A 55261-nucleotide genomic window follows, 5' to 3' on the forward strand; every position below is an offset into this window, starting at 1 on the left:
CGTGGACCCCGACCGGCCAAGGCGGCGGCCGATCGCCCGCAGGGATTCCCCCCGTTCCAGACCGCAGGCGATTTCCTCCCGCTCGGCCAGGTCCAGATATCGGCCGGTCGGCTCGCTCAGTTCGACAGGTGACACCCCGCCACACTCACGGAACCACCGAAATCCACGCGCCTGCGACACGCCTGATCGCTTCGCCGCGGCAACGGTCGGCAGCCCGTCCCGGATCCCGGTCCAGAACGCCCGCCGCTGATGCTGGAGCTCCGCCGTCCTCGCCATACCCGACCCCCACTCAGTCAGGGTGTTGCGACGACCCCCTGAGCCCGGGGACGCTGATCGTGGCGCGGGTCAGACCGGGGAGCGCATCCTCCGGGGTCCGGGATCGACGCGCGCCGTCGGCGGGCCGACGTGCGCGGTCCCCCCGGCGACGACCAGCGACCGGCCGCCGTGCCAGGGGTTGGGCGGGCCGACGATGACCGGCTCCAGCCGCAGGCGCAGCACCTCGGGCAGGTCGTCGGCCAGCCGCGCGACCCGCAGCAGCAGGTCCTCCAGGGCCCCCAGGTCGACCGGCTCGGAGCCGCGGTAGCCGTCGAGCAGCGGGAACGCCCGCGGTTCCCGGACCAGCTCGGCGGCGTCCAGGTCGGTCAGCGGCAGCGTCCGGAAGGCGCGGTCGCCGAGCAGGTCGGTGGCCACCCCCCCGAGGCCGAAGCTGACCAGCGCACCGAACGACGGGTCGTCGACGATCTCCACCACCGTGGCGACCCCCGGCGCCGCCATCTCCTGCACGATCACCGGGTCACCGGAGGGGATCGCGGCGAACGCGGTCCGCACGGCGTCGGCGTCGACGAGGTCCAGCCGGACGCCGCCCAGGTCGGAGCGGTGCCGCAGCCACGGGGCCGTCGACTTGAGCACCACCGGGTAGCCGACCGCATCCGCCGCGGCCACCGCCTCCTCGGCGTCGGTCACCGTGCGGGTGCCCAGCAGCGGGACGCCGTAGGCGGCCAGCAGCGCCATCAGCTCGCCGTCGGTGAGGTCGCGCCCGGCCGGGGCGTCGGCCAGCACCCTCCGCACCAGGGTCCGGGCGGCGTCCTCGTCGACGTCGGGCAGCTCGGCCAGCTCCCCCACCGGGCGCCGCCGCCAGCGGGCGTACTCGGCGACCTTGGCCAGGGCGATCACCGCGCGCTCCGGGGTGGAGAAGGAGGGCACCGACCCGCGCGCGGGCACCCCCTCCGCGTCGAGCACCGCCAGCTCGGGCGGGATGCCCTCGGTCGAGAGGAAGCTGGCCACGATCGGCTTCGCCGAGGCCTGCGCGACGTCGCGCAGCGCCGGGCCGTACTCCTGGGAGCCGGCCATCAGCGGCGGCAGGAAGACGGCGACGACGGCGTCGACCTCCTCGTCGTCCACGGCCGCCTGCAGCGCGGCCCGGAACTCCTCCGGGCTGCCGGTCACCCCGATGTCCACGGGTGCATCGGAGGCGAGCTCCATCCCCTCCTCGAGGACGGCGTCGGCCACGAGCACGCCGATCGCCGTGGAGTTCCCGACGACGGCGACCCGGGGCCCCTCCGGCAGCGGCTGGTGGGCCAGCAGCGTGCCCACGTCGAACATCTGCGCCACGGTCTCGACCCGGATGACTCCGGCGGAGGCGAACAGCGCCGCCACCGACTGCTCGGGCACGGCGACCGAGGTCCCGGCGAGGCCCGGTGTCACGTTGACGTGCCGGCCGCTCTTCACCGCGACGACCGGTTTGGTCCGCCCGACGCTGCGGGCCAGCCGCGCGAACTTGCGCGGGTTGCCGAAGCTCTCCAGGTGCAGCAGGACGACCTCGGTGGCCGGATCGGTGGCCCAGTACTGGAGCAGGTCGTTGCCGCTGACGTCGGCCCGGTTGCCGGCGGAGACGAAGGTGGACAGCCCGAGGTTGCGGCTGCGGGCCCGCTCGAGGAGCGCGACGCCGAGGGCGCCGGACTGGGCGAAGAACCCGACCCGGCCGCGGCCGGGCACCATCGGCGCGAGGCTGGCGTTCAGGCACACCGCGGGGTCGGTGTTCACCATGCCCAGGCAGTTGGGGCCGACGACCCGCATCCCCGACGCCCGGGCGGCGGCGACCAGCCGGCGCTCGGCGTCGCGGCCCTCCGGCCCGGTCTCGCCGAAACCGCCGGAGACGACCACGAGGCCACGCACCTGCTTGCGACGGCAGGCCTCGACCACCCCGGCCACCTCGTCCGCCGGCACCGCCAGGACGGCGAGGTCGACGTCGTCGGGGATGGACTCGATGTCGGCGTAGGCGGGCACGCCGCGGACGTGCCGGGCGCCGGGGTTGACCGGGTAGATGGGGCCGGCGAACCCGTAGTCGAGCAGGTGCCGCAGGAGCGCGTTGCCGATCTTGCCGTCGTCGTTGCTGGCGCCGACGACCGCGACCGACGAGGGGTGCAGCAGCCGGGCGATGGACCGGGACTCGCTGCGCTGCTCCCGCTCGTAGGCGACGGCGAGGGCGTCCTCGGTCTGCTCGATGGGGAACGTCAGGTGCACGACGCCGTCCTCGAAGGACCGCTGGGACTTGTAGCCGGCGTCCTGGAAGACCCGCACCATCTTGCTGTTCTGGGCCAGCACCTCGGCCACGAAGTTCTTGATCCCGCGCTCCCGGGCGGCCGCGGCCAGGTGCTCCAGCAGAACGGAGCCGAGCCCGCGGCCCTGGTGGGCGTCCTCGACCAGGAAGGCGATCTCGGCGTCGTCGGTGTCCGGGTACCGGTCGAACCGGCCGACCGCCACGATCTGGTCGCCGAGCAGCACGACGAAGGCCACCCGGTCCACGTGGTCGACGTGGGTGAAGCGGTGCAGGTCCTTCTCCGACAGCCGCTTCATGGGGCCGAAGAACCGGTAGTAGCGGGTCTGGTCGCTGCTGCGCTCCATCAGCCCGTTGATGCCGTCGGCGTCCTCGGGGCAGATCGGCCGCAGGTGCACGGTGCCGCCGTCGGCGGCCACGATGTCGGCCTCCCAGTGCGGGGGCGGGAGCGGCCGCTCCTCGGTCGGCCCCTCTCCAGGGGCCCGCTGCGAGCTTGCGAGCGGTGGGGGGTCGAGAGGTCCTTCGTCAATCACGGGGGTCATCCGGGTCCAGGCCGAAGTAGGGGAAGGCCGCGCGGCGGGTGCGCATGATCGCCCGGTCCACCCGGGACTCGGTGAAGGTGTCCCAGCGGGAGAAGCCGGTGTACCCGCCCTCGGTCATGTGGGTGGGCGGGCGGGCGCGCAGGCCGCGCCGGACGACGTCCTCGCGCCAGGACTCGGGGATCTCGGTCGCCGGGTCCAGCGGGCTGCCGGCCACCTCCGCCAGCAGGTGGGTCCAGGCCCGCGGCACGCAGCGGACGAGCCCGTAGCCCCCGCCCCCGAGCACGACCCACTTGCCGTCGCAGAGCTCGTGGGCCAGCTCGTGCATCGCCTTGTAGCTGGCGCGCTGGCCGTCGATGGTGAGCGCGAGGTCGGCCAGCGGGTCCTCGTGGTGGGCGTCGCAGCCGCACTGGGTGACGATGATCTGCGGCGCGAAGGCCCGCAGCACCCCCGGGACGACGGCGGTGAACGCCCGCAGCCAGGCGGAGTCGTCGGTGCCGTTGGGCAGGGCCAGGTTCACCGCACTGCCGAGCGCCTTCTCGGCGTCGCCGGTCTCCTCGGGGTATCCGGTGCCCGGGAACAGGGTGAGCGGGGTCTGGTGGGTGCTCACCGTGAGCACCCGCGGGTCCTCGTAGAAGGCGGCCTGCACGCCGTCGCCGTGGTGGACGTCGAGGTCGACGTAGGCGATCCGCTCGTACCCCTGTCCCAGCAGCCACGCGATGGCGATCGCGGCGTCGTTGAACACGCAGAAGCCGGACGCGGCGTCGCGCATCGCGTGGTGCAGTCCGCCGGAGATGTTGACCGCGTGCTGCGCCGTGCCCTCGTGGACCCGTCGGGCGGCGAGGACGCTGCCGCCGGTGATGAGGGCCGCCGCGTCGTACATGCCCTCGAAGATCGGGTTGTCGGCCGTGCCGAGGCCGTGGCCGACGCCCGGATCGGCCGGGGCGCGGCGGACGGCCTCCAGGTAGGCCGGGTCGTGCACGAGCGTGAGCAGGCCCTCGTCGGCCGGCGTGGGCTGCAGCACCTCCAGCCGGTCGGTCGACAGCACACCGAGACCCTCGGCCAGGCGCATGGTGAGGTCCAGCCGCACCGGGTGCAGGGGATGGTCCCCGCCCATCGTGTACTGGAGGAGCGAGTCGTCCCAGACGACCGTGACCGAGTCGCTCACGTCGACCCCCTCAGCTCGTGCACCGGACGTGAGCCTGGACACCCACCCTCTCCTCGGACGCTACCCGGTGCGACCCCGGCCGGACGCCGCCTCCCGGGCCACTCGTCCGGCTGACCGGCGCAGGGGCCTTCGCCCCGTAGACTTGCCGCGACACGGAGGAGTAGCTGTGAACGACCTCATCGACACGACCGAGATGTACCTCCGGACGATCTTCGAGCTGGAGGAAGAGGGGATCGTCCCGCTGCGCGCGCGCATCGCGGAGCGACTCCACCAGAGCGGCCCCACGGTGAGCCAGACGGTGGCCCGGATGGAGCGCGACGGCCTGCTGACCGTGGAGGGCGACCGGCACCTGCAGCTGTCCGACGAGGGACGCCAGCTCGCGACGGCGGTCATGCGCAAGCACCGGCTGGCCGAGTGCCTGCTGGTGGACGTCATCGGCCTCGACTACGCCGACGTCCACGAGGAGGCGTGCCGCTGGGAGCACGTCATGAGCGAGGCGGTGGAGCGCAAGCTGCTCACGCTGCTCGGCAACCCGTCGGTCTCCCCCTTCGGCAACCCCATCCCGGGTCTGGAGGCGCTGCGCGGAGAGGAGTCCCTCGGCGGCGAGACCGCCGCGGTGCTCGACTCGCTCACCCTGCTGAGCACCACGGCGACGGCCGAGGGCCGGCCGGTCGTCATCCGCCGGATCAGCGAGCAGCTGCAGGAGAGCACCGACCTGCTGCGCCAGCTGGCCGAGCTGGGCGTCCGTCCGGGCGTGACCATGACCGCGCGTCTGGTCGAGGGATCGGTGGCGCTCGACGACCAGGTCCTGCCGGTCGGCGTCGCCCAGCACCTGTTCGTCAGCGCGGTGGACGACAAGCTCAGCCCGCTCGAAGCCGCTCCGCTGCTCTGAGCCGGGGCGGACCGGTGCACGGGGAACCGCCGGCGGACGGTGCGGGCGGGCAGCTGCGCGCCGCGGACGTGTTCGTGGCCGACCTCGGGCCGCGGCCGGCCGGCCGGCTGCTGCGCGGGCTCCGCCTGCCCTGACCGGGTCGGGCCGTTCCCGGACCGTCCGGCCCCACCCCGCGCGTCCGCACCCTGAGAGAAGGTCCCGGTGAGCCCGACCGACCCCACGCCCGGCGACGGCGACGATGCGGCCGGTCCGTTCGCGGACCTCGAGCGGTTCCTGGCCCTCCCCCGGGTCGGCGCCCTGGCGCTGTCGGCCGACGGCAGCCGGCTGGCGGTCGCGGTGCAGACGCTCGACCCGCAGCAGAAGAAATGGCAGTCCGCGCTGTGGGAGGTCGATCCGCGGGGGGAGCGCCCCGCCCGCCGGCTGACCCGGAGCGCGCCCGGCGAGTCCACGCCCACGTGGGCGCCGGACGGCGCGCTGCTGTTCACCTCCGCGCGGCCGGACCCGGACGCGGCCGAGGACGGCGAGCCGACACCGGCGCTGTGGAGCCTGCCCGGCGACGGTGGGGAGGCACGCCTCCTGCTCGGCCGTCCCGGTGGCATCACCGCGGTCGGCGTCGCGGCCGACACCGGTGACGTCGTCGTCTCGGCGGCGACCATGCCCGGTGGTTCGACGCCCGAGGCGGACGAGGAGCGGCGGAAGCGGCGCCGCGACGCCGGGGTCTCGGCCGTCCTGCACGAGGCCTACCCGGTCCGGTACTGGGACCACGACCTCGGGCCGGCGGCGACGCACCTGTTCTGGGTCGGCGCGCTGCCGGCCGACGAGCCGGATGCCCGCCCGGCGGAGCCGCGCGACCTGACTCCCGACGCCGGCCCGCCCAGCGGGGCCGGGGACCAGTTCGTCCTCTCCCCCGACGGCCGGCTGCTGGCCCGCGCCGAGGACGTGCCCGACGGCCCGGCGGGACGCCGCACCCGGGTCGTGCTCACCACGACGGCCGACGGGGAGAGCCGGCCGCTCGTCGACGATCCGCTGGCCGACGTCTACGCCCCGCACTTCTCCCCCGACGGCAGCGCGCTCGTCTGCGTCCGGGAGCGGCTCTCCACCTACACCGAACCGCCGGACTACACGCTGCTGCTCGTGGACGTGGCCGACGGCACCACCCGCGAGCTCACCCCCGGATTCGACCGGTGGCCCAGCGCACCGCGGTTCAGCGCCGACGGCTCGGCGGTGTTCTTCCTCGCCGACGACGACGGCCGGCACGCCGTCTTCCGCGTGCCGGTGGCCGGTGGACCGCCGGTCCGGCTCACCGCGGACGGGGCCTACAGCGACCTGCAGGTGGCCCGGGACGGCAGCGCGCTGTACGCGCTGCGCTCGGCCTACGACTCCCCTCCGGTCCCGGTGCGGCTCGACCCCGGGGAGCCGCTGCAGGACCCGGTCGTCCTGCCCGGTCCGGCACACCTGGACGGCCTGCCCGGCACCCTGCACGAGGTGGCGGCCACCGCCGCCGACGGGGCCCGGGTCCAGTCCTGGCTCGTCCTCCCGGACGGCGCCTCCGCGGAGCACCCCGCACCGCTGGTGCTCTGGATCCACGGCGGGCCGCTGATGAGCTGGAACTCCTTGGTCGTGGCGGTGGTGCCCCTGGGTGCTGGCCGCCCGGGGCTACGCGGTCCTGCTGCCCAACCCGGCGCTGTCGCAGGGCTTCGGCCAGGACTTCGTCCGGCGCGGCTGGGGCGAGTGGGGCGGCACGCCCTACACCGACCTGATGGCCGCGGTGGACGCCGCGGGGCAGCGCCCGGACATCGACGAGACCCGCACCGCGGCCATGGGCGGGTCCTTCGGCGGCTACATGGCGAACTGGATCGCGACGCAGACCGACCGGTTCCGCGCGATCGTCACCCACGCCAGCCTCTGGGACCTGGACTCCTTCACCGGGACGACGGACGCCGCGTACTACTGGGAGAAGGAGTGGGGCGACCCGCTGCACGACCCGCGGCGCTACGAGCGGAACTCGCCGCACCGCTTCGCCGACCGCATCCGCACCCCGATGCTGGTGGTGCACGGCGATAAGGACTACCGCGTGCCCGTCGGCGAGGCGCTGCGCCTCTGGTACGACCTGCGCAAGCGCGGTGTCCCGTCGAAGTTCCTCTACTTCCCCGACGAGAACCACTGGGTGCTCACCCCGGGCAACGCGCGGGTCTGGTACGAGACGGTCCTGGCCTTCCTCGCCGAGCACGTGCTGGGCGAGGAGTGGCGGCGGCCCGAACTGCTCTGATCCTTGGCACCGCTCAGCCGCTCCGGTCGCCGGCGGCCTGCTCGATGAGTGCGCGCAGCTCCGCCGGGCGCATGCAGACCGACAGGCCCTGGGCCAGCAGGCGGGCCAGCGCGTAGTCCGGCGCGCCGTCCAGGGCCCGGGCCAGGGCGATGCCGGCCATCGCGCCGTCGCCGCGCAGCCAGGTGCTGACCGCGAGCAGCGTGGCGGGGGCGGCGTCCAGCGGGGCCGGCGCCCGCCGCGTGCACTCGGTCCAGAGCTGCTCGGCGGCTGCGGCATCCTCGCCCAGGGCCAGCTCCAGCGCCCGGTCGCGGACGGCGACGTCGCGCAGCCCCCAGAGCAGCCTCGCCAGCTCCACGTCGGTCAGCCGGTCGGCCGGAGTGCCCGGCCGCACGCGGTCCACGGCGGCCAGCACTGCGCTCCACGACTGCGCGGCCACCGCCGCCCAGCCGTGCCGCAGGATGTCGTCGGCGAGCGCTCCGGCGGTGCGGGCGCAGGTCTCGGCGATCGCCGTCCGCGCCTCGGGGCCCGGTGCGGCGATCCGGGCGGCGAGCGCCTCCCGGTCGCACTCCACCACCGCGCCGGAGGCCACCGCGGCGACCTCCAGCGCCGACACGCCCTCGGGCAGCGGAGTCCCGCGGCCGGGCGCGCAGCAGGGTCCGGCGCAGTCGTAGGACCACCACCTCCCGCCCCGGACCAGCACGGCGTCCTGCACCGGGACCGCGTGCGCGGCCAGGGCGACGCCCACCTCCGCCACCGCCTCCTGGTGGGCGAGCGTGCCGTCCGGCGGATCGGGCGCCTCGGAGACGACCGCGACCACCACGGCGTGCGGCTCGTCGGTCAGCACCGTGCGCACGACCTCCCGCACCATCGCCGTCGCGGCCACGGGGGGCGGGATGTCGATGCGGGCGGTCAGCCCGACGCGCCCCCCGCTCGGGCCGCCGAGGCTGATCAGCACCACCGACTCACGGGGGCGGAAGCCGAGCAGGTGCGGGATCGACGCGGCCAGCTCGCCGATGTCGGAGACCCGCACCTCGATGCGTCCGGGGTCGGGGTCCGCGGGCCGGTCGGTGCGTGCGTCCATGCCCGAACCCTGGCCGCGAACCGGGCCGCAGCGGCCCGGCACGGGCGATCTGTGGATGCCCTCGTCGCCTGTGGACGGGGGCGCACCGGTCGACCCCGGTGCTCAGGCCTCGTACTGGACGGCGCTGCGGCCGGCGAGGTGCGGGCGGACGTGCTCGGCCAGGACCGCCTGGTGCCGCGGGTCGCGCGCATAGCGGGAGAACGCCGCGGCGTCGGGGAAGTCCGCGATCAGCACGGTGTCCGCGTTGCCGTCGGAGAGCCCGGCGTCCTCGGCGACGACGAGGGAGGTCATCCCCCCGACCTCCTCGCGCAGCCCGCGCAGGGCCGCGACGGCCGACGAGCGCTGTTCGGCGTCGGCGGCCGGGGACCAGGTGAACACCACGACGTGACGGATCATGCACCGCACCCTGCCAGTAGCCCGGTCGGGTGGCCCGCCGGTCCTGGGTTACCGGCTGGTAGCCGGAAACCGGAGGGCGCTCGTTAGAGTCCCCGGCATGGGACGGTCGCTGCGCATCGCACTGCTGTCCTACCGGAGCAAGCCGCACAGCGGCGGCCAGGGCATCTACGTGCGGGCGCTGTCCCGCGAGCTCGCCGAGCTGGGCCACCGGGTCGAGGTGTTCAGCGGCCAGCCCTACCCCGACCTGGACGCCGGCGTGCCGCTGACACCGCTGCCCAGCCTCGACCTCTACCGCGAGCCCGACCCGTTCCGCACCCCCCGTCCGTCGGAGTTCCGGGACTGGATCGACGTCGCCGAGTGGGCGGCGATGTGCACCGCCGGGTTTCCGGAGCCGCTGACGTTCAGCCTGCGCGCGGCGCGGCACCTGCTGCCGCGCGCCGGGGAGTTCGACCTCGTCCACGACAACCAGTCGCTCGGCTGGGGGCTGCTGCGGCTCACCCGGGCCGGCGTCCCGACGGTGGCGACCGTCCACCACCCGGTCGCGATCGACCGGGAGCTGGAGCTGGCCGCCGCGCCGTCCCTGCGGCGGCGGCTGACGCTGCACCGCTGGTACGGCTTCACCGGCATGCAGGCACGGGTGGCCGCCCGGCTGGACGCCGTCACGACCGTCTCGGAGAACTCCCGGCGGGACATCGCCACGCACATGGGGCTGCCGGCGTCCGCCGTCGACGTCATCCCGGTCGGCATCGATCCCGGCGAGTTCCGGCCGCCGCCCCCGGGGCAGCAGCGGGACCCGGACTCGATCCTGGTCATCACCAGCGCCGACGTCGCCCTCAAGGGGCTGGTGCACCTGCTCGAGGCGCTGGCCAAGCTGCGCACGGAGCGCCCGGCGCGGCTCACCGTCGTCGGCACGGCCCGGCCCGGCGGCCCGGCCGAGGCCGCGCTGGACCGCCTCGGGCTCCGGGACGCCGTCCGGTTCACCGGCCCCGTCCCGGAGGCCGAGCTCGTCGGCCTGCTGCAGCGGGCGGCGCTCGTCGCCATCCCCTCGCTCTACGAGGGCTTCTCCCTGCCGGCGGTGGAGGCCATGGCGTGCGCCACGCCGCTGGTCACCACCGACGCCGGCGCGCTGCCCGAGGTCGTCGGCAGCCGGGCCGGTCTGCGGGTGCGGGCCGGTGACGTCGGCGAGCTGACCGCGGCCCTGAAGCTGGTGCTCGACTCGCCGTCGCTGGCCGAGCAGCTGGGCCGGGCCGGCCGGCGGCGGGTCCTGGACATGTTCACCTGGCGGGCCACGGCGCAGCGCACCGCCGACTGGTACGCCGCGACCCTGGAGCGCAAGGGGTTCACGTGCTGACCGTCGACTACGACCGCCTCGACCTGCGGCCGGGGATGACCGTCCTGGACCTGGGCTGCGGGGAGGGCCGGCACGCGTTCGAGGCCTACCGGCGGGGCGCGAAGGTCGTGGCCGTCGACTGGGGCGTGCCCGAGGTGGAGACGACGAAGCGCTGGCTGGGCGCGATCGCCGAGGCCGGAGAGGCCGGGCGGGCGGACGACGGCACGGCCGGCCGGTACGAGGTGGTGCGCGGTGACCTGCTGCACCTGCCGTTCCCCGACGCCAGCGTCGACCGCGTCATGGCCTCGGAGGTGCTCGAGCACATCCCCGACGACACGACCGCGATGGCCGAGATCTTCCGGGTGCTCAAGCCCGGCGGCCGGGTGGCGGTCACCGTGCCGCGCTACGGACCCGAGCGGATCTGCTGGGCGCTGTCCGACGAGTACCACGCCAACGAGGGCGGGCACATCCGCATCTACACCCGGTCGGTGGTCCGCAACCGGCTGGCGTCGGTGGGCCTGGTGCCCGGGGCCACCCACCACGCGCACGCGCTGCACGCCCCCTACTGGTGGCTCAAGTGCGCCGTCGGCGTGGACCGGGACCCGGCGCTGGTGCGCGCCTACCACCGGCTGCTGGTCTGGGACCTGACGAAGCGGCCGTGGCTCACCCGGACCGCCGAGCGGCTCCTGGACCCGCTGGTCGGCAAGAGCCTGGTCGTCTACGCGGACAAGCCCGCTACCGCAGCCGTCCAGCCGGCGATCGGCGCCGCCCACGCGGAGCGGGAGCGGACCGCTGCCGCGCGTTGACCGGCTGGGGGCCCTGCCGGAGCTGCCGGGTGTCCTGACCGGGGACCAGGTGCGCGCCACCGTCGGGTGGATCGCCGGCCAGCAGCACGCCGACGGCGCGCTGCCGTGGTCCCGCGGCGAGCAGCTCGACCCCTGGGACTCCGTCGAGGCCGCCATGGCCCTGGACACCGGCGGCGCCCACGACCGCGCCGTCGCCGCCTACCGGTGGCTGCAGGGACGCCAGCGGCCGGACGGCTCGTGGGCGTCGGAGTACCGCGACGGCCACGAGACGGCTCCGGCCGCCGAGAGCAACCACGCCGGCTACCTCGCTGTCGGCGCGTGGCACAGCTGGCTGACGTCGGGCGACGAGCAGCTGGTCACCGAGCTGTGGCCGGCCGTCCGCGCCGGCCTGGATCTCGTCACCCGCATGCAGCTGCCCGGCGGTGCGATCGGCTGGGCGCTGCGGCCGGACGGCACGGCCGACGACACCGCGCTGCTGACCGGCAGCGCCAGCCTCTTCCAGGCGCTGCGCTGCGGGGTCGCGCTCGCCGGCCTGCTCGGGGAGCCGCAGCCGGACTGGGAGCTGGCGGCGGCAGACCTCGGCACGGCCCTGCGGACCCGCCCGGACGCGTTCGCCGACCGCGGGCGCTTCTCGATGGACTGGTACTACCCCGTCCTGGGCGGCGCGGTCACCGGTGTGGCGGCCCGGGACCGGCTGGCCGACGGCTGGGACCGCTTCGTCGTCCCCGGGCTGGGGGCCCGGTGCGTCGCGGACCGGCCCTGGGTCACCGGCGCCGAGACCTGCGAGCTGGCCCTGGCCCTCGCCGCCGCCGGCCAGCCGGAGGCGGCGACCGAGCAGGTCGCGGCCATGCAGCACCTCCGGCACGACGACGGCTCCTACTGGACCGGGTACGTCTTCGCCGACGACGCCCGCTGGCCGGTGGAGCGGACCACCTGGACGGCCGCCGCCGTGGTCCTGGCCGCGGACGCCCTCAGCGGCGCCACGGGCGCATCGGGCCTGTTCACCGACCCGGCCGCACTGCCGGCGGCCGGGACCGCGGACGGCCGCATCGCCCAGGAGAGATCCACATCCGCCGATTCGCTGACCGGAGGAGCGGGCACGGTCCTCCCGTGACTCCTGCCTCCGACCTCACCGTGGTCGTCGCCAGCCAGAACCGGCGCGCCGACCTGCTCGCCACGCTCCCCCGGCACGAGGCCCCCGTCGTGCTGGTGGACAACGCCTCCACCGACGGCACCGTCGACGCCGTGCGGGCAGCGCACCCCGACGTCGACGTCCTGGCTCTCCCCCGCAACGAGGGCGCCCACGGCAGGACGCTGGGGGTGGCACGTGCGGGCACCCCGTTCGTGGCGTTCGCCGACGACGACTCGTGGTGGGCCCCGGGCGACCTGGCGCGCGCGGTGGAGATCATGCGCACCCACCCCCGGCTCGCGGTGCTGAACGCCCGCATCCTGGTCGGCCCGGAGGAGCGTCTCGACCCGGTGTGCGTCGAGATGGCCGCCAGCCCGCTCGACACCGCCGACGACCTCCCCGGTCCGTCACTGCTGGGGTTCGTCGCCTGCGCGGCGCTGGTCCGCACCGCGGCGTTCGAGGCCGTCGGTGGCTTCGACGACGTCATCCGGTTCCCCGGCGAGGAGGAGCGGCTGGCCCTCGACCTCGCGGCCGCCGGCTGGGGGCTGGCCTACGTCGACGCGGTGACCGTGCACCACCACCCCTCGACCCGACGGGACGGCGCGGGCCGGCGACAGGCGGGCATCGCCCGCAGCCGCGTGCTCACCGCCGTCATGCGGCACCCGCTGCCCGAGGTGGCGCGCGCTGTCGCGGACGCCGTCCGGTCCGGCCGGCCGGGCCTCGAGGGCCTGGCGCGGGCCCTGCCCGACCTGCCGGCCGCCGTCCGCCGACGCCGCCCCGTCCCGGAGCGGGTGCGGGCGGACCTGCGGACGCTGGCGGGGGACGCCGCGTGACGGAGGACCCGCGGGTGGCCGTCGTGGTCATCACCCACCAGCGGCGCGACGAGGTCCTCCGGGCGCTCGACCGGCTGCTCGCCCTCCCCGAGCAGCCCCGGGTCGTCGTGGTGGACAACGGCTCGACCGACGGCACCGCCGACGCCGTCCGGGCCCGGTTCCCGCAGGTCGAGCTGGTCGCCAGCCCGGAGAACCTGGGCGCCGTCGGCCGCAACGTGGGGGTCGGCCTGCTGGACGCGCCCTACGTCGCCTTCTGCGACGACGACACCTGGTGGGAACCGGGGTCGCTGACGGCGGCCGCCGACGTGCTCGACGCCCATCCGCGGCTCGCCGTCGTCACCGCGCGCATCCTCGTCGAGCCGGGCGGCACCGAGGACCCCATCGTGGCCGAGCTGCGGGACTCCCCCGTGCACGGTGCCGACTGGCTGCCCGGGCCGGCGCTCGGGTCCTTCCTCGCCGGCGCCTCGGTGGTGCGGCGGGAGGCGTTCCTCGCGGTCGGGGGGTTCTCCGAGCGCCTGTGGCTCGGCGGGGAGGAGGAGCTGATGGCCGGCGACCTGGCCGCGGCCGGCTGGGAGCTGTGCTACCTCCCGCAGCTGACCGTGCACCACCAGGCCAGCCGGGCCCGGGACCCCCACCGGCGCCGGCGCGACGGGATCCGGAACACCCTGTGGACGACGTGGCTGCGCCGACCGCTGCGGCCGGCGCTGCGCCGCACCGTGCACCTGCTGCGCACGGTGCCCCGGGACCGGGTGACCGCCCGCGGCCTGCTCGACGCCGCCCGCGGCCTGCCCTGGGTGCTGCGGGAGCGGCGGGTGCTGCCCCCGCACGCCGAGGCGCGCTTCGCCGCGCTCGAGGATGCCCAGCGCAGCTCTCCCGCCCGGCGCTACGTCAGCTGAGGAAGGACCCCGTCCTCCTCACGCGCCTCGGGACGGGGCCTGACGGGCGCAGGAGATGCAGGTGCGTGCCGCCGGGCGGGCGGCCAGCCGCTCGGGGGCGATGGGCCGGCCGCAGCTCTCGCAGATCCCGTATTCGCCGGCTTCCCGGTGGACCAGCGCCGCCTCGACGTCCGCCAGCCGTCGCCGCGCCTGGTCCAACAGGGCCACGACCTGCTGCCGCTCGAACGCGATGGTCGCGCCCTCGGGGTCGTGCTCGTCGTCGGCGTTCGACGCCCGCGACGCCGCCACCACGCCGTCGAACTCGCGGGTCAGCGCCTCGATCTGGGCCAGCGCCGCCGCCCGCTCGGCGTCGAGCGGATCCGTCATCGCAGCCGGCGCAGCAGCCGCAGCGAGCCGGTGCCCGGCAGCTCCTGGAAGTCGCCGGACCCGACCACGCGCCGGTAGACGCCGTAGGGCGCCTGCCCGCCGTCGGCCGGGTCGGGGAAGACGTCGTGGATGGCCAGGGTGCCGCCGACCGCCAGCGTGGCCACCCACGCGTCCTGATCGCGGCGGGCGGACTCCTCGGTGTGGCTGCCGTCCAGGAAGAGCAGCGCCAGCGGCGTGCTCCACAGCGGCGCCAGGGTCTCCGAGCGGGTGACGACGGCGATCACCACGTCCTCGGCGCCGGCATCGGCGATGGTGCGGCGGAAGTGCGGCAGGGTGTCGACCCGGCCGACGGCGGGGTCGACCAGCGAGGGGTCGTGGTACTCCCAGCCCGGCTGGTGCTCCTCGGACCCGCGGTGGTGGTCGACGGTCACCACCTGCCGGCCGGTCTCGCGCGCCGCGGCCGCCAGGTACAGCGCGGACTTCCCCATCCAGCTGCCCACCTCGAGCAGCGGCCCGGGGACGGCGACGCTGCGCGCGGCCTCGTACAGGGCCCGCCCCTCGTCGTCGGGCATGAAGCCGGGGGCGGCCCGGGCGGCGGCGAGGAGTTCGGACACCCCGACAGCCTGGCTCATCGGGCGAACCGGGCCCGCAGGGCGGTCACCCGCCGCTCGGTCGCCGCCCCCGCCTCGGTCTCGGAGGCCTTGGCGAAGAACGCGCCCACCGCGGTCGTGACCGGCACCGCGAGCACCAGCGCGATCGCCCCCACGAACGTGCGGACGACCTCCTCCGCCAGGGCGGAGCTGGTGACGAGGGTCCACATCGGTGTCGGGGAGAGCTCGAAGATGAGCAGCAGCGGCAACGCCGCGCCGGCATAGGCGAAGACGATCGTGTAGACGGTGGAGGCGATGTGGTCGCGGCCGACCGCCATCCCACGCGCGTAGAGCTCCCGCCAGCTCATCTCCGGCGACACCTCGTGCAGCTGCCAGATGGCCGAGGCCTGGGTGATCGTGACGTCGTTCAGCACACCGAGCCCGGCGACCACGATGCCGGCGAGCACCAGGCCGGAGAAGGCCAGCGTCGGGTCGTAGCCCTGCAGCCGGACCGTCTCCTCGCTGGTCAGGCCGGTCAGCCGCGCCGCGGAGACGGCGAGCGACCCCAGCACCGCGACCAGGGTCAGGCCGAACAGGGTGCCCACCAGGGCCGTGGTCGTCCGGGCCGAGAACCCGTGCGCCAGGTACAGGACGACGAACATGATCGCCGCCGAGCCGACGAGGCTGACCAGGGTGGGTGAGTTCTCGCTGAGCAGCCCGGGCAGCACGAACTGCAGCAGCACGAAGAACGCGAACGCCAGCCCCACCAGGGACGCCAGCCCGCGCAGCCGTGCGACGAGCCCGACGACGACGGCGAAGGTGACGGCGAGGGCGATGATCGGGGTGTCCCGCTCGTAGTCGAAGAATCCGTACGCGGGTCCGCCCTCGGCGCCAGCGTCGCGGGTCAGCACGAGCGTGTCCCCCTCGGCGATCCCGGCGGCCACCACCTCGGGGGGAAGCTCCACCGCCTGGAAGTCGCCCGCTCCCTCGCCCTCGAGGATCTCCAGGACCGCGGTCGCGCACGTCTGCGCCGCGGCCGACGGGTCGATGCCGCAGTCGAACCGCTCGACCGAGACGACCCGGCCGTCGGGGTAGGTGGTGCCCGGGGGGAACGCCACCGCGGCCGCCTGCTCCGCACGGGTCGGCTCCCCGCTGGGCCAGAGGACGAACAGCCCGACGACCGTCGCCAGTCCGACCGGGACGAGCAGCAGGAGCATCAGCCAGACCGCGCGCCGGCGCCTGGTCAGTGCCTCCGCGGTCGGCGGTGGGGCGTCGGGATCGGGCGCGTGGCTGTGGTCGTGACTGGAGGGTGGCACCCGGTCAGGCTAGGAGCCGGCGCGGCCGCCGCGTGCCCGACACCGCGACCGGGCTACGACCCGGTGGCCGCGCCCTCGATCGGGAACCGGTGCCACAGGCCGCTGAGCTGCAGCGGACGCACCACCGCGGGGGTGGGGTGGACCAGCACGACGTCGATCCCGCGCGGTGCGGTGAGTCGCTGGAGCTGGACCAGCACGGCCGTGCCGGCCGAGTTCATGAACGTCGTCGCGGAGACGTCCAGCTCGACGCGGGTCGGTGCGGGCTGGTGGAGCAGCAGCTCGGTGACCACCCGCACCAGGGGCCGGCGGGCGGTCTCGGTGAGCTCGCCGGCCAGGGAGAGACGGGCGACGCCGCCCTCCACGCGCTGGGTCACCTCGGGCTCTCCGGCGGCGGGGCCGGTCGTCTCCTCCACGTGCCCCTTCCTGCCCCGGCGGGCCGCACTTCACGCGCTCCACGGCGACTCCCGGCGGCGGGAATTCTCTGCCAGGACAGATGTTTACCAGGCTGTCCGAGCGAGGTAGTCTGCAGTTGCCACTTGAGGTTCACTCCTCGGGCAGCGAACAGAACAGAACGACCTTCAGGTTGGAGGGCCATCATGCTGACCGCCTACGACCCCTTCGCCGCCACGTCCGCCGCCTTCCGTGCGCTGGACCAGCTGACCGGCCGCGCGGGCTCGACCACCGCACGCCCCCTGTCGGGCATGCCGATGGACGCCTACCGCGTGGGGGACAACTTCGTCGCCCACTTCGACCTGCCCGGCGTCGACCCCGGCTCCATCGACCTGTCGGTCGAGGGCAACACGCTGACGGTGAGCGCCGAGCGCTCGGTCCCGCAGCTCGAGAACGCCGAGTGGACGATCGCCGAGCGCCCGTTCGGCAGCTACACCCGCCAGCTCGTGCTCGGTCGCAGCCTCGACACCGACCAGCTCGAGGCCAGCTACCACGACGGCGTCCTGACGCTGAGCATCCCCGTCGCCGAGAAGGCCAAGGCGCGCAAGATCACGGTGACCCGGGCGGACGTACCGCAGGCCGTGGAGGGCCGCACGATCGACGGTGAGTCCTCCCAGCAGGAGAAGAAGGCGGTCGAGAGCTGATCGACCGCTCCCCGGGGGCCGGGTCCCGCACGCGGGCCCGGCCCCCGGGCGTCTCCGCGAACGGACAGGAGGGACGGCGATGACCGCCGACGCACGGCAGCCCGACCCGCCGGGCCCCGACCCGGTGAGCCGGCTCGACGACCCCGACTACCCGGCCCTCACCATGAGCCAGGCCGCCGAGCTGCTCGGCGTGCAGGCCGCCTTCCTCCGCAGCCTGGACACCGCCGGCATCCTGGAGCCCTACCGCTCCCCCGGCGGCCACCGCCGCTACTCCCGCACCCAGCTGACGTTCGCCGCGCGCATGCGCGGCCTGCTCGACGACGGCCACTCCCTCACCTCGGCCGGCACCATCGCCGGCCTGCAGGACGAGCTCGCCTCCGCCCGCGCCGACGCCGAGCGCCTCCGCACGGCCGCCGACCGCCTCCGCTCGGACGTGGCCCGGCTGCGCGCGGCACCCCCGGCCGGCCGGGGACCACTGGCGCCGTAAACCCTAGGGGGGTATGGTTCGTCCTGCGTCGCGAGCCGCGCGACCGGCAGGAGGGACCGTCATGGAGATCGTCGAGCAGGGCACGGCACCCGCCGCCCAGGACCCCGCCGGCCCCGACCACCAGCACGGCTACATCCACCGCAAGGACGACTACCTCAAGCGGCTGCGCCGCATCGAGGGCCAGGCCCGCGGCCTGCAGCGCATGGTCGAGGACGAGAAGTACTGCATCGACATCCTCACCCAGGTCTCCGCGATGACGAAGGCGCTGCAGTCGGTCGCGCTCGGTCTGCTCGAGGAGCACATGGCCCACTGCGTCGTCGACGCCGCCCGCGCCGGCGGCCGCGAGGCCGACGAGAAGGTGCGCGAGGCCGCCGAGGCCATCGCCCGCCTCGTCCGTTCCTGACCCGCACTCCCGACCGACCCGAAACTCCCGGAGGGACATCCCATGAGCACCGCCACCTACACCGTCGTCGGCATGACCTGCGGCCACTGCGTCAGCGCGGTGACCGAGGAGGTCGCCCAGGTGCCCGGCGTCAGCGCCGTCGACGTCGACCTGGCCAGCGGCGGGGTGACCGTCACCAGCGACGCCCCGGTCGACGAGACCGCCGTCCGTGCCGCCGTCGAGGAGGCCGGCTACGAGGTGGCCGGCGCCTGACCGCGCCCACCGCCGCGCACTCCAGCTGCTGAAGGGCACGTCATGAACACCCCGCTCAAGCTCGCCGGGTTCGGCGCCGGACTGCTCGCCGCGTTCGGTGCCGCCCTCGGCGTCGGCAGCCTGGTGGGCCCGGTCGGGCCCGCCACGGAGGCGGCCGCCGAGCAGCACGACATGGGCACCGAGGCGGCTCCCGCCCACGACGACGCAGCCGGCCACGAATCGGCGCCTACCGACCTGCCCGCCGGGCTGGCGGTCTCGGCGAGCGGCTACACCCTGGACCTCGCGGAGCGCTCGCTCCCGGCCGGCGCCTCGACACCGGTCGAGTTCCGGATCCTCGGGCCGGACGGCGAGGCGGTCACCGGTTACGACGTCGACCACGACGTCGACCTGCACCTGATCGCGGTCCGCCGCGACCTCACCGGCTACCAGCACGTCCACCCCGAGCGGGGACCGGACGGGACGTGGCGGGCCCCGCTGGACCTCGACCCGGGCAGCTGGCGGCTGTTCGCCGACTTCACCCCCAGCGCGCTCGGGGAGAACCTGACGCTCGGTGCCGACCTCGCCGTCCCCGGCGACTCCGCACCGGCGCCGCTGCCCGCCGAGACCCTGACCGCGGAGGTCGACGGCTACACGGTCGTCCTGACCGGATCCCTGGAGCCGGGCCGCGAGTCGGAGCTGACCCTCAGCGTCAGCCGGGACGGCCGGCCGGTCGCCGACCTGCAGCCCTACCTCGGCGCCTTCGGCCACCTGGTGGTTCTCCGCGACGGCGACCTGGCCTACCTGCACGCCCACCCGGTCGGCGAGCCCGGCGGCGCCCCGGCTGCGCCCGGACCCCACATCCGGTTCGCCACCACCGCCCCGTCGGCCGGCGACTACCGGCTGTTCCTGGACTTCCGGCACGAGGACGTCGTCCGGACGGCGGAGTTCACGGTGCGGGCGGACGCACACGAGGAGGAGCACGGATGAGCACCCCCACGGACAGTTCCACCACCGATCTGGAGCTGCTCATCGGCGGCATGACCTGCGCGTCGTGTGCGAACCGCATCGAGAAGAAGCTCAACCGGCTCGACGGCGTGACCGCGACGGTGAACTACGCGACCGAGAAGGCCAAGGTCTCCTTCGGCGACGGCGTCACCCCGGAGGACCTGATCGCCACCGTCGAGAAGACCGGCTACAAGGCATCCCTTCCTCGGCCCCGTCCAGAGGCTCGCCCCGAGCCTGCGAGGGGTGAGGAGGACGGGGTCCTTTCTCCCGTGCGGGAGGAGCCCGCCGAGGAGGCGGCCGATCCGGTGCGGCCCCTGCGGCAACGGCTGCTGGTGTCGACGGCGCTGAGCGTGCCGGTGATCGCGATGGCGATGGTCCCCGCGCTGCAGTTCGAGTACTGGCAGTGGCTCTCGCTCACCCTGGCCGCACCGGTGGTGGTGTGGGGCGGCGCCCCGTTCCACCGGGCGGCCTGGACCAATGCCCGGCACGGCGCGGCGACCATGGACACGCTGGTGTCGCTGGGCACGCTCGCCGCCTTCGGCTGGTCGCTCTACGCCCTCTTCCTCGGCACCGCCGGCATCCCGGGCATGACGCACCCGTTCGAGCTCACCATCGCCCGGACCGACGGCAGCGCCAACATCTACCTCGAGGCCGCTGCCGGGGTGACCACGTTCATCCTCGCCGGGCGGTACGCCGAGGCCCGGTCGAAGCGGCAGGCCGGCGCCGCGCTCCGGGCCCTGCTGGAGCTCGGGGCCAAGGAGGTGTCGGTCCTGCGGGGCGGCGCCGAGCGGCGGATCCCGGTGGACGACCTCGCCGTCGGCGACCGGTTCGTCGTCCGGCCGGGCGAGAAGATCGCCGCGGACGGCGAGGTCGTCGAGGGCTCCTCGGCCGTCGACGCCTCGATGCTCACCGGGGAGTCGGTGCCGGTCGAGGTCGGACCGGGGGTCACCGTCGCCGGGGCGACCGTCAACGCCGGCGGCCGCCTGGTCGTGCGGGCCACCCGCGTGGGCTCGGAGACCCAGCTCGCCCAGATGGCCCGGCTGGTCGAGGACGCCCAGAACGGCAAGGCCGAGGTGCAGCGGCTGGCCGACCGCGTCTCGGGGATCTTCGTCCCGATCGTGCTCGCCCTGACCGCCGCGACCCTGGGCTTCTGGATCGGCACCGGCGCGGGGCTGCCGGCCGCCTTCACCGCCGCCGTCGCCGTCCTGATCATCGCCTGCCCCTGCGCGCTGGGCCTGGCCACGCCGACGGCGCTGATGGTCGGTACGGGCCGCGGCGCGCAGCTCGGCATCCTGATCAAGGGGCCGGAGGTTCTGGAGAGCACCCGCCGGGTCGACACCGTCGTCCTCGACAAGACCGGCACCGTGACCACCGGGCGGATGACGCTCGTCGACGCCGTCCCGGCCGCGGGCGAGGACGCCGACCGGCTGCTCCGGCTGGCCGGCGCCCTGGAGTCGGCGTCGGAGCACCCGATCGCGCAGGCGGTGGCCCGCGCCGCGGCCGAGCGCACCGGCTCGCTCCCTCCGGTCGAGGGGTTCGCCAACGCCGAGGGGCTCGGGGTGACCGGCGTCGTCGAGGGCGCGGCGGTCGTCGTCGGCCGCCGGCGGCTCCTCGCCGACTGGTCGATCCCCCTGCCGGACGACCTGGAGCGGGCGGCCGCCGACGCCGAGACCGCCGGCCGGACCGCGATCGCCGTCGGCTGGGACGGCGCCGCGCGCGGCGTCCTCGTCGTCGCGGACGCGGTGAAGCCGGGCTCGGCCGCCGCCGTCCGGCAGCTGCGCGACCTCGGGCTCACGCCGATCCTGCTGACCGGCGACAACGCGACCGTCGCGCGGACGGTCGCGGCCGAGGTGGGCATCGACGAGGTCATCGCGGAGGTGCTCCCCCAGGACAAGGTCGACGTCGTCCGGAGGCTGCAGGACGAGGGCCGGACGGTGGCCATGGTCGGCGACGGCGTCAACGACGCCCCCGCCCTGGCCCAGGCCGACCTCGGGCTGGCGATGGGCACCGGCACGGACGTCGCGATCCAGGCCAGCGACCTGACCCTGGTGCGCGGCGACCTCCGGGTGGCCGCCGACGCCATCCGGCTGGCGCGGCGCACGCTGGCCATCATCAAGGGCAACCTGTTCTGGGCGTTCGCCTACAACGTCGCCGCCCTCCCGCTGGCGGCAGCGGGGCTGCTCAACCCGATGATCGCCGGCGCAGCCATGGCGTTCAGCTCGGTGTTCGTGGTGACCAACAGCCTGCGGCTGCGCGGCTTCGCGCCGCTCGCGGAGAACCGCGACGCCACGACGGCGGTGCCCGGGGGAACGGCCGCGCCCGGCGGCGTCGCTCACGTCCCGTCCGCCTGAGCACCGGCGGACAGTCGGCCCCTGCCCACCGTGGTGGGCAGGGGCCGACTGTCCACGACTAACTTCTCCGGTGTGACCCCGAGGCCTGCGAGCGACCGCGTCCGACGCCTGCTCACGCGCGCCATGGCGTTGGCGGGCGCGTCGACCGGGATCGCGCTGCTCACCCGGCCTCAGCAGGTGGTCGACGCGCTGGCCCCGGCCCTCCCGCACGACCGCGTGTGGCTGGTGCGCGCTCTCGGCGCCCGGCTCCTGGTCCAGCACGGGACGGTCGTCGTGGCACCCCGCCCGGCGCTGGTCCGGCTCGGCTCCGCCGTGGACCTGCTGCACGCCGCCAGCATGGTGCCGTTCGTCGCTTCGCCCCGGTACGGCCGGGCCGCCCGGATCAGCGGGGGCCTGGCCGCCACCTATGCCGCCGTGGCACTGGCGGTCGCACCGCGCTCAGAGAGCCGGTAGCAGCAGCAGGGCGGTCGGCAGGAGCAGTAGCAGACCTGCCGCGGTGAGCGCGGCCCACCGGGCGGCCGCGGGCAGCGGTGCCGGCGGCTCGACGAGCCGCACCACCCGCGCCGCGGTGGGGCCTCCGGTGACGGCGAGCGCCCCGCGGGGCACGCCCGCTCCCCCGGCTCCGCCGGCCGCCGCCACGATGGCCCGCGCGAGCGTGCGGCGCGGCGCCGGCCCGGTCAGCGACCGCAGGGCGACGTCGTCGGCGCGCATCTCGACGAGCGCACGCACCGCCGAGTGCGCCCGGCCGGCCGCCGGCAGCACCGGCAACGCGGCCTCCCAGGCGAGGAACGGCAACAGCAGCAGGTGGTGGTGCTCGGCCAGGTGCGCCCGTTCGTGCGCGACCACCGCGGCCAGCTGGTCCCCGTCCAGCTCGGCGACCATCCCCGACGAGAGCACCAGCAGCGGGCGGGCGCCGGGGATGCAGAAGGCCACCGGCGCGGGGTGCTCGAGCAGCCGGGTGTCGGGCAGCTCCTCCGACGGCCGGACCACCAGCTCCAGCAGTTCCCGATGCCGTCGGCGGGCCCGCGCCGTCCGCACCCACGACAGCGCCAGCACGCCGAGCAGCTCGAGCGCGAGCACGGCGGCCAGGGTCAGGGCCACCCAGTGGTCGCCACGGACCGCCTCGGCCGCCGGGTGACCGGTGAGCACCGACCACGTCGCCTCGGGCAGCGAGTGCCCCCACGGCGCCAGGCCGTGGACCAGCAGCGCGCCGATGATCGACAGGCCACCGGCCAGCCCGAGCGCCTGCCAGCAGACGAGGGCGACCAAGGGGTCTCGTCGCGGCCACCGGGCCCGGGAGAGCAGGGCGGGCACCGGCCACGCCAGCAGCGCGGCGAGGACGGCGAGGGACGCCGCGGAGGCGGGCAGCACGTCGGGTGCGGTCAGCCGGCGGGCTCGTCGGACGACGAGGCGAGCAGCTCCCGGAGCATCCGTGCCTCGTCGGCGTCGACGCTCCCGACGAAGCGGGCCAGCACCGCCTGGCGGTCGGTAGCCGTGCCGAGGACCTCGCGCATCAGCTCCGCCGCGTGGTCCTCCCGGCTCGCGCGCGGGCGGAACCGCCGCGGACGGGCGTCGTCGTGCTCGACGAAGCCCTTCTGCTCCAGGCGCGTGAGCACCGTGTGCACCGTGGTCAGGGCCAGCCCGCGGTCGGCCAGCTCGTCCCGCAGCGTCGCCGCGGCGACAGGACCTCCGGCCGCCCACAGGCGGTCCATCACAGTGCGCTCCAGCTCCCCTAATGAGGCCAAAGGTCCCTCCCTGTTCCACGACTCACACGCCGATTGTCTACGAGACGTAGAACTTTGTCTTCTACAGGGCGTAGAAAAGAACGCGTCGGCCTAGAACGAGGGAGAGACCGCGGTGGACGTGCTCGACATCGCCCGGTGGCAGTTCGGCATCACGACCGTCTACCACTTCCTGATGGTCCCGCTGACCATCGGACTGGGGATCCTGCTCGTGGTCCTGCACACCATGTGGGTGCGCACGGACAACCCCGAGTGGCTCCGGCTGACCCGGTTCTGGGGGAAGATCTACCTGATCAACTTCGTGCTCGGGGTGGCCACCGGGCTCGTGCAGGAGTTCCAGTTCGGGCTCGCCTGGAGCGAGTACTCCCGCTTCGTCGGCGACGTCTTCGGCTCGCTGCTGGCGCTCGAGGCGCTGCTCGCCTTCTTCCTCGAGTCGACCTTCCTCGGCCTGTGGATCTTCGGCTGGGGCCGGATCCCGAAGAAGGTGCACCTGGCCGCGCTGTGGGCAGCGGTCATCGGTTCGGTCGTCAGCGCCTACTTCATCATCGCGGCCAACGCCTGGATGCAGCACCCGGTCGGGGTGGTCGCCGACGACACGACCGGCCGGCCCGTGCAGATGGACTTCCTCGCCGTCCTGACCAACAACACCGCGCTGGCCGCCTTCAGCCACACGATCGTCGCCTCGCTGATGGTCGCGGGTGCGCTGCTGGTCGGCGTCGGGCTCTACCACCTGCGGAAGCGGAAGCTGGCCGGGCGGTCGGCCGAGGACGTCGACCACCGGGTGTGGCACCGGTCGGTCCGGATCGGCGGCTGGGTGTCGCTGGCCGCGTTCGTGCTGGTCGCCCTCACCGGTGACTGGCAGGGCAAGCTGATGTACCAGCAGCAGCCGCTGAAGATGAGCTCGGCGGAGGCGTTGTGCGAGACCGAGGCGCCCGCGTCGTTCTCCATCTTCGCGTGGAACAAGCTCGGCTCCAACGAGTGCGACGACGTCCACTCCATCACCGTCCCGGGGCTGCTCTCCTTCCTCGCGCACAACGACTTCTCCAGCGAGGTGCCGGGGGTCAACCAGCTGCAGGAGGAGTACTCCGAGGTCTACGGCGCGACCTACCCCGACGACCCGTCGCGGTTCGGCAACCTGGCCGGGGAGCCGATCGACTACCAGCCGGTCCTCGCGGTGACCTACTGGAGCTTCCGGCTGATGATCGGCATGGGCGCCGTCTCGGCGGGGGTGGCCGGCTACGCGCTGTGGTCGACGCGGCGCGGCCGGATCCCGACCTCACGGATCGGCGTCTACGGCTCGTTGCTCGCCGTGGGCGCCCCGTTCGTGGCCAACGCCGCCGGCTGGATCTTCACCGAGATGGGCCGCCAGCCGTTCGTCGTCGTCCCGAACCCGGACGTGGCGGTCGACGAGCAGATCTGGTTCTTCACCGCCCAGGCCGTCTCCCCCGGGGTCACCGCCGGTGAGGTGTGGACGTCGCTGATCGCGCTGACCCTCGTCTACGGCCTGCTCGCGGTCATCGAGGTCGGCCTGCTCACCCGGTTCATCCGCGCCGGCATCACCGCCGGCGACACCAGCCCCACCCCGGTCGGCACCGGACCGGACGACGACCGCCGGGAGGGGCCGGACGGCGACGCCGGCGGCGCCGGGGAGGACGGCCGCGAACGCCGCCGCCCGGACGACGACGTCCTCCAGTTCGCCTACTGACCCCCCGACGACAGATCACCGAGGACGAGAGTCATGGACCTGCAGACCCTGTGGTTCGCCGCCGTCGCCGTGCTGTGGACCGGCTTCCTGCTGCTCGAGGGATTCGACTTCGGCGTGGCGGCCCTGCTGCCCGTGCTGGGCCGCACGCCCGCCGACCGGCACCTCATGCTGCGCAGCATCGGTCCCCTCTGGGACGGCAACGAGGTGTGGCTGATCACCGCGGCCGGCGCGGTGTTCGCCGCCTTCCCCGGCTGGTACGCCACCTGGCTGCCGGCGCTCTACCTGCCGTTCGTGCTCGTGCTGCTGGGGCTGATCGTGCGGGCGGTGGCCTTCGAGTGGCGGCACCAGTCCCACGACGCACGGTGGGACTCCAGCTGGACGCACGTGATCACCGCCGGCTCGCTGATCGCCGCGCTCGGCGTGGGCGCCGCGCTGGCCACCACCACGCTCGGCCTGCCGATCGACGCCGACGGGATCCGGGTCGGCGGCAGCCTCGCCGGGGTGGGCTGGACGGCCCTGCTCGGTGCGGCCGCGGTCGGCGCCTTCTCCGTCGTCCACGGCGCGCTGTTCCTCGCGCTGAAGACCGACGGCGACATCCGGTTGCGCGCCCGCGCCTTCGCGCTGCGCTGGGCGCCCGTCGCCGCGCTGCCGCTGCTCGCCTGGGCGCTGATCGTGCACCTGCGGTACGGGACGCCCGTGACCGCGGTGCTGTGGGCGATCGCCGCGCTCGCGGTCCTGGTCACCTGGGTCCGGATCAGGGTGGACCGCGAGGGGCAGGCGTTCGCCGGCTGGGCGGTGATGCTCGTGTCGTCGGCCGCGACCATCTTCGGCGCCGCGTACCCGGTCGTCGTCCCCTCGACGATCGACGCCGCCTTCGACGTGACCATCGCCGACGCATCCGTCAGCGACTACACGCTGACCATCATGACCTGGGTCGCCGCGGTCGGGCTGCCGGTCGTGCTCGGCTACCAGGCGTGGACCTACTGGGTCTTCCGGAAGCGGCTGACCGCCGAGCCGCAGCACGAGGACGCTCCGGCTGCCGGCACCGCCCCCGCCCCCGGCGAGGTGCCCGCGTGAGCACCCGCCCCGGTCCGTCCCGGGGCCCCCTCGGCGCGCTGGCCGGCGTGCCCGGCCTGCGCGGCGCCCTGGTCCGGTCGGCCCTGGCGGCGCTGGGGCAGACGGCGGGCCTGGTGCTGCTGTCGGCCGGCCTGGCGCACGCGGTGGCGCGGGTCGCCGGTTTCGCGGAGGGTCCGGCGACCACGCCGCTGCTGCTGGCCGCGGCCGGCGCCGCGGTGCGGGCCGCCGCCGGCTCGATCGGCGAGGCGCAGGCCGCCCGCGACGCCCGCCGCGCCGAGGACGAGCTGCGCCGGCGGCTGCTGGACCGCTTCGCCACCTCCCCCGCGGCCGTGGCCGCGGCGGGTGGCACGGGTCCGGCGGCCGTCCTGGCGACCACCCGGCTGCACGACCTGGGGCCGGCGCTGGCCACCTACCTCCCGGCGCTGGCCCGGACGCTGGTGGTCCCGCCGGTGCTGCTGGTCGTCCTCGCCGCGACCGACCTGCTCTCGGCGTTCCTGGTCGCGGTCACCCTGCCGCTGGTCCCCGTCTTCATGGTGCTGGTCGGCCGCTACACGCAGGACGCGACCGCGGACCCGGCCCGCGCGCTGGACCGCATCGCCGCGCACGTCACCGAGCTGGTCCGCGGGCTGCCGGTGCTCGTCGGGCTGGGCCGCGCCGCCGAGCGGATCGCCGCGCTCGCCGCGCTCGGCGAGACCCACCGGCAGCGCACCCTGGCCACCCTGCGGGTGGCGTTCCTCTCCGCCCTCGTCCTCGAGCTGATCGCCACCCTGTCGGTGGCCCTGGTGGCGGTCACCGTCGGGCTGCGCCTGCTGCACGGCGACCTCGCCCTGACCCTCGGCCTCACCGCGTTGCTCCTGGCCCCCGAGGCGTTCGCGCCGCTGCGCGCCCTGGGCGCCGCCCACCACGCGGCCGAGGACGCCGGGCTCGCCTCGGCCGAGGCCCGGGCGGTGCTGGCCGCTCCCGACCCGGCCCCCGCCGCACCGGCCACGACCCGCGGATCAGCGGCCACGGCCGGCGACGACGACCCGCGCGGGGCCGACGTCGCGGTGCACGGGCTGACCGTCCGGTACCCCGGCCGGTCGGTGCCCGCGCTGCCGCCCACCGACCTGGTGCTGCGCCCGGGCGACCTGGTGGCGGTGACCGGTCCCAGCGGCTCCGGCAAGTCGACCCTGCTGGCCGCGCTCGCCGGCGGGCTGCCCCCCGGCGCGGCGCTGACGGGCGCGCTGGCCGGGGTCCCCGCCGGCGCGGTCGCGTACGCGCCGCAGTTCCCCCGGACGACCGGCCGGACGGTCGCCGACGAGCTGCGCCGGCACGCCGGCTGCGAGCCGGGGATCGACGCGATCGTCGGCGAGGCCTACGTCGTGGAGGCGCTGGCCCGGGTCGGCGCCGGCGAGCTGGCCGGCCGGGCGCCGGAGAGCCTCTCCCCCGGCGAGCTGCAGCGCGTCGGGCTGGCCCGGGCCCTGGTGCGCATCCGCCGCGGTGCCCGGCTGCTGCTGCTCGACGAGCCGACCGCGCACCTGGACGAGGAGGCGGCCGCGCTGGTCGCCGACGTGCTGGCCGGGCTGCGCGGCACGGTCACCACGCTGCTGGTCACCCACGACCCGCGGCTGGCCGCTCTCGCCGACCGCACCGTGGCGCTCCCCGCGCCCGACCAGCGCCCCACCGCGGACGCCGACCCGACGCCGCAGGCCCCCGGCGCCCCGGCACCGACGAGCTCCGTGGCGTTCGAGGACGGGGGCGTCGACGCCGCCGGTCCGGGGGCGGTGCGGCGGGCGATGCGCCGGGCCGTGCTGTTCGGCAGCCTCTCCGCCGGCGCCGGCATCGCCCTGACCGCCGTCTCGGGCTGGCTGATCGTCCGGGCGGCCGAGGCGCCGCCGGTGCTCACCCTGCTCGTCGCCACCGCCGGCGTCCGCGGCTTCGGCGTCGCGAGGGCGGCGCTGCGCTGGCTGGAGCGGTTGGCCGCGCACGACGCCGCGCTCCGGCTCGCCGCCCGCACCCGGGTACGGGTGTGGCGGGCGCTGGCCGCCCAGGGCCTGGCCGCCGACCGGGCCCCGGGAGCCGCGCTGGCCCGCGTCGTCGGCGACATCGGGCTCGTCCAGGACCTCACGGTGCGGGTGCGCCCGCCGCTGCTGGTCGCGATCGTGGTGCCGGCGGCCACCGTCGCCGTCCTCGCGTTCGTCGACCTGCCCGCCGCCGGTGCGATCGCCGCGACCCTCGCCGTCACGGCGGGGCTGATGCTGCTGGTGCACCGCTCCCTCGACGCCGGCGCCGCCCGGGCCGCCGGCACGCTGCAGGTCGCCACGCTGCGCGAGACGGCCACGGCGCTGGAGGGCGCCGCCGATCTGCGCGCGCACGGGCTGGCCGGCCGGACGGCGGCCGATCTCGCGGCGCTCGCCGCGCGGCAGGGTCGCTCCGCCGGGACCGGCGCCCGGGCCGCGGCGCTGTCCACCGGGCTGGTCGTGGCGGGCACCGGCCTGGCCGCCGTGCTGGCCACCGCGCTCGCCGCCCGGGCCGACCTGGGCGGCCCGGCATCGGCCGCGCTGGCACTGGCCCCGCTGGCCCTGGCCGAGCCGCTGGCCGGCCTCGTCGGCGCGCTGCAGCGGCGGGGTGCGCTGGCCGACGCCCGCGCCCGGCTCGACGCCGTCCTCGACGCGCCGGTCCCGGCCGACCCGGCGCAGCCCGTGCCCCCGCCGGCGCGGGTCGACGACGTGGAAACCCGGGGGCTGGTCGCCGGCTGGCCCGGCGGGCCGGACGTGCTGGCCGGGGTGGACGCCCGCGCGGCCACCGGCGAGGGCTGGCTGGTCGTCCGGGGGCCGTCGGGGTCGGGGAAGTCGACGCTGCTCGCCGTGCTCATGGCCGCGCTCCGGCCCCGCGCGGGCAGCTACGCGCAGGCCGGCGTCGACACCGGACGCCTCACCGGCACCGGCGTGCGGTCGCACCTGGCCTGGCTGCCGCAGGACGCGCACGTGTTCGCCTCCACCGTCCGCGCGAACCTCGCGGTGGCCGCACCGCGCGGCGCGCTGGCCGGCCCGGCCGGGGAGGCCCGCATGCGGACGGCGCTCGACGTGGCCGGGCTCGGCCCGCTGCTCAGCGCACTCCCCCTCGGGCTCGACACCCCCGTCGGCGCCGGCGGCACCGCGCTGTCCGGCGGCGAGCGGCGACGGCTGGCCGCGGCCCGGGCGCTGCTGGCCGACCGCGACGTCATCCTCCTCGACGAGCCGACCGCCCACCTCGACCCGCCGACCGCGACCGCCCTCGTCGACGACCTCCGGCGCGCGCTGGCCGGCCGGGTGGTCGTCTGCGTCACCCACGACGACGACCTGGCCCGGCCGGGCGACACGGTCGTCCGGCTGTCGGCGCGGGCGCCGGCGCCGGTCGCCTGATCGGGGTGCGGGGCTCCTCCCGGGGACCAGCGAGGCGCCCACCTCCGGCATCGACCCCCTCCTGGTGCTCGCCGCCGCGGACCGCAGCCTGCGCCGGGCCGGCGCGGGCGGCCGCCCCGGCACGGGGAACGCAACCCCTGACATCCGTCGTACCCCTGCGCCACAGTGAACGGCATGGATGCTCCCTTCACCGGATCGGTCTTCCTCGGGATGAGCGTCGACGGGTTCATCGCCCGGCTCGACGGCGACATCGGCTGGCTCACCGGCGGCGACGAGGGGAACGGCCCCCCCGACGACGGCGAGGGCGGCGACTTCGGGTTCGCCGAGTTCGTCGCCGGGATCGACGCGATCGTCATGGGGCGCAGCACGTACGAGTTCATCGCCCCGTTCGACGAGTGGCCGTACCAGGGCAAGCCGCTGCACGTGCTGAGCACGACCCTCATCGACGGGGCCGACCCGCGGGTCGCCAGCGTGCACCGCTCGGTCGACGCGGCCGCGGCGGCGCTCGCCGCCGCCGGGTACCACCGGGTGTACGTCGACGGCGGCCGGACGGTGCACGCGTTCCTGCGTGCGGGCCTCGTGGCGGACCTGACGCTCTCGCGGGTGCCGGTGCTCATCGGGACCGGGCTCACCCCGTTCGGCGAGCTGGCCGCCGACATCCAGTTGGAGCACGTCCGCACCCGGACGTTCGCCGGCGGCATGGTGCAGTCGACCTACCGGGTGGTCAGTCGCTGAGCGGGACTCAGTCGGCGAGGGGCACGGACACCGGGATCTCCGGCCCCAGCCGGGCGCCCTGGAGCAGCTCCAGGTCGTCGCCGGACCAGAAGCTGCCCGGGTCGTAGGCGTTGAGCGGCCGGTCGCCGGGGAGCAGCTCCATCGCGGTGTAGGTGGCGGCGACGAGCTCGGCGCAGAACACGGTCTCGGCGGCGGTCTGCCGCCGCAGCCGGCCGTTCACCCAGCCACGGGCCAGGCCGCGGGTGGTCGGGAACGGCCGGCCGTCCAGCCGGGCGATCGTGCGCAGGACGGCGTCCTCCATGGCGGGGGTCACCCCACCGTCCTCGGCGGGACCGACCAGCTGCCGGAGCCAGGCCTGCTGTCCGTAGCGCCGGCGCCAGGTGGTGACGGCGTCGCGCAGGTCGTGCAGCTGCACGCCGCGCTGGTGCTCGCCGGTCCACACGTCGGGCAGCGACCTGCCGAGCTCGGCGTGCCAGAGCAGCGGCGGCATGTCCTCGAGGACGACGGCCATACCGACGTGGTTGACCGGCGCGTTGGTCAGCGCGCGGATCGCGCGGTCGGCCAGCGACGGACCGCGGAACACCCAGACGTCGCCGGTCCTGGTGAGGTCGACGGCCTGGTCGAGCGTGAGCTGGGGCACGAGCGGCTACGTTACGGACCGTGCGCCTCTGGAAGCTGCTGGGAGTGGCCGGTCTCGCGGGAGTCGCGGCCGGCGGTGCCGTGCTGGCCCGCAACGAGCGCCAGCGGCGCGCCTACACGCCCGACGACGTCCGGACCCGCCTGCGCGAGCGGCACGCGGGCCTGGCCGAGGAGCCGCCCCCGCCCACGGTGGCCGAGCTGACCGGCGGACGACGGCACCGGCTCGCCCGCCTGCTCCGCCGCAGCTGAGCGGACGCGGCCGGTCAGGCCGGGACCAGGATCCGGGCCGGGTTGGTGACCAGCATCCGCTCGATCTCCTCCGGCGAGGCGCCGCCGTCGAGCAGCATGGGCACGATCCGCCGCGGGATCGTCTCGAACCGCCAGTGCGGCGCGTGCGCGGCCCGCCACGAGGGGGGCGTGACCCGGCTGAACGTCGCCGCGTCGTGCGAGAGCACCATCCGGTCGGCGTAGCCCAGCCGCAGCAGCTCGAGGACGACGGCGACCCGGCGCTCGTCGGGCAGCACGTGCTCCATGCCGAACCGGTCCATCCCGATCGTCGAGCCGGCGTCCATGAGCGACCGCAGGTACGGCAGGTCCTCGGAGTCGCCGCAGTGCCCGATCACCACGCGGGAGAGGTCGACCCCCGCGGCCCGCAGGAACGCCTGCTGGTCCAGCCCGTTGCGCAGGTCGGGGCGGCTGTGGGTGGTGATCGGGACACCGGTCTGCCGGGACGCCACCGCGGCCGCGGTCATCACCCGGGCGACGTCGTCGGTGATGCCGGGGGCGTCGGTGACCACCTTGAGCATGCCGGCGCGGACACCGGTGCCCGCGATCCCCACCTCGATGTCGCCGACGAAGAACTCGACCAGCGGATCCGGTCCGCCGACCAGCCGGCCCGGCCCGTGGGTGCCGAAGAAGGGCGGGAGGACGTCGGCGGTGTAGTAGCCGGTCGAGGCCACGAGGTGCACCGGCACCTGCTGGGCGACGCGGGCCACCCGGGCGACGTCCCGGCCCAGCCCGAGGACGGTGAGGTCGACGACGGTGCGCACCCCGAGCCGGTAGAGCTCGGTGAGCTGGCGCGCGGCCAGGGCGACGGCCCGGTCCTCGTCCCACTCCGGGTGCGGGTGGTTCACGTCCAGCTCGGTGCTGCCCACGAAGACGTGCTCGTGGATCAGCGTGCGGCCCAGCGCCCCGGCGCCCACCGGACCGCGGAAGGTCTGCACCCCGCCACCGGGGCGGCCGCCGTCGCGGCCGCCCCGGGAGGGTGCGGGGGTGCGACCGGTCACTCGGCCGAGTCGCGGATCGCCTCGTAGACGGGCAGCTGCTCCTCGCTGAGGTTCGCCCGCAGGTACTCCTCCACCTGGGTGCGGAAGGCGTCGGTGTCGACGTCGTCCACCACCTCGAACGCGCCACTGGCCTCCCACTCGTCGAGGATCGTCTGCTCGTCCTCCTCGACGCAGCCGGGCACCTGCTCGACCGCGGTGTCGATCGCGGCGTCCAGGGCCTCCTGCTGCTCGCCGGACAGCTCGTCCCACACCGGCCCGACGATCACCAGGTTGGAGTTCTCCTGGTGCCCGGACAGGCTCAGGTAGTCCTGCACCTCGCCGAGGTTGGAGGCGGAGATGTTGACGATCGGGTTCTCCTGGCCGTCGACGATCCCCTGCTGCAGCGCCAGGTAGAGCTCCTCGTAGGCCACCTCGGTGGCTGCGGCGCCCAGGGCCTCGGCGTTCATCAGGAACTGCGGCGAGTTCGGGAACCGCATCCGCAGCCCGTCGAGGTCCTCCGGCGTCCGGATGGGCTGGTTCGCGGTGAAGTGGCGGGCCCCGGCCGACCACGCGCCGAGCACGTTCACGCCGGTCTCCTCGGCGAAGCCCTGCTTCAGCTCCTCGGACGCGTCGCTGCCGAAGAACCGGGCCAGGTGCTCGCCGTCGTCGAAGGCGTAGGCGGCGTCGACGACGCTCATCGGCTCGTACACCGCACCGAGCGCCGAGGCGCCCTGGATGTCGATGTCGATGTCGCCGGAGACCACCGACTGGATGCGGTCGGCGTCGCCCCCGAGCTGGCTGCTCGGGAAGACCTCGACCGTCATCCCGACGTCGGCGGCGGCGACCTCGTCGGCGATCACCTGCGCACCGCACCGGTGCTGGGGCTGCTGCTCGGTGTAGCTGTGCGCGAGGGTCAGCTCGACCTCGCCACCACCACCACCGCCCCCGCCTCCGCCGTCGTTCCCGTCGTCCCCACCGCAGGCGGTGAGGACCAGGGGCGCGAGGAGGGCGGCCGCGAGGAGCGGGCGCCGGTGCCGGATGCGACTGGACATGGGATTTCCCTTCGTTGGGTTCCGGTGGGTCCGTGCTGGGCGGCCGGTCATGCCGTCCGCCCGGGTGGCTGGAGCTCGCCGGCGACGAGCTCGTCGAAGTCGGCGACCATCGCCGCCCGGGAGGCGGGACGGCCGGTGAAGAGCTCGAAGGAGTCGGCGGCCTGGTTGACCGCCATGCCGGCGCCGGTGAGCACCCGGCACCCCCGCTCCGTCGCCGACTGCACCAGGGCGGTGACCAGCGGGCGGTAGACGATGTCGGCGACCCAGAGGCGGTCGTGCAGCAGGGAGGCCTCCACCGGCGAGCCCGGGTGCGCAGCCATCCCCATGGGCGTGGCGTTGACCAGGCCGGACGCCCGTGACAGGAGGGCGGGCAGCCGGTCGGGCGTATGGGTGGTGCCGCGGCCGGCGTGCCGCGGGCCGAGCGTCGCCAGCAGCCGCTCGGCCCGGTGCGGGTCGGTGTCCACCACGTGCAGGGCGCCGGCGCCCAGGTCGGCGAGTGCGTGCGCGACGGCCGTCCCCGCGCCCCCGGCACCGACGAGGACGATGTCGTCCAGGTCTGCATCGGGCAGGCCCTGGCGCACGGCCGCCGCGAAGCCGGTGACGTCGGTGTTGTGCCCCGTGGTCGAGCCGTCGCGGATCACCACCGTGTTGATCGCGCCGATGGCGGCCGCCCCCGGTGACAGGTCGTCGACCAGCGGCGTCATGACGTGCTTGACCGGGTGGGTGATGTTGAGGCCGTCGAACCCCAGTTCCACGGCGTGCGCCAGCAGCGCGCGCAGCCGCTCCGGGGCGAGCTGGGCGTCGTCCAGCTCGATGCTCCGGTACACGTAGCGGAGGTCCTGCCGGGCCCCCTCGCGCTCGTGCAGCTCCGGGGAGAGGGACGGCCCGATGCCCTGCCCGAACAGGCCCGCCAGGTAGGAGCGGCTCACAGCCCGAGCACCTCCGGCGGCACCCGAGGCGACGGGTTCCGGCTTGCCCCGACGGTCAGGCGCCCGGCGGCCTAGATGCTGCGCCAGCGCCCCTCGGTCGCGTTGCCCGCCGGCCGGGACTCGAAGACGTTGCCCTCGGTCGCCGGCACCTCGTCGCCGGAGATGGCCAGACGCCGCAGGAGGGGCTCCACCAGCAGGTCGAACACGCCGGGCAGCAACCGGAAGCCGGCGGTGATCACCGGGTTGAGCAGGCCGGCCTGCACGATGCGACGCGGCTTGTCGACGGTGGACAGCACCGTGCGGGCGACCCGCTGCGGTGAGAACACCGGCAGCGGGGGGCGGCCGGTGCTGCCGGCCCAGGTCCCGGCCTGGTAGTAGATCGGGGTGTCCACGCCGCCGGGCTGCACGGCCGAGACGGAGATGCCGGGCTCGTCGCGGGTCTCCTGCTGCAGCACCCGGATCAGCCCCAGCTGGCCCCACTTGGCCGTCACGTAGCTGCCGAGCAGCGGGGTGGCGATGTTCCCGAGCAGCGAGTTGACGACGACGAGGTGCCCGGCGCGCTGCCGGCGGAACACCGCCAGGACGGCGCGGGCCACGTTCGCCGTGCCGTGCAGGGACACGTCGACGACCTGCTCGTACACCTCCCGCGGCACGTCCTCGATGCGGCCGTAGGCCATCACCTGGGCGGAGTGCACGACCACGTCCAGGCCGCCGAACTCGGCGACGGCGTCGTCGACGGCGGCCTGCACCGCGGTCGCGTCCGTCACGTCCGCCGGGCGCACGAGGGCCGCCTCCGCCCCGGCGGCCAGCACCTCCGCGGCGGTCTCCTCGAGCGACTCGCGGCCGCGGGCCAGGAGCACCAGCCGCGAACCTCGTCCGGCGAGCTCCACGGCGGTGGCCCGGCCGATGCCGCTCGATGCCCCGGTGATCAGGACCCGCAGCGGACCGTCGGGATCGGTGGGTGTGGGCACGCAGTCAGCTCCTCGGGGCGGGACGGGAGGGCGGTCGGCCCGCTCGGCGTCCCGGCTCCGCTACCCGGCACCCGTCCGGCTCATGCAGGTGGTGCACAACCCAGTTCGTCGAGGACGGCGAGCAGCCAGCCCGGTCCGGCCACCCGCGTCCCGGCCGGCAGCCGCGCGCGCAGTCCGCGGTCCGCCGTCACGACGAGCACCGGGGCCCCCTGCGCGTCCAGCCGGACGGCGCAGGCGGCGAGGACGTCGTCCCCGCTACCGGTTGCGCGCTCGACCCGGACGCCGTCCGGGGCCGGCACGTCCCGGGCCCGTCCCTCGACCACGGCGACGACGTCCGCGCACACGACGGTGCCGCCGTCGGGACCGGTCACCGGACGGCCCGGCAGCCCGGCCAGCCGGGTCAGCAGCCGGGTGGTGGCACCGGCGCGGTCGCGCCACCAGCCGTCGGGGCGGGCACCGACCACGTTGGCCGCGTCCACCAGCAGGAGCGTCACGGGTCCTCCATCCGGGTGGTCGACGTCATCCGGACGGGCGATGCGTCCGCCGCCGCCGGTTCGCCCCCGGCCGGCACGGACACCACGACCCGGATCGCAGGGGGATCGCCCGACCCACCGGCACGGAGGAGACCCAGCATGGCCGACACCGAGCACACCCGGCACGACGGTTCCCAGCTCGACGCTCCCCGGGATGAGGCTCCCCGCGAGCACCCCCGCGAGCACACCGCCCCGGTCCGCACCGACGGCGCTCCCGCTCCGCACGGCGATGCCCGCTCGGCGGTGGTGGCCCAGCGCGCCGCCTTCGGCGGGATCAAGGGTGGGGCCGCGTTCTTCGGCTGGCTGTCGGCCAACGGGCTCGCCGTCCTGCTGATCGCCGTCCTCGCCGCGGCCGGGGTCGCGCTCGGCCTCGCCCGGGGGGTGGACACCGCCGACGAGGCGGCGGAGCAGGCCGGGGACCAGGTGCAGGCCATCGGTCTGGGCGGCGGCGTCGCCGTCCTGGTCGTCCTCTTCGTCGCCTACCTGGCCGGCGGCTACGTCGCCGGCCGCATGGCCCGGTTCGACGGCGCCCGGCAGGGCGTCGCGGTCTGGCTGATCGGCCTGGCGGTCGTCGTCGTCCTGGCGGCCGCCGGCACCATCCTCGGGGCCCAGTACAACGTGCTCCAGCAGCTGAACCTGCCCCGCATCCCGATCGACGAGGGCACCGCCACCACCGCCGGGATCGTCACCCTGGTGGCGATCCTGCTGGTCACCCTGCTCGGCGCGCTGATCGGCGGGAAGCTCGGCGAGCGCTACCACCGCAGGGTCGACCGGGCCGGCTTCCACGCCTGAGCAGGCACTCCGGCAGGGCGCCGACGGCTGGGCAGGACCCGCAGCCACTCCTACGCTGCGGAGCATGTGCCGGAACATCCGCCCGCTGTCGAACTTCGAGCCCCCGGCCACGGAGGACGAGATCCAGGCCGCGGCCCTGCAGTACGTGCGCAAGATCAGCGGGACGACGAAGCCGTCCCGGGCCAACGCCGAGGCCTTCGACCGTGCCGTGGCCGAGGTCGCCGCCGCCTCGACCCGGCTCCTGGGCTCCCTGGTGACGGCGGCCCCGCCCAAGGACCGCGAGGTGGAGGCCGCCAAGGCCCGCGAGCGGGCGGTCCTGCGCTACGGCACGTGACAGATGCATTGCACACAACCGGCATGAGCGCGGCAGGTCGCGGGTAGCTGCGGAGCCATGACCTCAGGCACGGCCGTCCACCACGACGGCGCCACCCGCTGCCCTGACTGCACCGACGGCCTCGGCAAGCCGCGACCGGTGAAGCCGGGGTCGCTGCGGGAGAGGATGCACAGCACCCCGGGATTCCTGCTGCCCTGGCGGATCGGCGTCTTCGTCGTCGGGCTGCTCTTCGTCCTGCTCGGCATCGCGCTGACCGCCCTGCCGGGGCCGCTGACCATCCCGCCGGTCCTGCTCGGGCTCTGGGTCTGGTCGGCCGAGTTCCTGTGGGCAGCCCGCTTCTTCGCCATCTTCCGCCGCAAGGCCCAGGACGCCTGGCGGCACGCCAGGCAGCACCCGGTCTCCTCCGCGGCCGTCACGCTGGGCGGGCTGGCCGCCGCCGGGGTCGCCTTCTGGGCCGTCGGGCACTTCCAGCTGGTGGACCAGACGAAGGTCGCTCTGGGTCTCTGACGCGGATCGGCAGGTCGCCGGATCGACAGGTCGCCCGGCGGGACATACCGGGCGGGCGCCACAGACGGCGGGCAAGGCTCGCCTAACCTCTCGGGGTGACCGCAACCGCGACCCGGGACGACGCGCGAGGCCGCTCCGACGCCGGAGCCCGCCCCGACGTCCTCCGCTGGTCGCCGGTCGAACTGCTGCCGCCGGTGCTGGTCCTGGTCCTGGGCCTGGTCCTGCTCCGCCCCGGGCACGGCCTGTGGTTCGACGAGCTGTTCACCGCCGAGGTGGGCCGGCTGCCCCTGGGCGACATCCTCTCCGCCGTCGTCGACGGACGCGGCACCACCGACTACCTCGCGACCGTCCCGCCGTCGTACAACGCGCCCTACTACGTCGTCGTGCACGCCTGGATGTCGCTGCCCGGGACGGGGAGCGACACCTCGCTGCGGGTGCTCTCCCTGCTGGGCACGGCCGGCGGCCTGGCGCTGATCACCCGGGCGGTCGGCCGGCTGGCGGGCCGCGCGACGGGCGTCCTGGCCGGGCTGGTCCTGGCCGTCAGCCCGCTGGTGCTGGAGCAGTCGGTGGAGGCGCGCAGCTACGGGCTGGCGATGCTGGCCACCGGGGGCGCGCTGCTGGGGCTGGCCCGCTGGCTCCAGGACCCCCCGCGGGGCCTCCTGCTGTTCGGCCTGGCCGGCGCCGGCATGGGGCTGATGCACTGGTACGCCGTCACCGTCCTCGCGGCGTTCGTCGTCGCTGCCGTGGTCCTGCGGCGTCGCCGGGCGTGGCCGGTGCTCGCGGTCGGCGCCCTCGCGGTCCTGCCCGCGGCCGGGATGGTGCTGGTGAACCTGCTCAACGGGACCGGCGGGCGCAACGCCGAGCACCTGACCGGCACCGGCGGCGCCCTCCCGGCGCTGGCCGTGCAGGCCTGGGCCGGAGGGTGGCCCCCTCTCCTCGTCCTCACCGTCGGCCTCGCCGTCGTCGGCGCGCTGCGGGCACGCGGCGTCCGGGTGGTGGCGGCGGCCTGGGCGCTCGTGCCGCTGCTGCTGCTCGTGCTCGCCGAGCTCGTCCGCCCCGTCTACCTGCCCCGCTACCTGCTCGCCGGGCTGCTCGGCGTCGGCGTGCTCGCCGCGGCCGGGGCGCTCGCCCTGCCGCGGCCCGCCCGCCTGCCCGCGGCGGGGTTGCTGCTCGTCTGCTCGATGCTCACCAGCGCGCCGATGGTCGACCGCGGACCGCGCGAGCGCTCGGACGAGCTGGTCGAGACCCTCGCCGAGCTGCACCGGGCCGGGGAACCGGTCGTCGCCGCCGACCAGCGCTCGGCGATGGGGCTCGACCACTACGTGCGCACCCTGGCCCCCCAGCTGCGCCCCGACGTCGTGCTGCCGCCGGAGGACGCCCCGGCCGACGCCGACCGGGTCTGGCTGGTCCGCCGGCTCATCGACCGCATCCCCGAGCCCACCGACGACGACGAGATCATGCGCGAGGCGGGCCTGCGCATGACCGACGTGCACAACTTCTCCGCGAGCAAGACCCACCTGGTCCTCCAGCTCTGGGAGAGGTGACCCCGGGAGGCAGGTGCTCAGCGCCCGGACCGGACCGCCCACACCAGCGAGCGCGCCGACTGCCGCACGCGGGACCGCGCGCTCCACGCCGACCGGCCTTCCGGCCGACGGTCGCGGGCGACCGGGATGCTGACCGCCGGCCGCCCGGCCCGGCTCACGGCGAGGACGACGCTCGGCGCCCCCTCGTGCCGCACGGCGGCGACGACGGCGTTCCGGACCTCCGCGTCCATCGCCAGGAAGGCGCCCGCGTCCGGCGGCAGCCCGGTGAGCCGCGCGGCGACCCGCCGGTGCACGGTGCCGGTGAGCCGCCGCACCCGCGACTCGTAGCGCCCGCGCCGTCCGGCGAAGACCGCGCCCACGTCCCCGCGGGCCAGCCGGTCGACGAGCAGGGGAACCGCCTCGGGCGGGTCCTGCAGGTCGGCGTCGAGGCAGACCCAGGCATCGGCGTCGGGCTCGGCGGCCAGACCGCAGGCGAGCGCGGCGTGCTGACCGACGTTGACGGTCAGCCCGGTGACGGCGATCCGGCGGTCCGCCGCGGCGAGCGTCCCGGCCACGGCGGCGCTGTCGTCGGGCGAGGCGTCGATGACCAGCCTCAGCCGCCAGTCCCGGCCGGCGAGCGCGGCGGCCAGTCGCTCGGCCAGCGGCCGCAGCGTGGCCTCGTTGCCGTGCACGGGGACGACGACCGCGATCCGCGCGCCAGGATCCCGGCCCCCCGTCATGCCGGCACGCCCTCCGCGGACCAGGTCCGGCGCAGACCCTCGGCGAGGTCCACCGTCGGCGTCCAGCCCAGCAGCCGGCGGGCGGCGGACGGGTCGCACACCCAGTCGGCGGTGTCCCAGTCGCGGCCCGGGTGCGCGCCGGCCGCGGTGGCGATCGGCCGGCCGGTCACCCGCGCGGCCGTCCCGACGAGCTCCTCGGTGCTGGTCTGCACACCGGTGCCGAGGTTGAGCACCGTCCCGGTCGGCAGGGCGTCGTCGGTGGCGGTCCGCACGCAGGCGTCGACGACGTCGCCGACCCAGACCCAGTCGCGCCGGCTCAGCCGGGCCGGCAGCGGCACGGTGCCGCCGGTGCGGGCGGCGGAGAGGACCACCGGGACCAGCCGGGTGGGGTGGTCGCCGGGGCCGTAGACCTGGAAGGCGCGCAGGACGGCGGACCGGACGCCGCGCTCGGCGGCAGCTCCCAGCAGCAGGAGGGATCCGGCGGCCTTGGTGGCACCGAAGAAGCCGCGCGGCTCGAGGGCGGCGTCCTCCGCGAGCGGGTGCGCCGCGGCGGCGTACTCGGTGGAGGACCCGAGCCGGATCACCGCGCGGCACCGGTCCGGCAGCGCGTCGACCAGCCACGGGCTGGTGTTCACCGCCGTCGTGGCCGCCCGCTCCGCCGCGGTGGTCTTCGCCCGTCCGGCGGCCAGGGAGAACACGACGTCGGGCTGGGCGGCGCGCACCGCGGCCGCGCCGGCGACGGGATCGGCGAGGTCGACCCGGTCGCGGGTGAGGCCCACGACGTCCCACCCCTCGGCGGCGAGCCGGGCCACCAGGTGCCGGCCGACGAAGCCGCCGGCGCCGGTGACGAGCGCTCTCACGCCGACGCCGGCACCGCTGCCGGAACCGGCCGGCCGGTCACGGCCTCGACGAAGGAGGATCGGTCCTCGGCGACCTCCACGGCGTCCCTGCGCCGCAGCGCGGCGAGAGAGGCCAGCAGGCGCGGCACCTCGGTGAACGGGTCGCGGCCGGCCATGTCGGCGGTGAACGACCGCCGGAGGAAGGTGAAGTCGGTGTGCAGGCGGACCAGTTCGCCGGCGAGGAGGTCGGAGCTCACGGGGAACCCTCCTCCGGGAAGCGTCAGGCCGCCGACCCCGAACGGCTGGAAGGTCGTCGCCCGGACGGCGTCCATCGTGCCGTCGACCAGCGGCCGGAACAGCTCGTCGGAGCCCCGGTCGATGCGCAGGTCGTTGAGCCCGACGTAGAGCCGCGACAGCGGGCGCCGGGCGAGGGCGGCCGCCCGGTCGACCGCGTCCCGGGTCTCCACGAGGATCCCGACGCCGCACCGGCCCGCCGCCAGGTCGAGCGTCCGGTCCACCTCGTCGACCGTGCGGACCATGGGCAGCAGGATCTCGTCCGCCCCCCGGATCACGGCCGCCTCCACCTCCTCCCCGGTCCAGGGACCGAAGCCGTTGATGCGGCACACCAGCCGGCCCTCGGTGGCCGCGCGCATGCGCGCCAGGTCGTCGGGGGTGTCCTCGTTGATCTGGGTGTTCTCGCCCTGCTGTCGCCGCGCCTTGCCCCGGCGCTCCCAGTCGACGACGATCCCGGCCGCTCCGGCGGCGACCACGTCGCGTCCCCAGGTGGGGTCGACCGTGAAGAGGAAGAGGTCCACGCAGCGAAGCTTAGGCTTCCCTAAGGGCGATCGGGTGCACTGGCCCCGGCGCGGTGCCCCGGTCCCTCAGACCGACGGCTGCAGCGGCACCGAGCGGCCGGCCGCGTCCACGGGGAACGCCAGCGCGGTCCCCCGCACCGTCACCGCGACGTCGTCGCCGACCGCCGGCAGGTCCGCGCCGTCGACCCGTGCGTTCACCGTGGCCCCGTCGGAGAGGACCAGCCGGACCCGCGAGTCGTGGCCGTAGAAGTCGACCCCGTGGACCCGGGCCACCAGGGCACCGGCCTGCCCGGACGGTGCCAGCCGCAGCTGCTCGGGACGCAGGAGCACCCGGGCCGGCCCGTCGGCCACGTCGCCGTCGCAGCGAACGGCACCCAGCGCGCAGTGCGCCGTCCCGCCGCGGACGTCGGCGTCCAGGACGACCGCCTCGCCGACGAAGGCGGCGACGTCGAGGTCACGGGGGCTGCGGTAGAGCGTGCGGGGGTCGGTGAGCTGCACGAGCCGCCCACTCCGCAGCACCGCCACCTGGTCGGCCATCGACAGCGCCTCGGCCTGGTCGTGCGTCACCAGCACGGCGGTCGCGCCGGAGGCGACGAGCGCCGCGGAGACCGCCTGGCGGGTCTCCTCGCGCAGCCCGGCGTCCAGCGAGGAGAACGGTTCGTCGAGCAGCACCAGCGACGGCGCCGGTGCGAGGGCGCGGGCCAGCGCGACGCGCTGCTGCTGACCGCCGGAGAGCTGGTGCGGGGAGCGGTCGGCGAGCGAGGCGTCCAGGCCCACCAGCTCCAGCAGGTCCCGGACCCGGCCGCCGTCGCGCCGCTGCCGCCGGGGCAGCCCGAAGCTGATGTTGCCGGCCACGGTCAGGTGCGGGAACAGCCCGCCCTCCTGCGGCACGAAGCCGATGCCGCGCCGGCGGGCGGCGACGGCACGCCCCTCCCCCGCCACGATCCGGTCCCCCAGGGCCACGGTTCCCGCGTCGGGATCGTCGAAGCCGGCGATCAGGCGCAGCAGCGTCGTCTTGCCGCACCCGGACGCGCCCAGCAGGGCGGTGAGGCTGCCCTCCGGGACGTGCAGGTCCACCCCGGTGAGGACGGGGGTGGTGCCGAAGGCCTTCGTCAGCGCCTGCACGGTCAGCGAACTCATGGGGTCAGTCCTCGTCGGGCGTCTCGGGACAGCAGCACGGTAGCCGGGGCGGACAGCAGCACCATCACCACGGCGTACGGCGCCGCCGACCCGTAGTCCAGGGCGCTGCTCGCCGACCAGAACGCCGTCGCCAGCGTGGTCGTCCCGGTCGGGGCCAGCAGCAGCGTCGCGGTCAGCTCGGTGACGACGGCGAGGAACACCAGCGCGGCGCCGGCGCCGATCCCCGGTGCCAGCAGCGGCACCGTGACGCGGCGCAGCCGGTCGGGCGCCGACGAACCGAGGGACGCCGCGACGTCGTCGTAGAGCGGCGGGAACTGCTCGACCGCCGACCGGACGGTGACGACCGCCCGGGGGAGGAAGAGGATCGCGTAGGCGGCCAGCAGCACCGGGACGGTCTGGTACAGCCACGGCGTGGCCCGGATGCTCAGCGTCACCAGGGCCAGGGCGACGACGATGCCGGGGACCGAGCTGCCCAGGTAGGTGCTGCGCTCGAGCAGGGTGGAGATCCGGCCGCGGGCACGGACGGCGAGCCAGCCCGTCGGGAGCGCCATCGCGGTGGTGACGGCGGCCGCGGCGGCGGCCAGCGCCAGCGTGGTCCCGGTGGTGGTGGACAGGGCCGCCCAGTCGACGGCCGCGGAGCGGCCACCGGTCATCCAGTACCCGAGGCTCGCCAGGGGGACGACGAGCGCGAGCCCGACGAGGGTGGCCAGCGCCAGCAGCGCCGGCGCCGTGAGACCCCGCAGATCGACCGGGCGGACCGGCCGGGCTGCTCCCCGCGCGGTGCGCGCGTAGCCGCGCCGACCGCGCAGCCGGATCTCGGCCAGCAGCAGCCCCAGGCAGAGCAGGACGAGGACACCGGCCAGCATGGTGGCGCCCGGCCCGTTGAAGGTCGCGCGGTACTGGTCGTAGATCGCGGTGGTGAAGGTCGGGTAGCGCAGCATCTGCAGCGCGCCGAACTCGGCGAGCAGGTGCAGGGCCACCAGCAGGCCGCCGCCCAGCAGGGCCACCCGCAGCTGGGGCAGCTGCACCCGGCGGAACACCGCCCAGCTGGACAGCCCCAGCCCGCGGGCGGTCTCCTCCAGCGCCGGGTCCAGCCCCCGGAAGGCCGCGGCGACCGGCAGGTAGACGAAGGGGAAGTAGGAGAGCGTCACGACCAGCAGCGCGCCGGCGTAGGTGTCCAGGCCGGGCAGCAGCGAGATCCAGGCGTAGCTGTTCACGAACGCCGGCACCGCGAGCGGGGCGACGAGCAGCACGTGCCAGACGCGGCGGGCCGGCACCGACGAGCGCTCGACGAGCCAGGCCGCCCCCACCCCGAGCACCGCGCAGCCGATCACCGTGCCCAGGACCAGCCGGGTGGTGTTCCAGAGCAGTTCCCCGACCCGGGGCCGCAGCACCAGCTCCCGCACGCCCTCCCAGCCGAGGTCGGCCGTGTACCAGGCGATGTAGCCCAGCGGCAGCAGCGCCAGCGCGGCCACGCCCACGGCCAGGGCCAGGGCCACCGGCGACCGGCGAAGCCGGCGACCGGGCGACGCGGACGGCCGGGAGCCCCGGGCCGCCGGGGTGATCGGCGCCCCGGGGCCCGGGACCGGCAGCGTGGGAGTGTTCAGAGCAACCCGGCTTCCTGCATGAGCTCGGTGACCAGCGGGGCGTCGAGCGAGCCGGGGTCGACCGCGGGCGCCTGCAGGTCGGCCAGCGGCGGGAGGGCGTCGGCAGAGGCGACGCCGACGCCGACGGCGTACTCCAGGGCGCTGCTGCCGGCCAGCCGCTCCTGCGCCTCCGGGCCGGTCAGCCACTCGACCAGCCGCTGGGCGTCGTCCTTCTGGTCGGAGGAGGCGAGCACCCCGGCCCCCGAGACGCTCACGAAAGCCCCCGGGTCCTGGTTGCGGAAGTAGTGCAGCTCCGCGTCGTCACCGACGAGCCCGTCCTGGGCCTGGTCGCGGAACCAGTAGTAGTGGTAGGTGATGCCGACCGGGACCTCGCCCTCGTCCACCGCCTTCATGATCGCGGTGTTGCTCGAGTAGATCTCGGCGTTGCGCGCCAGCCCCGTGAGCCACTCGCGGGTGGCGTCCTCGCCCTCGAGCGCCAGGACGGCGCTGACGATGGCCTGGAAGTCCGCGCCGCCGGCGGCGATGGCGACCCGGCCCTCCCACGCGGGGTCGGCGAGGTCCAGCATCGACGCGGGGAGCTCGTCCTCGGCGATCTCCGCCGGGTTGTAGATCAGCGCGGTGGAGCGGGCGGCGAAGCCGACCCAGTCGCCCGACGCGGGGCGGAAGGCCTCGTCGACCTGCTCCAGCGTCGCCTCGTCCAGCGGGGCCAGCAGCCCGGCGTCGTCGACGACGTCGATCGCCGGGCTGTTCTCGGTGAGGAAGACGTCGGCCGGCGAGGCCTCGCCCTCCTGCACGATCTGGTTGGCCAGCTCGGAGTCGTTGGCGTCGCGGAACTCCAGCTCGATGCCGGTCCCCTCGGTGAACCCCTCGAGCATCGTGCGGACCAGGCTCTCGTGCTGGGCGCTGTAGACGGTGAGCGTCTCGCCCTCCCCCGCCGCCCCGGAGCCCCCGCACCCGGCGAGGGCGCCCAGCAGCGCCGAGGAGGTGGCGAGGCCGACGACGGTCCGGCGGGACATGCTCACGTGCTGCTTCCTCCTGCGTCCACGACACCACTGTAGGCAAGGCACACCTAAACACGGCGGGCGGTGGTGAACACGGGTGCGGCACCTGATCCGGCGCATCGGCTACAACTGGGGCATGACCACCCCCTCGCTGCGCCGGGCGCGGTTCGCCGAGCTGAGCCCCTTCGAGGTCTACGCGCTGTGCCGGCTGCGGGTGGACGTCTTCGTGGTCGAGCAGGAGTGCCCGTATCCCGAGCTGGACGGCCGGGACACCGAACCGGCGACCGTGCACCTGTGGCTGGAGTCCGACGGCGAGGTGGCGGCGACGATCCGGGTGCTCGACGACGGCGCGACGCGGGCCATCGGCCGGGTGGCGACCGCCGCCGGCTTCCGCGGCCGTGGGCTGGCGGCGGAGCTGATGCGCGAGGGGATCGCGCTCTGCGACGGCGCCCCGATCACGCTCGGTGCCCAGGCCCATCTCCAGGGCTGGTACGAGCAGTTCGGCTTCCGGCTCAGCGGGCCCGGCTACGTCGAGGACGGCATCCCGCACGTGCCGATGCGGAAGGAGCCGGCATGACCGCCGACGAGGCGTCGCTGCTGCGGACGGCGGCCGACCGGCTGGAGCAGCTGGCCGCCCGCACCACGCCCGGCGACTGGCGGGCGGGCGGGCTGCTCGCCTCCCGTCCCGAGGTGATCGCGCACGCGCCGGACGGCGGCACCGAGCACGTGGCCGAGGCCCGCGCGCGCACGGGTGCGTGGATCGCCGCCCTCTCCCCCGGGCTCGCGGCCCCGCTGGCCGCGTGGCTCCGGGCGGCGGCCGACGCGCCCGGTCCCGCCGCGGTGGAGGTGGCCCGGGCCCTGCTGCAGCGGCTGCCCTGAGGCCGTCTCGGTCCGCGGCGCTCCGGCCGTCCCGGTCGACGATCGCGTCCGGGGAGCCGGCGACGACCGCCCACTCGAGCGTGCCCCCGTCGGCGAGCTCGAGGCGCAGCACCCCACCGTCCGGCGCCGGCCGGACGACGGCGAAGCCCGGTCCGGCCAGGCTGTCCTCCACGCCCGCGCCTCCAGCAGGGCGGCACGCCGGCGCAGCACGAACTCGCGGAACCCGTTCTCGCCGTCGGCCTCCATCACGTTCCTCTCCCCCGTCCACCTCCTTGCACGTCGCGAGGGCTCCGGAAGGTTGACCGCACCGGCGCACCCGCGACGGACCGCCACACTGGTCGGCGTGGACGACGCGACCCCCCTGTGCTCGGCCAAGGGCTGCCGGGCCCCCGCCCGCTGGCGGCTGGTCTGGAACAACCCCCGGCTGCACACGCCGGACCGGGAGAAGGGATGGGCGGCGTGCGACGAGCACCGGGAACCGCTGTCGCACCACCTGGCGATCCGCTCGTTCCTGCGCCGGGTCGAACCGCTCGACGACGATGAGACGTCGAACGGTTAGACCTCTAAGATGGCTCCGTGGCAGGGGACGACGACTCGCTCGGCCTCACCATCGGCCGGGTCGCCAAGGAGGTGACCCGGGCGTTCGACGACGTGCTCGCCGCCGCCGGCGGCTCCTCCCCCGCGTGGCAGGTGCTGCGGGCGCTGTCGACCGGCACCCACCGCACGCAGGCCGACCTCGCCGCGGCCGTCGGGGTGCGCCAGCCGACGCTCAGCCACCACCTGGAGGAGATGGAGCGCGCCGGCCTGGTCGTCCGGGAACGCACGGACGGCAACCGGCGGGTCCAGGTCGTCACCGTGACGGAACCCGGGCGGCAGCTGTTCCTGCGCCTCCGCCGGGCGGCGGCCTCGTTCGACGGCCGGCTGCGCGCGGGCCTGGAGGACGCCGACGTCGCACACCTGCGACGACTGCTCGACCAGCTCAGGGACAACGCCCGGCCGGACTGATCCCCCTTGACGGCCGACACGTTCGGCTACACCCTCTAGCCGTGGCTACGGATGCCAGCCGCCCGCCGACCAGGATCGAGCGCCGCCGCGCGGCCGTGCGGGACGAGGCGCTGGAGCACGCACTCGCCCTCATGGCCGAGCAGGGAGTCGGCGCGCTGACGGTGTCGGAGGTGGCCCGCCGCATGGGGATCCGCGGGCCGTCGCTGTACAAGTACTTCCCCCGCCGGCACGCCATGTACGACGCGCTGTTCGCCCGCGGCCTGCGCGCTCAGCAGGATGCCGTGCGCGCCGCGGTCGACGGCCTGGAGCCCGGCCTCCCCCGCCTGCGCGCCGGCGCCCGGGCCGTCGTGCGCTGGGCGGTCGAGCACCCCGCGTCCGCCCAGCTGCTCCACTGGCGACCGGTCCCCGGTTTCGCGCCCTCCCCCGCTGTCTTCGCCCCCGCGGTCGACGAGATGGCCGACGTCCGGACGGAGTTCGCCGAGGCCGTCCGGCTCGGCCAGCTGGCACCGGCCGCCGACACCGACGACACGGTCCGCCTCTGGACCGTCGTGCTCAGCGGGCTCATCTCCCAGCAGTTGGCCAACCAGCCGGGCGCCTCCTTCCCGGACGGGATCTTCAGCCGGCTCACCGACCGTGCGATCGAGCAGTTCCTCTCCGCGTACCGCCCTCCCCCCGCACCCTGAGGAGTCGCCATGCAGACGCTCGACCACGACGAGGCCAGCATCGTCGTCACCGCACCGCCCGAGCACGTCTACGCCCTGGTCGCCGACGTCACCCGCACCCCCGAGTTCAGCCCCGAGATCACGAGCTGCCGCTGGCTCGACGGCGCCACCGGCCCGGCGGTCGGCGCGCGCTTCGAGGCGGTCAACACCAACGCGCGAGGCAGGAGCTGGAAGAACCGGCCGGTGGTGACCGTCGCGGAGCCCGGCCGGGAGTTCGCGGTCACCCGCAGCGAGCCGTTCGCCGGGACGATCACCTGGCGCTACCGCTTCGAACCGGTGGGCAGAGGCACACGGGTGGTCGAGAGCTACCAGGTGGACCGGCCGGTCAGCCGGATCGGCAGGTTCGTGATCGAGCGGGTCTTCGGCGACCGCGATCGGCGAGGGGCGCTGCACGCCGGGATGCGGACCACCCTGGACCGGCTGCGGACCGCTGCGGAGGCGGGCTCCTCCTGAGGGCCGGGATCGCCCGTCGGCCCGCTACTCGCCGACGCCCCTGCCGCAGGCGGCGGCACGATCGAGCAGCACCGCGCGCTCCCGCTCGTTGCGGGTGAGCAGCGCGGCCGCCTCGAACTGCGCACGGGCCTCCTCCCGCCGGCCCAGCTGCTCCAGCAGGTCGGCGCGCACGGTGGGCAGGTGGTGGTAGCCCCGGAGCGCCGGGACGTCGGCCAGCCGGTCGACGAGCGCGAGGCCCGCGTCCGGCCCGTAGGCCCGGGACACGGCGACGGCCCGGTTGAGCTCGACCACCGGTGACGGCGTCAGCGCGGCCAGCGCCTCGTACAGCGCGGCGATGCGCACCCAGTCGGTGTCGTCGAACGTCGCCGCACGCGCGTGGCAGGCGGCGATCGAGGCCTGGAGCGCATAGGGGCCGAGCGCCGTCCCGGTGCTCTCGGCGCGCTCGAGCGCCGCCAGGCCGCGCCGGACGAGGACGTGGTCCCACCGGGCACGGTCCTGGTCCGCGAGGAGCACCGGCTCGCCGTCGCGCCCGACGCGGGCAGCCAGCCGCGACGCCTGGATCTCCATCAGCGCCACCAGGCCGTGCACCTCGGGCTCGTCGGGGACCAGGCCGGCCAGGATGCGCCCCAGCCGCATGGCCTCCTGGCACAGCGACGGCCGGACCCAGTCCTCCCCCGCCGTCGCCGAGTACCCCTCGTTGAAGACGAGGTACAGCACCTCGAGCACCGACCCGATCCGCGCGGCGAGCTCCTCGCCGGCGGGCGTCTCGAACGGCACGTGGGCGGCGGCGAGCGTCCGCTTGGCGCGCACGATCCGCTGCGCGAGCGTCTTCTCCGGCACGAGGAATGCGCGCGCGATCTCGTCGGTGGTCAGGCCCCCGACGAGCCGCAGCGTGAGGGCCACCCGGGCATCGCGGGACAGGACCGGATGGCAGGCGGTGAACACCAGCCGCAGGACGTCGTCCTCCACCTCCTCGTCCAGCGCCGCGGCCCAGTCGGGCTCCTCGGCGTCCCCGAGCTCGCGGCCCAGCTCCTGGGTCTTGCGGCGCAGGTTCTCGGCCCGGCGGAACGTGTCGATCGCCCGGTGCTTGGCGGTGGCCATCAGCCACGCCCCCGGCTTGGCCGGCACGCCGGTGTCCCGCCACTGCTCGAGCGCCGCGAGCAGGGCGTCCTGGGCGAGGTCCTCCGCCAGCCCGACGTCCCCGGTCACGCGGGCGAGCGCGCCGACGATGCGGGCGGACTCCATCCGCCAGACGGCGTCGACGACGCGGTGCAGGTCCGCGGTCGACGCCGTCCGGGCAGCCGGGGTGGTCACCGACCCCGCTGCTGCGCGACGGTCTCGCGCAGCGCGTTCTCCTTCTCCTGGAGCCCGGGCGTGAAGGCCTCGCCGAAGTCCTCGGCGGTCGAGAAGGGGCGGATCTCGAGCTCGCCGCCGCGGAACGGCGCCTTCTTCGCCCACTCGATCGCCTCCTCGCGGGAGGACACCTCGAAGACCCAGTACCCGGAGACCAGCTCCTTGGTCTCGGTGAACGGGCCGTCGATGACGGTGGCGTTGCCGTCCTGGTCGAACTGCACGCGGGCGCCGTGCCTGCTGGGCCGCAGGCCGTCACCGTCGAGCATGATGCCGGCCTTCACCAGCTCCTCGTTGTAGGCGCCCATCGCCGCCAGCAGCTCCTGGGGCGGCAGCTCGCCCCGCTCGCTCGCCTCGTCCGCCTTGACGATCACCATGAAGCGCATCGCAGGTTCTCCTTCGCATCCCGTCCGGTGAACGGGGGCCGGTCGTGGCGACCGGCGCGGACCCCGTTCTACCGACACGTCGAACGGCCGACGCCGGGATCGACACGGTCGCCCGGGTATTTTTCCGGCATCCTTCCCGGCGGCAGGGACACCGGTCCCGCGGGGTGCACGGGCGCCACACGGGTAGGCCTGCACCATGGACCGCCCGCCCCAGCCCCCCGACGCCCCCGACGCCCCCGAGACGGAGGGCCTGGCCCGCCGACTCGACAAGCCGATGGGCGTGCTGGGCCTGGTCTTCGTCCTGGTGGTCCTCGGCCAGTCACTGGCCACCGAGCCCTGGCTGGTGACCACGCTGACGGTGCTCGGCTGGGTGGCCTGGGCGATCTTCGTGGCGGAGTTCGCCTACCGGGCGCTGACGGCTCGCGACCGGCGCCGGTTCTGGGCCCGCAACTGGTGGCAGCTGATCTTCCTGGCCGTGCCCTTCCTCCGGTTCGTCCGGGCTCTCGCGTTCCTGCGGGTGGCGCGGGTGGGCGGGATGCTGTCCGCGGCGGTCCGGGGGTCGCGATCGGCGGGCCGGCTGCTATCCGGGCGGATCGGCTGGCTCGTCGCGGTCACCGGTGTGGTGGTCCTGGCCGCGAGCCAGCTGCTGTACGTCGTCGGCGCCTACGACAGCTACGGCCCGGCCCTCTACGACGCCGCGCTGGCGACTGTCAGCGGGGAACCGCTCTCCGCCGAGGGTGGGCTCGCCCGCTTCCTCGACGTGGCCCTCGCGGTCTACTCGGTCGCGGTGTTCGCCACGGTGGCCGGCGCCCTGGGCGCCTACTTCCTGGACCGCAACCGGCCGGAGCCTGCGACGACTCAGGTGCGATCCGCGTAGTTGTGGGCCCGGGCGTAGGCGGCCAGGATCTCGCCGGTGGATCCCCCCACGCCGAGGAACTGCCGGTCGAGCACCCGCGCGAAGTCGTCGATCGCCGTGCTGAGCAGCGTGGCAGCGAGCCGGACGTCGTTGCGGGGCGCCTCGTGCCCGGCCGCGCACAGCGTGGATGCGACCGACAGCATGGCCGGGAGCGCGGCCTCTTCGTCGCCGTCGCGGAAGTAGAAGGTCTCGCTGTACTGGGTGACGTCGACCCGCGCCTGGACGAGCGCGCCGGCGAGGCTCTCCAGCAACGGCGCGGCGAGGGTCGAATGGGGGTCCTGGACGAGGTCGAAGGCGGAGACGGTGCGCAACTGGGCCAGCCGGACGGCGAGCGCCCGGCGGCGGGTGAGCGCGGGGTAGACCTGCAGCACCCAGGTCACCGATCCGGTGAGGAGGGCGAACCCGATCAGCCCCTGGACCGGGACCACGGCGCGCAGCCAACCCGCCGTCGGGACGATGTCACCGAAGCCCAGCGTGGCGAGGGTGACCGTGGACGCGTAGATGGCGTCGAGCACCACGCTGCGCTCGCTCACGTCGAGACCGCTCTGGTACTGGAAGCTCTCCGGGAGGTGCGGCACGTACACCAGCGCGCCGCCGCCGATGAGCAGCACCAGCCACATGCCGATGACCAGGGCCAGGGCGATCGGCCCGGTCAGCACCCCGGCGGTGCCCCGGTCGCGCCGGCGCTGCCCCAGCCGCCACAGCCCGCGCATGACGAGGTGGCTCAGGTCCCCCCGCCCGCTCGGGTGCCAGATGGTGTGGAAGATGTCCCGCAGCGCGACCAGGACGAGGACCGCCCCGACGCCCGTGATCAGCCAGTCCGCCCAGTACGCCATCGCCGGTCAGCCTGCCAAACGACGGCGCTGCCGGCTCGACGGGGAGGACCGGCGGTCCGCCGCCGGAGCACCGGATGCCCCCCGGCGGACCGGCGGGGCACCCGGGCGACGACCGGTCAGATCGCCGCGGCGCAGTAGATGGTGCCCGGCTCGGTCATCAGGTCGCCGAACCACAGCGCGCCCTCGGTCTCGGCGAAGTCGACGCAGAGGTCCTCGATCGACGCCGCGTCGAACTCCGACCGGGTCATCTCCTGCTCGTCGATGCCGACGATCCTGAACTGCGCCTCGGGGGCATCGCAGTCGACGACCTCGACGTCGCTCTCGCCGCTGCTCTGCACGCAGTCGCCGACCTCCGGGTCGCCGGCGCCGAACCAGCCGGTCAGGGAACCGAGACCGACGACGGCGGCGGCCAGGACCGCGCCACCGATGCCCAGCCACTTCTTCGCGCCGCTCTTCTGCTGGTCCTCGGGGGCGGCGGCGGAGGCGCCACCCTGGGGCGGCGCCCAGGCGCCGTCGGGGGTACCGGGCCGGGGGGCCGGGGCGGCGGGGTCGGACGGGTAGGTCACGGGTGCTCCTGGGCGTTCGCTGGGAGTGGTGCGATCGCGCAGATCATCGCCCGCCGCGGCTCTGACCAGGGCGGACGCGGCATCGCCCAGGCATCGGTGCGGTCACGAACCGCTCCGGCCGCCCCGGGAACCCCACCGGACCCCGGGGCCACCGGCGGCGGGAGCGATGACGACAGGAGTCTCGTGCACGCCGTCGCGACGTTCGCCCTCCTGCCTTGGTGACCGCAGGTCACACCGGCGCGGCCGCCCCCGGGAACGGGTCGACCAGGACGGCGGTGGAGCCGGTCCCGCTGTTGTAGATGTCGCTCTCGTCCTCGGCGCCGCGCTGGCTCACCACGAGCATGTAGGTGATGAGCGCCGCGACGACGAGGACGATGCCCAGCGGGACGAGGATCCGGAACCGCCTGCGGGAGCGCTCGGCCCCCTCGTCCGCTCCCTGCCCGGAGCGGTCGCGGTCGGGCTCGTCCGACGGTGTCGCCATCGTCCCTCCTCGGGTCGGCGGGCTGTCCTCCGGACTCATGCCCCTGTCGTCGGGACCTACGCCTGAGCCGACATGTCGGGTCGTCGACATGTCGATTCGTCGACCTGTGCCGAGATCGGACCCGTGCGGGGGACGCGCGGGGCTGGCGCACCTGAGTAGCGTCAGGGGCAACATCCTCTGCTGCCCGGGAGGCACCCCGTCGCTACGTGGCCAGGACGCTGCGCCGAAGCCCATCTGGGTTGCCCCTGCCGGGGTGACCGGACGATCCACGAGGAACGGTCCAAGGAGATCAGCGAGGCCCGCGCCCACGCGCAGGAGGCCGTCGACTGCCCCGAGTGCGGCGCGGCCACCAGCCCGCTGAGCATCGTCAGCTGGGGGCACTGCCGGGCCTGCCGGACGGCGCAGTCGAGGGAGATGTACCCGCTGCGCTGGTGAGCTGCGCGCCCGCCCCTGCCCGGAGGACCATCGGGGCATGACCACAGCCAGCTGGAACGGGACCGTCGTCGCCGAGTCCGACGACATCGTGACCGTCGAGGGGAACGCCTACTTCCCGCGCGACGCGGTGCGCGCCGACGTGCTGCGCCCCTCGGACGCGCAGACCGTCTGCCACTGGAAGGGCACCGCGTCCTACTACGACCTCGAGGTCGACGGGCAGGTCAACGCGGCAGCCGCCTGGTACTACCCGGAGCCCGAGGACGCCGCGAAGGAGATCGCCGGGCGGGTGGCCTTCTGGAAGGGCGTCGAGATCCGCTAGTGGGCCCGCCGTCGAGCCCCCGATGTCAGTGGGAGGGGCGGGCGCCGGCGAGCTCCCGCGCCGCCTCCGCCGCATCGGCGTCGAGCTGGCGGGAGATCGCGGTCTGGAAGGAGTCGTAGGCGGCGTCCGGGGTCGTGCCGAGGGCCGTGCCGATCTCGTCCCAGCCGGCACCACCGCGGAGGGCGGCGCGGATGCCGACCAGCTGGCTGTCGTGCGCCTTGCGCGCGACGACCTCGCCGAGGGCGAGCAGCTCCAGCGCCTCGAAGGTGTCCAGCGACGTGTCGACGTCCTTCAGCGACGACGCCCAGGCGTCGTCGTCGTTCTCCTGCACGACGTTGAGCGCGGTGTTCCCGGTGTCCCGGCGGCTGAGGAAGTCCAGACGGGTCGCGGCGGTCGTCAGCGAGAACTCCGCCTCGAGGGCTTCGGGGGTGATGCTCATGCCCGCAGACTTCCCCGTTCGCCCCGGCGCGCCAAACCGCCGCTTCGGGTGACCCTCGATACCCCTCCCCCGCCCCGCGGGGCGCTACGGAGCGGACGCGGGCGCACACGCGGAAGGGCCCGCACCCCCGAGACGGGGATGCGGGCCCTGCGGCGTGCAGTGGGATCAGGCGTCGACGCCCACCGCGTCCTTGGCCAGGGCGGCCAGCTGGGTCTGCGCGGCGCTGGCCACGTTCGACCGGTTCTTGTGGGTCTCCTCGTAGCGGATCACCACGTTGATGTCGTGCGCCGTCTTCAGGCTCTTGACGGCCTTCACCGCGTCGCCGACGGAGAGGGTGTCGTAGTTCTTGATCGGCAGCTCGTCGGCGGAGACGTCACCGAGCTCCTCGCGGGCGGAGCGGGCCGCGGCGGCGGCGTCCTTGTCGCCCTCGCGGTCGGCGATCTGCTCGGCGCGGCGCAGCGACGCGCCACGACCGGCGGCGAAGGTGTCCCGGACGGCCTCGGACAGGGCGTGCGCCCGGTCGGTGACGGCGGCGAAGCGGTCGGAGGTCTCCTCACCGGCGCTCTTCACCGAGTCCACGGCGTTGTTCACCGTGTTGGCCCAGAACCGGACGGGGGCGTTGACCGCGCGGGCCACGCCACCGGCGACCTTCTGAACCGGGGTCGGGACGAGCGCCGCCGGGCCGCCCATGGCCTCCTCGGCCAGGACGACGGTCAGCCACTCGACGGTCGCCGAGTGGGCGTCGACGAGCTTCTCGGCGAGCTTGCGCACGTCGGTCTTGCCGGCCTGGTCGGCGAGGACCTTCAGGTAGGTCGCGCGGTCCAGCAGCTGGTGCTCGAGCTGCAGGTCGGTCAGCAGCGCCTCCTCGACCGGGGCGGCCTGCTCGAAGGTGGCCTTGATGACGGCGGAGAGCCGGCCGACCGTCGGGGTGACGACGTCGGGCACGCCACCGAGCGCGCGCAGCTGCTCGGTGATCTCCAGGGCCCGGGCCGCGGCGTTGTCGGCGTTCTGCGTGAGCTCGCGGCGCACGGCGTCCGTGCGGGCCTGCGAGATCCGGGTGCGGGCGACCTGCTCCTCCGTCTGCGTGAGCAGGACGAGGGCGCGCAGCTGGTTGATCAGGGTGCTCGTGGTGTCGGTCATGACGAAGGAACAACTCCAAGGATTCGGGGATGACCTGACGGTCTTGTTCATGCCCCACGAACCCGGAGTGCTAACTCCTGCAAGCGGATTGCTAGCGGTGAGCCTCGTCACCCGCCCGCCGTCGGGGTGGGCACCGTCCACGCTGACGGCGCCCACGTCGAGGGGACCTCCGGCACGGGAGGTCCCGATCGGTCAGACGGCGGCCGCGGGTTCGTTCTCCACCGACCGGCGAGGGCTCACCGGGAACCGGAGGACCGGCTGGGTGT

The 55261-nt window shown here is 75.2% G+C and carries 62 protein-coding genes (1 of these 62 cut by a window edge); 31 read left to right on the top strand and 31 right to left on the bottom strand.

The genetic code is table 11. From position 1 onward, the window contains the following. From BM142_RS25715 to BM142_RS21825, 3 genes are all read right to left on the bottom strand, one after another. Positions 1-276: helix-turn-helix domain-containing protein (locus BM142_RS25715; protein WP_139228944.1), on the bottom strand; the 276-nt coding region annotated here is incomplete at its 3' end. A gap of 69 nt (positions 277-345) precedes the next feature. Beyond that, positions 346-2976, bottom strand: coding sequence for a bifunctional acetate--CoA ligase family protein/GNAT family N-acetyltransferase (locus tag BM142_RS21820; RefSeq protein WP_254791140.1), 2631 nt, complete (start codon positions 2974-2976; stop codon positions 346-348). Between the two features lie 106 nt (positions 2977-3082). Beyond that, complete coding sequence (locus BM142_RS21825) at positions 3083-4264, bottom strand: acetoin utilization protein AcuC (RefSeq protein ID WP_092203250.1); 1182 nt, start codon at positions 4262-4264, stop codon at positions 3083-3085. 166 nt (positions 4265-4430) lie between these two features. Between BM142_RS21825 and BM142_RS21830 the strand changes: the two genes are divergently transcribed. Together BM142_RS21830 and BM142_RS25340 are read left to right on the top strand one after the other, a co-directional pair. Next, entirely contained in the window at positions 4431-5156 is a 726-nt protein-coding gene (locus BM142_RS21830) for an iron-dependent transcriptional repressor DtxR (protein WP_092203252.1), read from the top strand. 1639 nt (positions 5157-6795) lie between these two features. Continuing rightward, positions 6796-7425 carry a S9 family peptidase gene (locus BM142_RS25340; RefSeq protein WP_254791141.1) on the top strand — a complete coding sequence of 210 codons (630 nt, stop codon included), beginning with the start codon at positions 6796-6798 and terminating at the stop codon, positions 7423-7425. 13 nt (positions 7426-7438) lie between these two features. Here the strand turns inward: BM142_RS25340 and BM142_RS21840 are convergent, their stop codons facing one another. Continuing rightward, a complete protein-coding gene (locus BM142_RS21840) occupies positions 7439-8506 on the bottom strand; it encodes a DUF4192 domain-containing protein (RefSeq protein WP_092203254.1) in 1068 nt (355 codons plus the stop codon). Positions 8507-8608: 102 nt separating this feature from the next. Then, complete coding sequence (locus BM142_RS21845; protein WP_092203343.1) at positions 8609-8902, bottom strand: Dabb family protein; 294 nt, start codon at positions 8900-8902, stop codon at positions 8609-8611. Between the two features lie 97 nt (positions 8903-8999). Between BM142_RS21845 and BM142_RS21850 the strand changes: the two genes are divergently transcribed. From BM142_RS21850 to BM142_RS21870, 5 genes are read left to right on the top strand one after another with little or no spacing between them, the layout of a single operon-like run. After that, the gene (locus tag BM142_RS21850) at positions 9000-10253 is read left to right on the top strand and encodes a glycosyltransferase family 4 protein (protein WP_092203256.1); all 1254 of its coding nucleotides are present in this window, start codon (positions 9000-9002) and stop codon (positions 10251-10253) included. After that, the gene (locus BM142_RS21855; protein WP_092203258.1) at positions 10247-11038 is read left to right on the top strand and encodes a class I SAM-dependent methyltransferase; all 792 of its coding nucleotides are present in this window, start codon (positions 10247-10249) and stop codon (positions 11036-11038) included. Before BM142_RS21850 ends, BM142_RS21855 begins: the two co-directional genes overlap by 7 nt. A gap of 49 nt (positions 11039-11087) precedes the next feature. Continuing rightward, a complete protein-coding gene (locus BM142_RS21860; RefSeq protein ID WP_254791142.1) occupies positions 11088-12152 on the top strand; it encodes a prenyltransferase/squalene oxidase repeat-containing protein in 1065 nt (354 codons plus the stop codon). After that, complete coding sequence (locus BM142_RS21865) at positions 12149-13000, top strand: glycosyltransferase family 2 protein (protein ID WP_175527402.1); 852 nt, start codon at positions 12149-12151, stop codon at positions 12998-13000. The genes BM142_RS21860 and BM142_RS21865 overlap by 4 nt, the downstream gene beginning before the upstream one ends. Next, complete coding sequence (locus BM142_RS21870; protein WP_217640839.1) at positions 12997-13896, top strand: glycosyltransferase family 2 protein; 900 nt, start codon at positions 12997-12999, stop codon at positions 13894-13896. The genes BM142_RS21865 and BM142_RS21870 overlap by 4 nt, the downstream gene beginning before the upstream one ends. 18 nt (positions 13897-13914) lie before the next feature. On the opposite strand, the gene BM142_RS21875 is transcribed toward BM142_RS21870, so the two are convergent. Genes BM142_RS21875 through BM142_RS21890 form a run of 4 tightly spaced genes read right to left on the bottom strand, consistent with a single transcriptional unit; the run spans position 13915 to position 16581 of the window. After that, positions 13915-14262, bottom strand: coding sequence for a TraR/DksA family transcriptional regulator (locus tag BM142_RS21875; protein WP_092203262.1), 348 nt, complete (start codon positions 14260-14262; stop codon positions 13915-13917). Further along, positions 14259-14876: a class I SAM-dependent methyltransferase gene (locus tag BM142_RS21880; RefSeq protein ID WP_254791143.1), complete on the bottom strand. Its 618-nt coding sequence runs from the start codon at positions 14874-14876 to the stop codon at positions 14259-14261. The genes BM142_RS21875 and BM142_RS21880 overlap by 4 nt, the downstream gene beginning before the upstream one ends. 14 nt (positions 14877-14890) lie before the next feature. After that, positions 14891-16168, bottom strand: a complete 1278-nt coding sequence (locus BM142_RS21885) for a YibE/F family protein (RefSeq protein ID WP_092203266.1) — start codon at positions 16166-16168, stop codon at positions 14891-14893. Positions 16169-16221: 53 nt separating this feature from the next. Continuing rightward, on the bottom strand, positions 16222-16581 hold the full coding sequence (locus BM142_RS21890; RefSeq protein ID WP_092203268.1) for an STAS domain-containing protein: 360 nt from the start codon (positions 16579-16581) through the stop codon (positions 16222-16224). 183 nt (positions 16582-16764) lie between these two features. Here BM142_RS21890 and BM142_RS21895 point away from each other — a divergent pair, with 183 nt between their 5' ends. The 7 genes from BM142_RS21895 (at position 16765) to BM142_RS21925 (ending at position 22192) form a co-directional block, all read left to right on the top strand. Continuing rightward, positions 16765-17262: an Hsp20/alpha crystallin family protein gene (locus BM142_RS21895; protein ID WP_092203270.1), complete on the top strand. Its 498-nt coding sequence runs from the start codon at positions 16765-16767 to the stop codon at positions 17260-17262. A 79-nt stretch (positions 17263-17341) separates the two neighbouring features. Continuing rightward, on the top strand, positions 17342-17749 hold the full coding sequence (locus tag BM142_RS21900; protein ID WP_092203272.1) for a MerR family transcriptional regulator: 408 nt from the start codon (positions 17342-17344) through the stop codon (positions 17747-17749). Positions 17750-17810: 61 nt separating this feature from the next. Further along, positions 17811-18152 (top strand): metal-sensitive transcriptional regulator, encoded by a 342-nt coding sequence (locus BM142_RS25430; protein ID WP_256381325.1) that lies wholly within the window; start codon positions 17811-17813, stop codon positions 18150-18152. A gap of 42 nt (positions 18153-18194) precedes the next feature. Next, positions 18195-18404: a heavy-metal-associated domain-containing protein gene (locus tag BM142_RS21910; protein ID WP_092203274.1), complete on the top strand. Its 210-nt coding sequence runs from the start codon at positions 18195-18197 to the stop codon at positions 18402-18404. Between the two features lie 42 nt (positions 18405-18446). Beyond that, positions 18447-19370: a hypothetical protein gene (locus tag BM142_RS21915; protein WP_092203276.1), complete on the top strand. Its 924-nt coding sequence runs from the start codon at positions 18447-18449 to the stop codon at positions 19368-19370. Further along, complete coding sequence (locus tag BM142_RS21920; protein ID WP_092203278.1) at positions 19367-21739, top strand: heavy metal translocating P-type ATPase; 2373 nt, start codon at positions 19367-19369, stop codon at positions 21737-21739. Before BM142_RS21915 ends, BM142_RS21920 begins: the two co-directional genes overlap by 4 nt. A gap of 72 nt (positions 21740-21811) precedes the next feature. Beyond that, complete coding sequence (locus tag BM142_RS21925; RefSeq protein WP_139228983.1) at positions 21812-22192, top strand: hypothetical protein; 381 nt, start codon at positions 21812-21814, stop codon at positions 22190-22192. Here BM142_RS21925 and BM142_RS21930 read toward each other — a convergent pair. Together BM142_RS21930 and BM142_RS21935 are read right to left on the bottom strand one after the other, a co-directional pair. Then, entirely contained in the window at positions 22178-23110 is a 933-nt protein-coding gene (locus tag BM142_RS21930) for a M48 family metalloprotease (protein ID WP_092203282.1), read from the bottom strand. The two genes, BM142_RS21925 and BM142_RS21930, sit on opposite strands and share 15 nt — an antisense overlap. An 11-nt stretch (positions 23111-23121) precedes the next feature. Further along, entirely contained in the window at positions 23122-23484 is a 363-nt protein-coding gene (locus tag BM142_RS21935) for a BlaI/MecI/CopY family transcriptional regulator (protein ID WP_092203284.1), read from the bottom strand. 112 nt (positions 23485-23596) lie between these two features. On the opposite strand from BM142_RS21935, the gene BM142_RS21940 reads away from it, so the two are divergent. The 4 genes from BM142_RS21940 to BM142_RS21955 all read left to right on the top strand — a co-directional run bounded on the left by BM142_RS21940 (position 23597) and on the right by BM142_RS21955 (position 30381). Next, positions 23597-25186: a cytochrome ubiquinol oxidase subunit I gene (locus BM142_RS21940; RefSeq protein ID WP_092203286.1), complete on the top strand. Its 1590-nt coding sequence runs from the start codon at positions 23597-23599 to the stop codon at positions 25184-25186. A 33-nt stretch (positions 25187-25219) separates the two neighbouring features. Then, positions 25220-26263, top strand: coding sequence for a cytochrome d ubiquinol oxidase subunit II (gene cydB / locus BM142_RS21945; protein ID WP_092203288.1), 1044 nt, complete (start codon positions 25220-25222; stop codon positions 26261-26263). Next, positions 26260-29646: a thiol reductant ABC exporter subunit CydC gene (cydC, locus tag BM142_RS21950; protein ID WP_092203290.1), complete on the top strand. Its 3387-nt coding sequence runs from the start codon at positions 26260-26262 to the stop codon at positions 29644-29646. The genes cydB and cydC overlap by 4 nt, the downstream gene beginning before the upstream one ends. Positions 29647-29820: 174 nt before the next feature. Beyond that, positions 29821-30381: a dihydrofolate reductase family protein gene (locus BM142_RS21955; RefSeq protein ID WP_092203292.1), complete on the top strand. Its 561-nt coding sequence runs from the start codon at positions 29821-29823 to the stop codon at positions 30379-30381. A 7-nt stretch (positions 30382-30388) separates the two neighbouring features. Here BM142_RS21955 and BM142_RS21960 read toward each other — a convergent pair whose 3' ends face one another. Next, complete coding sequence (locus BM142_RS21960) at positions 30389-31021, bottom strand: hypothetical protein (RefSeq protein WP_092203294.1); 633 nt, start codon at positions 31019-31021, stop codon at positions 30389-30391. Between the two features lie 20 nt (positions 31022-31041). Between BM142_RS21960 and BM142_RS21965 the strand changes: the two genes are divergently transcribed. Beyond that, complete coding sequence (locus tag BM142_RS21965; protein WP_092203295.1) at positions 31042-31269, top strand: hypothetical protein; 228 nt, start codon at positions 31042-31044, stop codon at positions 31267-31269. A 14-nt stretch (positions 31270-31283) separates the two neighbouring features. Here BM142_RS21965 and BM142_RS21970 read toward each other — a convergent pair whose 3' ends face one another. The 5 genes from BM142_RS21970 to BM142_RS21990 form a co-directional block, all read right to left on the bottom strand. After that, entirely contained in the window at positions 31284-32306 is a 1023-nt protein-coding gene (locus BM142_RS21970) for a phosphotriesterase family protein (RefSeq protein ID WP_217640840.1), read from the bottom strand. Then, complete coding sequence (locus BM142_RS21975) at positions 32303-33337, bottom strand: DctP family TRAP transporter solute-binding subunit (RefSeq protein WP_092203297.1); 1035 nt, start codon at positions 33335-33337, stop codon at positions 32303-32305. Before BM142_RS21975 ends, BM142_RS21970 begins: the two co-directional genes overlap by 4 nt. Before the next feature lie 47 nt (positions 33338-33384). Then, a complete protein-coding gene (locus tag BM142_RS21980; RefSeq protein WP_092203299.1) occupies positions 33385-34266 on the bottom strand; it encodes a shikimate dehydrogenase in 882 nt (293 codons plus the stop codon). Positions 34267-34337: 71 nt separating this feature from the next. Beyond that, positions 34338-35237: an SDR family NAD(P)-dependent oxidoreductase gene (locus BM142_RS21985; RefSeq protein WP_092203301.1), complete on the bottom strand. Its 900-nt coding sequence runs from the start codon at positions 35235-35237 to the stop codon at positions 34338-34340. Positions 35238-35317: 80 nt separating this feature from the next. Further along, positions 35318-35731 carry a hypothetical protein gene (locus BM142_RS21990; RefSeq protein WP_217640841.1) on the bottom strand — a complete coding sequence of 138 codons (414 nt, stop codon included), beginning with the start codon at positions 35729-35731 and terminating at the stop codon, positions 35318-35320. A 138-nt stretch (positions 35732-35869) separates the two neighbouring features. Here BM142_RS21990 and BM142_RS21995 point away from each other — a divergent pair, with 138 nt between their 5' ends. The 4 genes from BM142_RS21995 to BM142_RS22010 all read left to right on the top strand — a co-directional run bounded on the left by BM142_RS21995 (position 35870) and on the right by BM142_RS22010 (position 38947). Continuing rightward, positions 35870-36562 (top strand): hypothetical protein, encoded by a 693-nt coding sequence (locus BM142_RS21995; protein ID WP_254791145.1) that lies wholly within the window; start codon positions 35870-35872, stop codon positions 36560-36562. A gap of 64 nt (positions 36563-36626) precedes the next feature. Continuing rightward, entirely contained in the window at positions 36627-36896 is a 270-nt protein-coding gene (locus BM142_RS22000) for a DUF2277 domain-containing protein (RefSeq protein WP_092203303.1), read from the top strand. Positions 36897-36953: 57 nt separating this feature from the next. Further along, positions 36954-37403: a PGPGW domain-containing protein gene (locus BM142_RS22005; RefSeq protein ID WP_092203305.1), complete on the top strand. Its 450-nt coding sequence runs from the start codon at positions 36954-36956 to the stop codon at positions 37401-37403. Between the two features lie 95 nt (positions 37404-37498). After that, the gene (locus BM142_RS22010; protein WP_092203307.1) at positions 37499-38947 is read left to right on the top strand and encodes a glycosyltransferase family 39 protein; all 1449 of its coding nucleotides are present in this window, start codon (positions 37499-37501) and stop codon (positions 38945-38947) included. Between the two features lie 17 nt (positions 38948-38964). On the opposite strand, the gene BM142_RS22015 is transcribed toward BM142_RS22010, so the two are convergent. The 6 genes from BM142_RS22015 to BM142_RS22040 form a co-directional block, all read right to left on the bottom strand. Then, positions 38965-39666 carry a glycosyltransferase gene (locus BM142_RS22015; RefSeq protein ID WP_254791146.1) on the bottom strand — a complete coding sequence of 234 codons (702 nt, stop codon included), beginning with the start codon at positions 39664-39666 and terminating at the stop codon, positions 38965-38967. Then, a complete protein-coding gene (locus BM142_RS22020; protein ID WP_092203309.1) occupies positions 39663-40526 on the bottom strand; it encodes an NAD-dependent epimerase/dehydratase family protein in 864 nt (287 codons plus the stop codon). The genes BM142_RS22015 and BM142_RS22020 overlap by 4 nt, the downstream gene beginning before the upstream one ends. Then, positions 40523-41320 (bottom strand): aldolase, encoded by a 798-nt coding sequence (locus BM142_RS22025; RefSeq protein ID WP_092203311.1) that lies wholly within the window; start codon positions 41318-41320, stop codon positions 40523-40525. The genes BM142_RS22020 and BM142_RS22025 overlap by 4 nt, the downstream gene beginning before the upstream one ends. Before the next feature lie 66 nt (positions 41321-41386). Beyond that, positions 41387-42460, bottom strand: coding sequence for an ABC transporter ATP-binding protein (locus BM142_RS22030; protein ID WP_092203313.1), 1074 nt, complete (start codon positions 42458-42460; stop codon positions 41387-41389). Continuing rightward, complete coding sequence (locus BM142_RS22035) at positions 42457-43959, bottom strand: ABC transporter permease (RefSeq protein WP_217640842.1); 1503 nt, start codon at positions 43957-43959, stop codon at positions 42457-42459. Before BM142_RS22035 ends, BM142_RS22030 begins: the two co-directional genes overlap by 4 nt. A gap of 104 nt (positions 43960-44063) precedes the next feature. Next, on the bottom strand, positions 44064-45083 hold the full coding sequence (locus tag BM142_RS22040) for an iron ABC transporter substrate-binding protein (RefSeq protein ID WP_092203359.1): 1020 nt from the start codon (positions 45081-45083) through the stop codon (positions 44064-44066). Positions 45084-45165: 82 nt separating this feature from the next. Between BM142_RS22040 and BM142_RS22045 the strand changes: the two genes are divergently transcribed. The 6 genes from BM142_RS22045 to BM142_RS22070 all read left to right on the top strand — a co-directional run bounded on the left by BM142_RS22045 (position 45166) and on the right by BM142_RS22070 (position 48127). Continuing rightward, positions 45166-45645: a GNAT family N-acetyltransferase gene (locus BM142_RS22045; RefSeq protein WP_254791147.1), complete on the top strand. Its 480-nt coding sequence runs from the start codon at positions 45166-45168 to the stop codon at positions 45643-45645. Next, a complete protein-coding gene (locus BM142_RS22050) occupies positions 45642-45947 on the top strand; it encodes a hypothetical protein (protein ID WP_092203315.1) in 306 nt (101 codons plus the stop codon). The genes BM142_RS22045 and BM142_RS22050 overlap by 4 nt, the downstream gene beginning before the upstream one ends. Before the next feature lie 343 nt (positions 45948-46290). Beyond that, entirely contained in the window at positions 46291-46506 is a 216-nt protein-coding gene (locus BM142_RS22055; RefSeq protein ID WP_254791148.1) for a hypothetical protein, read from the top strand. Between the two features lie 17 nt (positions 46507-46523). Next, complete coding sequence (locus tag BM142_RS22060; protein ID WP_092203317.1) at positions 46524-46952, top strand: MarR family winged helix-turn-helix transcriptional regulator; 429 nt, start codon at positions 46524-46526, stop codon at positions 46950-46952. 41 nt (positions 46953-46993) lie between these two features. After that, positions 46994-47635 carry a TetR/AcrR family transcriptional regulator gene (locus tag BM142_RS22065; RefSeq protein WP_139228984.1) on the top strand — a complete coding sequence of 214 codons (642 nt, stop codon included), beginning with the start codon at positions 46994-46996 and terminating at the stop codon, positions 47633-47635. 9 nt (positions 47636-47644) lie between these two features. Continuing rightward, a complete protein-coding gene (locus BM142_RS22070) occupies positions 47645-48127 on the top strand; it encodes an SRPBCC family protein (protein ID WP_092203321.1) in 483 nt (160 codons plus the stop codon). A 24-nt stretch (positions 48128-48151) separates the two neighbouring features. Here the strand turns inward: BM142_RS22070 and BM142_RS22075 are convergent, their stop codons facing one another. Together BM142_RS22075 and BM142_RS22080 are read right to left on the bottom strand one after the other, a co-directional pair. Continuing rightward, positions 48152-49441 carry an RNA polymerase sigma factor gene (locus tag BM142_RS22075; RefSeq protein WP_254791149.1) on the bottom strand — a complete coding sequence of 430 codons (1290 nt, stop codon included), beginning with the start codon at positions 49439-49441 and terminating at the stop codon, positions 48152-48154. Further along, entirely contained in the window at positions 49438-49863 is a 426-nt protein-coding gene (locus BM142_RS22080) for a YciI family protein (protein WP_092203323.1), read from the bottom strand. The genes BM142_RS22075 and BM142_RS22080 overlap by 4 nt, the downstream gene beginning before the upstream one ends. Before the next feature lie 196 nt (positions 49864-50059). Between BM142_RS22080 and BM142_RS22085 the strand changes: the two genes are divergently transcribed. After that, complete coding sequence (locus BM142_RS22085; RefSeq protein WP_092203325.1) at positions 50060-50740, top strand: hypothetical protein; 681 nt, start codon at positions 50060-50062, stop codon at positions 50738-50740. Here BM142_RS22085 and BM142_RS22090 read toward each other — a convergent pair. From BM142_RS22090 to BM142_RS22100, 3 genes are all read right to left on the bottom strand, one after another. Further along, on the bottom strand, positions 50722-51615 hold the full coding sequence (locus BM142_RS22090) for a potassium channel family protein (RefSeq protein WP_092203327.1): 894 nt from the start codon (positions 51613-51615) through the stop codon (positions 50722-50724). The two genes, BM142_RS22085 and BM142_RS22090, sit on opposite strands and share 19 nt — an antisense overlap. 116 nt (positions 51616-51731) lie before the next feature. After that, positions 51732-52181 (bottom strand): LppU/SCO3897 family protein, encoded by a 450-nt coding sequence (locus tag BM142_RS24750; protein ID WP_092203329.1) that lies wholly within the window; start codon positions 52179-52181, stop codon positions 51732-51734. Positions 52182-52410: 229 nt separating this feature from the next. Then, complete coding sequence (locus tag BM142_RS22100; protein ID WP_092203331.1) at positions 52411-52662, bottom strand: hypothetical protein; 252 nt, start codon at positions 52660-52662, stop codon at positions 52411-52413. A gap of 472 nt (positions 52663-53134) precedes the next feature. Between BM142_RS22100 and BM142_RS22105 the strand changes: the two genes are divergently transcribed. Then, positions 53135-53416, top strand: coding sequence for a DUF427 domain-containing protein (locus tag BM142_RS22105; RefSeq protein ID WP_092203333.1), 282 nt, complete (start codon positions 53135-53137; stop codon positions 53414-53416). A 25-nt stretch (positions 53417-53441) separates the two neighbouring features. Here the strand turns inward: BM142_RS22105 and BM142_RS22110 are convergent, their stop codons facing one another. From BM142_RS22110 to BM142_RS22120, 3 genes are all read right to left on the bottom strand, one after another. Beyond that, on the bottom strand, positions 53442-53855 hold the full coding sequence (locus tag BM142_RS22110) for a hypothetical protein (protein WP_092203335.1): 414 nt from the start codon (positions 53853-53855) through the stop codon (positions 53442-53444). Positions 53856-54020: 165 nt separating this feature from the next. Next, on the bottom strand, positions 54021-54995 hold the full coding sequence (locus BM142_RS22115; RefSeq protein ID WP_092203337.1) for a hypothetical protein: 975 nt from the start codon (positions 54993-54995) through the stop codon (positions 54021-54023). Positions 54996-55187: 192 nt separating this feature from the next. After that, positions 55188-55261, bottom strand: the final stretch of a protein-coding gene (locus tag BM142_RS22120; protein ID WP_092203339.1) for a hypothetical protein. It continues 130 nt past the right edge of the window; the window shows 74 of its 204 coding nt (coding positions 131-204); its start codon lies off the right edge, out of view; it ends in the stop codon at positions 55188-55190.

The organism is Blastococcus tunisiensis (assembly GCF_900112815.1).
GTDB classification, from domain to species: domain Bacteria; phylum Actinomycetota; class Actinomycetes; order Mycobacteriales; family Geodermatophilaceae; genus Blastococcus_B; species Blastococcus_B tunisiensis.

Bases quoted from the DNA above. Each gene is read 5' to 3' on its own strand.
- BM142_RS21840 (WP_092203254.1), bottom strand. From the start codon at position 8,506: ATGGACGCACGCACCGACCGGCCCGCGGACCCCGACCCCGGACGCATC.
- BM142_RS21845 (WP_092203343.1), bottom strand. From the start codon at position 8,902: ATGATCCGTCACGTCGTGGTGTTCACCTGGTCCCCGGCCGCCGACGCC.
- BM142_RS21850 (WP_092203256.1), top strand. From the start codon at position 9,000: ATGGGACGGTCGCTGCGCATCGCACTGCTGTCCTACCGGAGCAAGCCG.
- BM142_RS21875 (WP_092203262.1), bottom strand. From the start codon at position 14,262: ATGACGGATCCGCTCGACGCCGAGCGGGCGGCGGCGCTGGCCCAGATC.
- BM142_RS21895 (WP_092203270.1), top strand. From the start codon at position 16,765: ATGCTGACCGCCTACGACCCCTTCGCCGCCACGTCCGCCGCCTTCCGT.
- BM142_RS21900 (WP_092203272.1), top strand. From the start codon at position 17,342: ATGACCGCCGACGCACGGCAGCCCGACCCGCCGGGCCCCGACCCGGTG.
- BM142_RS25430 (WP_256381325.1), top strand. From the start codon at position 17,811: ATGGAGATCGTCGAGCAGGGCACGGCACCCGCCGCCCAGGACCCCGCC.
- BM142_RS21910 (WP_092203274.1), top strand. From the start codon at position 18,195: ATGAGCACCGCCACCTACACCGTCGTCGGCATGACCTGCGGCCACTGC.
- BM142_RS21915 (WP_092203276.1), top strand. From the start codon at position 18,447: ATGAACACCCCGCTCAAGCTCGCCGGGTTCGGCGCCGGACTGCTCGCC.
- BM142_RS21920 (WP_092203278.1), top strand. From the start codon at position 19,367: ATGAGCACCCCCACGGACAGTTCCACCACCGATCTGGAGCTGCTCATC.
- cydB (WP_092203288.1), top strand. From the start codon at position 25,220: ATGGACCTGCAGACCCTGTGGTTCGCCGCCGTCGCCGTGCTGTGGACC.
- BM142_RS21955 (WP_092203292.1), top strand. From the start codon at position 29,821: ATGGATGCTCCCTTCACCGGATCGGTCTTCCTCGGGATGAGCGTCGAC.
- BM142_RS21975 (WP_092203297.1), bottom strand. From the start codon at position 33,337: ATGTCCAGTCGCATCCGGCACCGGCGCCCGCTCCTCGCGGCCGCCCTC.
- BM142_RS21995 (WP_254791145.1), top strand. From the start codon at position 35,870: ATGGCCGACACCGAGCACACCCGGCACGACGGTTCCCAGCTCGACGCT.
- BM142_RS22000 (WP_092203303.1), top strand. From the start codon at position 36,627: ATGTGCCGGAACATCCGCCCGCTGTCGAACTTCGAGCCCCCGGCCACG.
- BM142_RS22005 (WP_092203305.1), top strand. From the start codon at position 36,954: ATGACCTCAGGCACGGCCGTCCACCACGACGGCGCCACCCGCTGCCCT.
- BM142_RS22015 (WP_254791146.1), bottom strand. From the start codon at position 39,666: ATGACGGGGGGCCGGGATCCTGGCGCGCGGATCGCGGTCGTCGTCCCC.
- BM142_RS22030 (WP_092203313.1), bottom strand. From the start codon at position 42,460: ATGAGTTCGCTGACCGTGCAGGCGCTGACGAAGGCCTTCGGCACCACC.
- BM142_RS22040 (WP_092203359.1), bottom strand. From the start codon at position 45,083: ATGTCCCGCCGGACCGTCGTCGGCCTCGCCACCTCCTCGGCGCTGCTG.
- BM142_RS22050 (WP_092203315.1), top strand. From the start codon at position 45,642: ATGACCGCCGACGAGGCGTCGCTGCTGCGGACGGCGGCCGACCGGCTG.
- BM142_RS22070 (WP_092203321.1), top strand. From the start codon at position 47,645: ATGCAGACGCTCGACCACGACGAGGCCAGCATCGTCGTCACCGCACCG.
- BM142_RS22080 (WP_092203323.1), bottom strand. From the start codon at position 49,863: ATGCGCTTCATGGTGATCGTCAAGGCGGACGAGGCGAGCGAGCGGGGC.
- BM142_RS22085 (WP_092203325.1), top strand. From the start codon at position 50,060: ATGGACCGCCCGCCCCAGCCCCCCGACGCCCCCGACGCCCCCGAGACG.
- BM142_RS22090 (WP_092203327.1), bottom strand. From the start codon at position 51,615: ATGGCGTACTGGGCGGACTGGCTGATCACGGGCGTCGGGGCGGTCCTC.
- BM142_RS22100 (WP_092203331.1), bottom strand. From the start codon at position 52,662: ATGGCGACACCGTCGGACGAGCCCGACCGCGACCGCTCCGGGCAGGGA.
- BM142_RS22105 (WP_092203333.1), top strand. From the start codon at position 53,135: ATGACCACAGCCAGCTGGAACGGGACCGTCGTCGCCGAGTCCGACGAC.
- BM142_RS22110 (WP_092203335.1), bottom strand. From the start codon at position 53,855: ATGAGCATCACCCCCGAAGCCCTCGAGGCGGAGTTCTCGCTGACGACC.
- BM142_RS22115 (WP_092203337.1), bottom strand. From the start codon at position 54,995: ATGACCGACACCACGAGCACCCTGATCAACCAGCTGCGCGCCCTCGTC.